61 protein-coding genes (1 of these 61 cut by a window edge) are annotated in these 55,720 nt (G+C 46.4%); 35 read left to right on the top strand and 26 right to left on the bottom strand.

What is annotated here, in order from left to right:
• Both ACQ4M5_RS24625 and ACQ4M5_RS24620 read right to left on the bottom strand, forming a co-directional pair.
• Nucleotides 1–396, bottom strand: the start of a protein-coding gene (locus ACQ4M5_RS24625) for a Tab2/Atab2 family RNA-binding protein (protein ID WP_430678345.1). Its footprint begins 462 nt before the window's first position; the window shows 396 of its 858 coding nt (coding positions 1–396); it begins with the start codon at nt 394–396; its stop codon lies beyond the left edge, outside the window.
• 26 nt (nt 397–422) lie between these two features.
• The gene (locus ACQ4M5_RS24620; protein WP_430678344.1) at nt 423–803 is read right to left on the bottom strand and encodes a histidine kinase; all 381 of its coding nucleotides are present in this window, start codon (nt 801–803) and stop codon (nt 423–425) included.
• A gap of 142 nt (nt 804–945) precedes the next feature.
• On the opposite strand from ACQ4M5_RS24620, the gene ACQ4M5_RS24615 reads away from it, so the two are divergent.
• The 6 genes from ACQ4M5_RS24615 (at nt 946) to ACQ4M5_RS24590 (ending at nt 6,376) form a co-directional block, all read left to right on the top strand.
• Nucleotides 946–1,545 carry a hypothetical protein gene (locus ACQ4M5_RS24615; RefSeq protein WP_430678343.1) on the top strand — a complete coding sequence of 200 codons (600 nt, stop codon included), beginning with the start codon at nt 946–948 and terminating at the stop codon, nt 1,543–1,545.
• 65 nt (nt 1,546–1,610) lie between these two features.
• Nucleotides 1,611–1,838, top strand: a complete 228-nt coding sequence (locus ACQ4M5_RS24610) for an indolepyruvate ferredoxin oxidoreductase subunit alpha (RefSeq protein ID WP_430678443.1) — start codon at nt 1,611–1,613, stop codon at nt 1,836–1,838.
• A 99-nt stretch (nt 1,839–1,937) separates the two neighbouring features.
• On the top strand, nt 1,938–3,011 hold the full coding sequence (locus tag ACQ4M5_RS24605) for a Rieske 2Fe-2S domain-containing protein (protein WP_430678442.1): 1,074 nt from the start codon (nt 1,938–1,940) through the stop codon (nt 3,009–3,011).
• A gap of 160 nt (nt 3,012–3,171) precedes the next feature.
• Nucleotides 3,172–3,696 (top strand): hypothetical protein, encoded by a 525-nt coding sequence (locus ACQ4M5_RS24600; protein ID WP_430678342.1) that lies wholly within the window; start codon nt 3,172–3,174, stop codon nt 3,694–3,696.
• Between the two features lie 292 nt (nt 3,697–3,988).
• A complete protein-coding gene (locus ACQ4M5_RS24595; protein WP_430678341.1) occupies nt 3,989–4,876 on the top strand; it encodes a hypothetical protein in 888 nt (295 codons plus the stop codon).
• Between the two features lie 213 nt (nt 4,877–5,089).
• Nucleotides 5,090–6,376, top strand: a complete 1,287-nt coding sequence (locus ACQ4M5_RS24590; protein ID WP_430678340.1) for an aminotransferase class I/II-fold pyridoxal phosphate-dependent enzyme — start codon at nt 5,090–5,092, stop codon at nt 6,374–6,376.
• A 331-nt stretch (nt 6,377–6,707) separates the two neighbouring features.
• On the opposite strand, the gene ACQ4M5_RS24585 is transcribed toward ACQ4M5_RS24590, so the two are convergent.
• Nucleotides 6,708–7,550 (bottom strand): HEAT repeat domain-containing protein, encoded by an 843-nt coding sequence (locus ACQ4M5_RS24585; protein WP_430678339.1) that lies wholly within the window; start codon nt 7,548–7,550, stop codon nt 6,708–6,710.
• Between the two features lie 70 nt (nt 7,551–7,620).
• Between ACQ4M5_RS24585 and ACQ4M5_RS24580 the strand changes: the two genes are divergently transcribed.
• Nucleotides 7,621–8,070: an SRPBCC family protein gene (locus ACQ4M5_RS24580; protein ID WP_430678338.1), complete on the top strand. Its 450-nt coding sequence runs from the start codon at nt 7,621–7,623 to the stop codon at nt 8,068–8,070.
• A 28-nt stretch (nt 8,071–8,098) separates the two neighbouring features.
• Nucleotides 8,099–9,040, top strand: a complete 942-nt coding sequence (locus ACQ4M5_RS24575; protein WP_430678337.1) for a DUF4351 domain-containing protein — start codon at nt 8,099–8,101, stop codon at nt 9,038–9,040.
• 41 nt (nt 9,041–9,081) lie between these two features.
• Here the strand turns inward: ACQ4M5_RS24575 and ACQ4M5_RS24570 are convergent, their stop codons facing one another.
• Nucleotides 9,082–10,053 (bottom strand): TIR domain-containing protein, encoded by a 972-nt coding sequence (locus tag ACQ4M5_RS24570; protein WP_430678336.1) that lies wholly within the window; start codon nt 10,051–10,053, stop codon nt 9,082–9,084.
• A 186-nt stretch (nt 10,054–10,239) separates the two neighbouring features.
• On the opposite strand from ACQ4M5_RS24570, the gene ACQ4M5_RS24565 reads away from it, so the two are divergent.
• Both ACQ4M5_RS24565 and ACQ4M5_RS24560 read left to right on the top strand, forming a co-directional pair.
• Nucleotides 10,240–11,637, top strand: a complete 1,398-nt coding sequence (locus tag ACQ4M5_RS24565) for a Rieske 2Fe-2S domain-containing protein (RefSeq protein WP_430678335.1) — start codon at nt 10,240–10,242, stop codon at nt 11,635–11,637.
• Between the two features lie 70 nt (nt 11,638–11,707).
• Nucleotides 11,708–13,024 carry a hypothetical protein gene (locus ACQ4M5_RS24560; protein ID WP_430678334.1) on the top strand — a complete coding sequence of 439 codons (1,317 nt, stop codon included), beginning with the start codon at nt 11,708–11,710 and terminating at the stop codon, nt 13,022–13,024.
• A gap of 216 nt (nt 13,025–13,240) precedes the next feature.
• Here the strand turns inward: ACQ4M5_RS24560 and ACQ4M5_RS24555 are convergent, their stop codons facing one another.
• The 10 genes from ACQ4M5_RS24555 to ACQ4M5_RS24510 form a co-directional block, all read right to left on the bottom strand.
• Nucleotides 13,241–14,497 (bottom strand): methylglyoxal synthase, encoded by a 1,257-nt coding sequence (locus ACQ4M5_RS24555; protein WP_430678333.1) that lies wholly within the window; start codon nt 14,495–14,497, stop codon nt 13,241–13,243.
• Between the two features lie 41 nt (nt 14,498–14,538).
• Entirely contained in the window at nt 14,539–16,218 is a 1,680-nt protein-coding gene (locus tag ACQ4M5_RS24550) for a WD40 repeat domain-containing protein (RefSeq protein ID WP_430678332.1), read from the bottom strand.
• Nucleotides 16,218–17,150 (bottom strand): hypothetical protein, encoded by a 933-nt coding sequence (locus tag ACQ4M5_RS24545; protein ID WP_430678331.1) that lies wholly within the window; start codon nt 17,148–17,150, stop codon nt 16,218–16,220. Before ACQ4M5_RS24545 ends, ACQ4M5_RS24550 begins: the two co-directional genes overlap by 1 nt.
• A 5-nt stretch (nt 17,151–17,155) precedes the next feature.
• The gene (locus ACQ4M5_RS24540; protein WP_430678330.1) at nt 17,156–17,434 is read right to left on the bottom strand and encodes a hypothetical protein; all 279 of its coding nucleotides are present in this window, start codon (nt 17,432–17,434) and stop codon (nt 17,156–17,158) included.
• An 11-nt stretch (nt 17,435–17,445) separates the two neighbouring features.
• Nucleotides 17,446–19,605 carry a peptidase domain-containing ABC transporter gene (locus ACQ4M5_RS24535; protein ID WP_430678329.1) on the bottom strand — a complete coding sequence of 720 codons (2,160 nt, stop codon included), beginning with the start codon at nt 19,603–19,605 and terminating at the stop codon, nt 17,446–17,448.
• Nucleotides 19,606–19,610: 5 nt separating this feature from the next.
• Entirely contained in the window at nt 19,611–20,897 is a 1,287-nt protein-coding gene (locus ACQ4M5_RS24530) for an HlyD family efflux transporter periplasmic adaptor subunit (RefSeq protein ID WP_430678328.1), read from the bottom strand.
• 80 nt (nt 20,898–20,977) lie between these two features.
• Nucleotides 20,978–21,247 carry a CTB family bacteriocin gene (locus ACQ4M5_RS24525; RefSeq protein ID WP_430678327.1) on the bottom strand — a complete coding sequence of 90 codons (270 nt, stop codon included), beginning with the start codon at nt 21,245–21,247 and terminating at the stop codon, nt 20,978–20,980.
• Between the two features lie 55 nt (nt 21,248–21,302).
• A complete protein-coding gene (locus tag ACQ4M5_RS24520) occupies nt 21,303–21,572 on the bottom strand; it encodes a CTB family bacteriocin (protein ID WP_430678325.1) in 270 nt (89 codons plus the stop codon).
• Nucleotides 21,573–21,940: 368 nt separating this feature from the next.
• Complete coding sequence (locus tag ACQ4M5_RS24515; protein ID WP_430678324.1) at nt 21,941–22,339, bottom strand: RidA family protein; 399 nt, start codon at nt 22,337–22,339, stop codon at nt 21,941–21,943.
• Nucleotides 22,336–22,767: an NUDIX domain-containing protein gene (locus ACQ4M5_RS24510; protein ID WP_430678323.1), complete on the bottom strand. Its 432-nt coding sequence runs from the start codon at nt 22,765–22,767 to the stop codon at nt 22,336–22,338. The genes ACQ4M5_RS24515 and ACQ4M5_RS24510 overlap by 4 nt, the downstream gene beginning before the upstream one ends.
• Nucleotides 22,768–22,871: 104 nt before the next feature.
• Between ACQ4M5_RS24510 and malQ the strand changes: the two genes are divergently transcribed.
• On the top strand, nt 22,872–24,383 hold the full coding sequence (gene malQ, locus ACQ4M5_RS24505; protein ID WP_430678322.1) for a 4-alpha-glucanotransferase: 1,512 nt from the start codon (nt 22,872–22,874) through the stop codon (nt 24,381–24,383).
• Here the strand turns inward: malQ and ACQ4M5_RS24500 are convergent.
• A complete protein-coding gene (locus ACQ4M5_RS24500; RefSeq protein ID WP_430678321.1) occupies nt 24,371–25,018 on the bottom strand; it encodes a Uma2 family endonuclease in 648 nt (215 codons plus the stop codon). The two genes, malQ and ACQ4M5_RS24500, sit on opposite strands and share 13 nt — an antisense overlap.
• Before the next feature lie 96 nt (nt 25,019–25,114).
• Between ACQ4M5_RS24500 and ACQ4M5_RS24495 the strand changes: the two genes are divergently transcribed.
• The 9 genes from ACQ4M5_RS24495 to ACQ4M5_RS24455 all read left to right on the top strand — a co-directional run bounded on the left by ACQ4M5_RS24495 (nt 25,115) and on the right by ACQ4M5_RS24455 (nt 30,571).
• Nucleotides 25,115–27,958, top strand: coding sequence for a pentapeptide repeat-containing protein (locus tag ACQ4M5_RS24495; protein ID WP_430678320.1), 2,844 nt, complete (start codon nt 25,115–25,117; stop codon nt 27,956–27,958).
• 39 nt (nt 27,959–27,997) lie between these two features.
• Nucleotides 27,998–28,222 carry a type II toxin-antitoxin system HicB family antitoxin gene (locus ACQ4M5_RS24490; RefSeq protein ID WP_430678319.1) on the top strand — a complete coding sequence of 75 codons (225 nt, stop codon included), beginning with the start codon at nt 27,998–28,000 and terminating at the stop codon, nt 28,220–28,222.
• Nucleotides 28,215–28,439 carry a type II toxin-antitoxin system HicA family toxin gene (locus tag ACQ4M5_RS24485; RefSeq protein WP_430678318.1) on the top strand — a complete coding sequence of 75 codons (225 nt, stop codon included), beginning with the start codon at nt 28,215–28,217 and terminating at the stop codon, nt 28,437–28,439. The genes ACQ4M5_RS24490 and ACQ4M5_RS24485 overlap by 8 nt, the downstream gene beginning before the upstream one ends.
• Nucleotides 28,440–28,548: 109 nt before the next feature.
• Nucleotides 28,549–28,767, top strand: a complete 219-nt coding sequence (locus ACQ4M5_RS24480; RefSeq protein ID WP_430678317.1) for a hypothetical protein — start codon at nt 28,549–28,551, stop codon at nt 28,765–28,767.
• 168 nt (nt 28,768–28,935) lie between these two features.
• On the top strand, nt 28,936–29,163 hold the full coding sequence (locus ACQ4M5_RS24475; RefSeq protein WP_430678316.1) for a DUF433 domain-containing protein: 228 nt from the start codon (nt 28,936–28,938) through the stop codon (nt 29,161–29,163).
• A 3-nt stretch (nt 29,164–29,166) separates the two neighbouring features.
• Nucleotides 29,167–29,541: a DUF5615 family PIN-like protein gene (locus ACQ4M5_RS24470; RefSeq protein WP_430678314.1), complete on the top strand. Its 375-nt coding sequence runs from the start codon at nt 29,167–29,169 to the stop codon at nt 29,539–29,541.
• 254 nt (nt 29,542–29,795) lie between these two features.
• Entirely contained in the window at nt 29,796–30,020 is a 225-nt protein-coding gene (locus ACQ4M5_RS24465) for a DUF4926 domain-containing protein (RefSeq protein WP_430678312.1), read from the top strand.
• A gap of 74 nt (nt 30,021–30,094) precedes the next feature.
• A complete protein-coding gene (locus ACQ4M5_RS24460) occupies nt 30,095–30,316 on the top strand; it encodes a DUF433 domain-containing protein (RefSeq protein WP_430678310.1) in 222 nt (73 codons plus the stop codon).
• A 30-nt stretch (nt 30,317–30,346) separates the two neighbouring features.
• Nucleotides 30,347–30,571, top strand: a complete 225-nt coding sequence (locus ACQ4M5_RS24455) for a hypothetical protein (protein ID WP_430678309.1) — start codon at nt 30,347–30,349, stop codon at nt 30,569–30,571.
• Nucleotides 30,572–30,620: 49 nt separating this feature from the next.
• Here ACQ4M5_RS24455 and ACQ4M5_RS24450 read toward each other — a convergent pair whose 3' ends face one another.
• Genes ACQ4M5_RS24450 through ACQ4M5_RS24440 form a run of 3 tightly spaced genes read right to left on the bottom strand, consistent with a single transcriptional unit; the run spans nt 30,621 to nt 34,250 of the window.
• Nucleotides 30,621–31,274, bottom strand: coding sequence for a pentapeptide repeat-containing protein (locus ACQ4M5_RS24450; protein ID WP_430678307.1), 654 nt, complete (start codon nt 31,272–31,274; stop codon nt 30,621–30,623).
• Entirely contained in the window at nt 31,275–32,666 is a 1,392-nt protein-coding gene (locus ACQ4M5_RS24445) for a DICT sensory domain-containing protein (RefSeq protein ID WP_430678306.1), read from the bottom strand.
• Nucleotides 32,667–32,678: 12 nt separating this feature from the next.
• Nucleotides 32,679–34,250, bottom strand: coding sequence for a photosystem II high light acclimation radical SAM protein (locus ACQ4M5_RS24440; protein ID WP_430678305.1), 1,572 nt, complete (start codon nt 34,248–34,250; stop codon nt 32,679–32,681).
• Nucleotides 34,251–34,572: 322 nt separating this feature from the next.
• Between ACQ4M5_RS24440 and ACQ4M5_RS24435 the strand changes: the two genes are divergently transcribed.
• Nucleotides 34,573–34,896, top strand: a complete 324-nt coding sequence (locus ACQ4M5_RS24435) for a DUF1830 domain-containing protein (protein ID WP_430678304.1) — start codon at nt 34,573–34,575, stop codon at nt 34,894–34,896.
• Between the two features lie 111 nt (nt 34,897–35,007).
• Nucleotides 35,008–35,427, top strand: coding sequence for a DUF4079 domain-containing protein (locus tag ACQ4M5_RS24430; RefSeq protein ID WP_430678303.1), 420 nt, complete (start codon nt 35,008–35,010; stop codon nt 35,425–35,427).
• Here ACQ4M5_RS24430 and nadB read toward each other — a convergent pair.
• The 4 genes from nadB to ACQ4M5_RS24410 form a co-directional block, all read right to left on the bottom strand.
• The gene (gene nadB, locus ACQ4M5_RS24425) at nt 35,393–37,042 is read right to left on the bottom strand and encodes an L-aspartate oxidase (RefSeq protein WP_430678302.1); all 1,650 of its coding nucleotides are present in this window, start codon (nt 37,040–37,042) and stop codon (nt 35,393–35,395) included. The two genes, ACQ4M5_RS24430 and nadB, sit on opposite strands and share 35 nt — an antisense overlap.
• A gap of 296 nt (nt 37,043–37,338) precedes the next feature.
• Nucleotides 37,339–37,746, bottom strand: a complete 408-nt coding sequence (gene psbU / locus ACQ4M5_RS24420; protein WP_430678300.1) for a photosystem II complex extrinsic protein PsbU — start codon at nt 37,744–37,746, stop codon at nt 37,339–37,341.
• 76 nt (nt 37,747–37,822) lie between these two features.
• On the bottom strand, nt 37,823–38,818 hold the full coding sequence (locus ACQ4M5_RS24415; RefSeq protein ID WP_430678299.1) for an FHA domain-containing protein: 996 nt from the start codon (nt 38,816–38,818) through the stop codon (nt 37,823–37,825).
• A gap of 166 nt (nt 38,819–38,984) precedes the next feature.
• Nucleotides 38,985–39,713 (bottom strand): DUF3120 domain-containing protein, encoded by a 729-nt coding sequence (locus tag ACQ4M5_RS24410; RefSeq protein ID WP_430678298.1) that lies wholly within the window; start codon nt 39,711–39,713, stop codon nt 38,985–38,987.
• Nucleotides 39,714–39,955: 242 nt separating this feature from the next.
• Between ACQ4M5_RS24410 and ACQ4M5_RS24405 the strand changes: the two genes are divergently transcribed.
• From ACQ4M5_RS24405 to ACQ4M5_RS24380, 6 genes are all read left to right on the top strand, one after another.
• The gene (locus ACQ4M5_RS24405) at nt 39,956–40,804 is read left to right on the top strand and encodes an undecaprenyl-diphosphate phosphatase (protein ID WP_430678297.1); all 849 of its coding nucleotides are present in this window, start codon (nt 39,956–39,958) and stop codon (nt 40,802–40,804) included.
• A gap of 22 nt (nt 40,805–40,826) precedes the next feature.
• On the top strand, nt 40,827–42,155 hold the full coding sequence (locus tag ACQ4M5_RS24400) for a TIGR03279 family radical SAM protein (RefSeq protein ID WP_430678296.1): 1,329 nt from the start codon (nt 40,827–40,829) through the stop codon (nt 42,153–42,155).
• Nucleotides 42,156–42,218: 63 nt separating this feature from the next.
• Entirely contained in the window at nt 42,219–42,491 is a 273-nt protein-coding gene (locus ACQ4M5_RS24395) for a hypothetical protein (RefSeq protein ID WP_430678295.1), read from the top strand.
• A 338-nt stretch (nt 42,492–42,829) separates the two neighbouring features.
• The gene (locus ACQ4M5_RS24390; RefSeq protein WP_430678294.1) at nt 42,830–43,660 is read left to right on the top strand and encodes a CheR family methyltransferase; all 831 of its coding nucleotides are present in this window, start codon (nt 42,830–42,832) and stop codon (nt 43,658–43,660) included.
• Nucleotides 43,660–44,226: a chemotaxis protein CheB gene (locus tag ACQ4M5_RS24385; RefSeq protein ID WP_430678293.1), complete on the top strand. Its 567-nt coding sequence runs from the start codon at nt 43,660–43,662 to the stop codon at nt 44,224–44,226. The genes ACQ4M5_RS24390 and ACQ4M5_RS24385 overlap by 1 nt, the downstream gene beginning before the upstream one ends.
• A 33-nt stretch (nt 44,227–44,259) precedes the next feature.
• The gene (locus tag ACQ4M5_RS24380; RefSeq protein WP_430678292.1) at nt 44,260–45,900 is read left to right on the top strand and encodes a hybrid sensor histidine kinase/response regulator; all 1,641 of its coding nucleotides are present in this window, start codon (nt 44,260–44,262) and stop codon (nt 45,898–45,900) included.
• A gap of 288 nt (nt 45,901–46,188) precedes the next feature.
• Here ACQ4M5_RS24380 and ACQ4M5_RS24375 read toward each other — a convergent pair whose 3' ends face one another.
• Both ACQ4M5_RS24375 and ACQ4M5_RS24370 read right to left on the bottom strand, forming a co-directional pair.
• Entirely contained in the window at nt 46,189–46,944 is a 756-nt protein-coding gene (locus ACQ4M5_RS24375; protein WP_430678441.1) for a pentapeptide repeat-containing protein, read from the bottom strand.
• A 15-nt stretch (nt 46,945–46,959) separates the two neighbouring features.
• Nucleotides 46,960–47,670, bottom strand: coding sequence for a hypothetical protein (locus ACQ4M5_RS24370; RefSeq protein ID WP_430678291.1), 711 nt, complete (start codon nt 47,668–47,670; stop codon nt 46,960–46,962).
• Between the two features lie 98 nt (nt 47,671–47,768).
• On the opposite strand from ACQ4M5_RS24370, the gene ACQ4M5_RS24365 reads away from it, so the two are divergent.
• From ACQ4M5_RS24365 to ACQ4M5_RS24340, 6 genes are all read left to right on the top strand, one after another.
• Nucleotides 47,769–48,698, top strand: coding sequence for a glycosyltransferase family 2 protein (locus tag ACQ4M5_RS24365; protein ID WP_430678290.1), 930 nt, complete (start codon nt 47,769–47,771; stop codon nt 48,696–48,698).
• Between the two features lie 21 nt (nt 48,699–48,719).
• The gene (locus ACQ4M5_RS24360; protein WP_430678289.1) at nt 48,720–49,901 is read left to right on the top strand and encodes a glycosyltransferase; all 1,182 of its coding nucleotides are present in this window, start codon (nt 48,720–48,722) and stop codon (nt 49,899–49,901) included.
• Nucleotides 49,902–49,912: 11 nt separating this feature from the next.
• Complete coding sequence (recJ, locus tag ACQ4M5_RS24355; protein ID WP_430678288.1) at nt 49,913–51,865, top strand: single-stranded-DNA-specific exonuclease RecJ; 1,953 nt, start codon at nt 49,913–49,915, stop codon at nt 51,863–51,865.
• A gap of 471 nt (nt 51,866–52,336) precedes the next feature.
• Nucleotides 52,337–52,783 (top strand): hypothetical protein, encoded by a 447-nt coding sequence (locus ACQ4M5_RS24350; RefSeq protein ID WP_430678287.1) that lies wholly within the window; start codon nt 52,337–52,339, stop codon nt 52,781–52,783.
• Between the two features lie 72 nt (nt 52,784–52,855).
• A complete protein-coding gene (locus ACQ4M5_RS24345; protein ID WP_430678286.1) occupies nt 52,856–53,740 on the top strand; it encodes an ABC transporter permease in 885 nt (294 codons plus the stop codon).
• A complete protein-coding gene (locus ACQ4M5_RS24340; RefSeq protein WP_430678285.1) occupies nt 53,724–54,518 on the top strand; it encodes an ABC transporter permease in 795 nt (264 codons plus the stop codon). Before ACQ4M5_RS24345 ends, ACQ4M5_RS24340 begins: the two co-directional genes overlap by 17 nt.
• 3 nt (nt 54,519–54,521) lie before the next feature.
• Here the strand turns inward: ACQ4M5_RS24340 and ACQ4M5_RS24335 are convergent, their stop codons facing one another.
• On the bottom strand, nt 54,522–54,932 hold the full coding sequence (locus ACQ4M5_RS24335; protein WP_430678284.1) for a DUF3110 domain-containing protein: 411 nt from the start codon (nt 54,930–54,932) through the stop codon (nt 54,522–54,524).
• Nucleotides 54,933–55,003: 71 nt separating this feature from the next.
• Nucleotides 55,004–55,468, bottom strand: coding sequence for a hypothetical protein (locus tag ACQ4M5_RS24330; protein ID WP_430678283.1), 465 nt, complete (start codon nt 55,466–55,468; stop codon nt 55,004–55,006).
• Between ACQ4M5_RS24330 and ACQ4M5_RS24325 the strand changes: the two genes are divergently transcribed.
• Nucleotides 55,467–55,616, top strand: coding sequence for a hypothetical protein (locus tag ACQ4M5_RS24325; RefSeq protein WP_430678282.1), 150 nt, complete (start codon nt 55,467–55,469; stop codon nt 55,614–55,616). The two genes, ACQ4M5_RS24330 and ACQ4M5_RS24325, sit on opposite strands and share 2 nt — an antisense overlap.
• Nucleotides 55,617–55,720: the final 104 nt, after the last annotated feature.

Raw genomic sequence — 55,720 nt, 5'->3', positions numbered from 1 at the left:
CGAAGGATTTAGAGAAGGCTGATATCCAGATTCTTTTGGGTAAACGTTTTGAGAGCGATCTTGCATCCAAGCGCTTAAAGCAAGAGTCCGACGACTCAGAACAGCAGGCAGATCTAACCCTTTGCAAGCGGTAGTGATCATATTGTTCATGGCTTGGCGGAAGAAGCGGACTTTATCTGGAGGATTCGGAGCCTCGGAGATCGCGGACTCGATCGCATCTTTTAACCAGCCCGAATTCACTTCTGTACTCGGACAATATTTGGAAAACCGAAATAGTTTCTCTGGCTGAGTCTCGATCGCGGTTGGACTTTCGCAAATCAGCACTTCCCAAATCTTTTTATTTTGCTCATCCAAAATTGGACGTGAATAATAATCAAGTTCCCAAATCGTTGGCATAATTTAGCGCGGTTGCATCTCTTCAATTATCCGATCGAAACGGTTTGCAATTGTTGGCAGGCTTTCAATCCTAAAGAGGGATTCGATCGATACTCGTCGGTCGAACTCCAAACGCTCAATTGCCGCTCCGCTGAAATGAAATAAAGATAAGCAGCAGTTGGATCGTATTTCAGCCCGACTTTCAAATTCGAGAAATCATCCTCACAACTCTCAAACCCGAATCGGACAACAACTTGAGCGACCAAACATTCTGGCGTATCTTGCGTTTCACCCAGGGCATCCCGTTCCTGCCAAAACGTATCAAGAAACGATTCTAGAATTGGCAACATTTTTTCCGGTGCGCCGTTACGACTGGCATACACGATCGCGGGATTTCCTTCGACGACGATGTGACAGGGAGTAGGCATAAGAATTTTCGCTCTCAAGACCACCCTTAGCATAAGCTGTCGCTCGTCCGGTTTGCGTGTCGATCGAGATTTTCGGGAAATATACGGTTCTAAGCCGATCTTAAACTTTGCAGAATATTTATATCGAAATCGTCACAATCCTATGCCCTTCCCTTCTGGTGCTCCATCTGCTGATTTGTCTCGCTGCAAGATTCTAGAGTCCCGCGATCAATATCGATCGTGTCATATTCGCGTTCCCGATTCCGAAGAGCGGATGGCAGCGATCGTATTGGGCGATCGCTATTACAGTTTTTTCCGACTGGTAAAAGATTCGCAAAAAGCCCTGCAAATTGCCGCCAAATTAGTCTATCGAGGCGATGAAGTGGCAATGACTCGCACCATCAAAGGCGACGTGATTTGGATTTATGAATCAGAAGCCGAAGAAGACAAACCGAAAGCGATTGCGAAATCTCGATCGACTGCCGCTCAAATGCCTCTGATGAGTTCAGGGCTGTGGAAATTTCTCGCTTCGGATCACGAGTATCGTCCCTGTCAAATTCGCGTTCCCGACGTGGCAAAACCAATGACCGCGATTTACAACGATGGACAATATTACAGTCATCTCAGAACCGTTCGAGAGCAACAACAAGCGATCGAGCTTGTAGAACGATTATCGAGCAAAGGACACGCGGCTCGAATTACGAAACACGAACAAGCTTGGGCGATTTGGGTACTCGAATCAGAAGCCTCAATTCAGACGTAATCCATTCAGAAATGTACGAGAATAGATCTGTCCGACCTGTCGAGTTGCTCAGAGAGAAGAACGCTGTGTCTCATACGATCGTTACAAATACTTGTGAAGGAGTCGCGGATTGCGTTGATGCGTGTCCGGTCGCCTGCATTCACGAAGGTCCTGGAAAAAATACGAAAGGAACGGATTGGTACTGGATTGATTTTTCGACCTGTATTGATTGCGGCATTTGTCTGCAAGTCTGTCCGGTGGAAGGTGCGATCGTGCCTGAAGAGCGTCCCGATTTGCAAAGTACACCGAAGTGAATGGTTTTGAAATCTAATAGTTTCTGAAAGGGTTGCTTTGCGCCCTTTTTTTTGTTGCTAGTATGAGTCACACGTATTCCAAAAAAGGAACAAGCAGTGATGCTCGAATTGGCGACTACTCTACAAGGTCAAACGATTCAAAATCGAGTGCGCGAAGTAGGAATTAATCCTAATCACTGGTATGCAGTCGCATGGGCGCACGACCTGAAACCGGGAAAAATTCTCCCCATTCGGATCTGGAGTCAGCAAATTGCACTCTACCGCGATTCCCAAAATCAAGTTCAAGCGGTTGAAAACGTCTGCCCGCATAAAGGGGTCGCGATGGATAAAGGCAAAGTTCAAGGCGATGCGATCGTGTGTGGCTATCACGGTTGGGAATTCAACGGACAAGGCGAATGTGTTGGAATTCCCTACTGGAATGAAGGGCAGAAATTACCCTGTGCAAAGATTCAGAGCTATCCGGTTCAAGAGAAATATGGCTTGATCTGGCTATTTCCAGGCGATCGAGATTTTGCAGAATTAGCTTCAGTGCCCGACATTCCTGAATATGATGATCCGACGTGTTTTATGGTTCCGATCGCAGCTAAATTCAAAGCTCATTTCTCGATTTGCAACGAAAACACGATGGATGTGTTTCACGGATATTTGCACCAGAATCTACAAGGCTGGTTTGATCCGGTTTTGACGAAACTGCGGGAAACGGAAGACTCGGTAAAAGCAGAATATCAAGTGTCGTATAAGGGCGTTTTAACGAAGTTTATCGGACTCAGTGAATCGGGCGGGATCACGACCAAAACGATCTCTGTAGACTATCAATATCCGAATTACATTAATAAGCTGGAAGGCATATCTGCCTTATATTTGATGCGATTACCGATTTCTGAAACGGAAAGTCGATCGTTTGCGATGTTATTTTTACGGCTTCCGATTCCAGTTTGGTTAATCAATCTAGTGCGCCGACCGTTGCAGCCTGTGATCTTGCATTTGTTATTCTTACCGTTCCTGCATCAAGACATTGAAATGATCGAGAGCGAACAAGAGAACTATTTGAAAAACCCATCGCGGCGATATGTTGAAGTCAATCCAGCGATTATTGCAGTGCAGCGATTGATTGTGAAACAGTTCGATCGATATCAGCAATCCCTTCAACGGTCTGAAATGATCCGTCAGTAACGAATTTTCTTTTTTCATTGCAAACCGGAGCGATCCGAGAAAAATCGAATTACAGTGACAAACGGGACATCTGAATTTCGCAATTTCTAACTTAAGTCAGTTGTTGCCGATCAGATGTCATCGTACATCTCGATCGAGAAGATTTATTTTCAGTACACCTATGAGACACCAAGCATTGACCTTACCAAGTTGGCGGCGAGCGGTGGTTGCCGTCATGTTAGCGATCGCGCTCTTTATCTCTGGCTGTCAGCAGCAAGAACCCTCTCGTTTCGCAGAAGCTCAGAAGGAAAGTAACAAACCTGGAGTCGTTGCAGTTGCGAAAGATGCAACTCAGGGCAGCCAGTTTAACAAGTACTTCCCGAAAGCTGGAACCGGATATGAGCGCGTTTTCACTCAAGAGAAAAAAGGGTTTGCCGAAGCGAAATTAAAGCAGAACGGCAAAGATCTCGCGATGTTGTCGATTTCGGATACGTCGAGTTTGCCAGCCGCAGCAGCGAAATATCAGAACACGACTGAGAAGATCAACGGGTTTCCAGCCATGACAATGGGCAATACACAGACCGGAGTTTTGGTTGGGAAGTATCAGGTGAAAGTGCTGTCGCGAGATCCGTCTTTTACCAAGGAAGACCGGGAGCAGTGGCTTTCTAGGTTTGATCTCAAGGGATTGTCACAGCTTAAAGGGTAGATCGGTGACGGTTGGGCATGAGGGATTCGCGCTTCGTTTGGGGCGGATCGTGCCCCCTAAATCCCCCAAAATTGGGGGACTTTGAGTAGAAAGAGATTCTCTTGCCTCCAGGTGATTTTCCAAATTTCAAAGTCCCCCAGAATGGGGGATTTAGGGGGCGACCCCCAAGCCATCCGAACTCAAAACCATTTGTGTACATCGAGCAGTTTTGGTGAGAGAACGCTGAATCTACGATCGACAATTTCTCTCAGTCCTAACTGCCGAATTTGAACGCTTCATAAGAGGATTTTTCATGAGTAAACCCATTTTTGAACTGGTAGACGAACTTCCTACGGGTGGTACTACAGTTAAAGCCCTGAACACGCTTGATTTTCTCGTTCCTGGACAGTGGCAAAATCTCACCGGATTTACCAACACGATTCGTACTGTGACTGGTGAAACCGATGAAAGTTTGATTCAAGCGATCGGAGAACGCGCCGTTTTTCTCTACAACGACGAATCTCAAGGCTATCAACGCGCTATGTGGCTTTATCAAACCGTGGATAATGCTGCGAGTGCCCTTGGAACTGCCGCTCTCGCCAACAAAGTCGGACAAGACATCTCATTTCTCGGATTCTTGAGCAATCTGACTCCAAAACCGGAAAAACTGCAAAGTTTAGATCTCTGTGTCAAGCTCGTTGTGGAACTTGTCGCCTTTTGTCAAATTAACGGCATTCCTGGAGACAGTATCGGAGACTTTCTTGGGGCTTTGGGCGACTACGGCGGCGAATCTTTAATGCGGATGGCAGCTTTAGTTAGCTTCGACGGTTTAATCCCGCTTGGTGGCGATTTCATTCAGAAAGGCTTGTCCACGATTAGCCAAACGACTCCGCAGGAATTGGAGAAAAACCAATCGTTTAAGAGCGTCAAACCGTTAATTCCGGGAGGCGATTCGGCTGGACAGTTGAACTTTATCGGACAGAGCTTTGATTCGGTCAAAGGCTGGATGGGAGATTTCGTCTCTTCGCGGAATTTGACTCAGCAAACGTTACTCGATCGAGTTCGCGGAGTCGTCGATGTTTCCGCTGACAAGCTCGATTACGTGGGCGCATTCCTGGATGTCGCAGTCAAGTACTACACTCACACGGGAACGCAAACCCTGGCTCGTCGTCTTGTAGAGCGGGCAGTCGCAGAAATCTAAGAGGGTTAAACTCTCAGAAAAAGGCGATCGTGCTTCAGGGTGCGATCGCTCTTTTTTTTCGATTTGAAAGAGTCCTGATAAGCTGTTATCACGTCTTTTTTCGAGACTTGTCGATCGGAAATTGCGCTCTGTTGCGCGAAATTCATCATCGGCAAATATACTGTTGAGTCAGAAGCAAAATCGCGAACGTCAAGCAGGTGAGAGGAGTAAACTGTGCAAGTTGTTAAGGAATACGTGCGGCGTTGGTATGAAAGTGAACTCGACCCGGATGAGTATCTCTGCCATCAACGCCAGGGGAACATGGTGGAAATTGAGGAGGCAGAAACGGGACATCGGCGCACTGTTCTTACTTTTTGTACAAATGATGTGCTGGGCTTGACCCAAAACGAATCGGTGAAACAAGCCGCGATCGATGCCATTTTCCAGTACGGAACCTCGAATAGTTCGACCTCGGTTTTGAGTGGTCGGATTGACCTGCATCGCCAGCTTGAGGACGAAGTATCGAATTTTAAGCATTTACCCCATACCCAACTGTTTCTCAATGCTTGGATGGGCATGCAGGCGTTGATGGATGCGTTTTGCCATTTGGCGATTCCGGTTCCAGGATTTGACCATACCCGCGAAACGTTGATTATGACCGATGTGCTAAATCACGGTTGTATTGTGTCGGCACTGGCTCATGCAGGAACTCGATCGGGAAAACTTTTCGGCTATAGTCCCAGAGTTCGCGTGAAGGCGTATCGTCACTGCAATACGGAAGATTTGGCGCGGAAGCTGAAGCGCTATGTGCGACCGGGCGATCGTGTCATGGTTGTTTCTGATGCGGTGTTCTCAATGGATGGCGATATTGCACCGCTGCCTGAGATGATCGAGATTTTGTCGAACTATCCGGATAGCACGTTGGTCATGGATGAAGCCCATGCGACAGGTGCGTTGGGTGCGACGGGACGAGGCATTTACGAGCATTTCGGATTGAAGCCGCAAGATGCCATCGATCGAGGAATTAATCCTTTGATTCTTTCAACGTTTGCAAAATTTGGTGCATCGGTAGGAGCGGCAATTAGTACTCATGTGGCGGAATTGAAGCCGTTACTGAACTGTTCGCCAACCTCGATCGGAACTTGTTCACTCGCTCCCCCTCTAACGGCTGCGGCGTTACAGAGTTTTCGTACTGTGCAAGAGCATCCAGAATTGGTGTCACGGTTGCAGGAAAGTACACGATATCTGCGATCGCGGTTAGCCGCTCAGGGATTTGAAGCGATCGGGGAAACGAATGTCGTTCCAGTCTTGCTTCCAACTGATATGAATCCCAAGGTGTTTGCACGTGAGCTAATGGAATTGGGGATTTGGGTGTCTCCGATTTGGTTTATTGCCAAGCCTCGGATTCGGATCACGGTGAACGCATTGCATACTCGTGAAGAGATGGATTGTCTTGTGGCGGGAATGGTGAAGGTGCGTGAACTGATGTACAAAGAGGAAGCAGCAACGATTAGCGCTTAATTTTGTATGGATAAAACAAAGCCCACCGGAGGTTCTATTTTCCGATGGGCTTTTTGCTAAGAGGGTGTTTGAGCAGTAATCGTTGATCGCATTCACCCGCCCGGAAATGAATCTCCGGGCTGATCGGGGGAAGCCCACTAAACTGGGCTAAGAACTCCGAATTACGCTCCCAGCCCGCTTCAGCGGGGTTTCCTCCATTAGCCCGGAGATTCATTTCCGGGCGGACTGGCAACGCAGCAAAGCCGCTTTTTATGCTTTTCAAACACCCTCTAAGAGTAACTTTGAGATTAAAGCGGTTTCGGCAATGAACGCCAACTTTCAAAGCATTTTTTTATACAGAGGTTTTCTCAGCCTTTTTCAACATTTGCTGTGCAATTTGCATTGCTGGCGTTTTTCCATATTGCAATTTCAAATTCTGAATTGCTCCATTTGCCGCTTTCATCACACTACCCGATGGACTCTGCAATGCCTTTTGCAAATACGGTAAAACTTTCTCCGATCGAATCTCTCCTAATGCTTGAACCGCATACTGTCGAACCTTGAGATCCGAATCCTGCGTTAACTTTCCGAGGACTGGAATCGATCGCTCAACTTCACTGCGTCCTGAATTTTGCCGAGCGATTTGACCGAGTGCGATCGCAACATTTCCCCGCACCATTGGATCAGCATGAGTCGTGTACTGCATCAATTTCGAGACGTGCTTCAAATCTTTTGATTGTCCCCAAACGAGAATATCCTGGGTTAAATCTTCGATCGCGCCATCGTTGGGACGCTTCGGATCTTGAATCGTGGGCGGAATTGTAAACGCGATCGTTTGCGCTCTCGGTTCTTCTTCTGTGACTTGCTTTGGATCTTGAATCGCGGGTGGCAGAATCACTTCTGCGGGTTCTTCTCTGGGTTCTGGCGTTTCGTCGATCGCTTCTGACTCTTCAGCCTGCGGATTTAGAATCGCCTCGATTTTCTTTGTTAATTCAGGTTCTGTGATTGAAATCTCTGAGGTTTCATCAATTGCTGCTACAGGTATTTCTGCGATCGCAGGTTCTTGGGGTGGTGTTGGGATCAGGCGTTCGATCGAATCTTCCTTGGTGTTGGATTTTTCATACCGCGACACTCCGAAAATAATTCCACCAACCACTGCTACAAATGCAGCGATCGCCATCAAACTTTGAACCATAACCCTAACTTCCATGCAATTCAGCTTTATCATTTTGTCTTAAGTAGGCAAAGTTGCTGGATTTGTTTAAATGTCTCAATGGTTAGAACATACGGCGCAAGTTGAAGTCGAAGCCTCGATCGAGAAAGTCTGGGGGTTTTGGTCGGATCTTGAACAAATGCCGAATTGGATGAACTGGATTTCTTCGGTGAAAGTATCTGAAGAACAGCCAGAACTCTCGCGCTGGACACTGAACGCGGTTGGATTGCAATTTAGTTGGCAATCGCGTTTGACTAAAATCGTTCCAAATCAGATCATTCAATGGGAATCGATTAGTGGATTACCCAATCGGGGAGCCATTCGATTTTACGATCGCGGATCTGAAGGCAGCATTGTCAAAATGACGATCGCATACTCGGTTCCTGAACTGTTGGCGCAGATGATGAATAACGGAATGGTCGATCGATTTGTGCAATCGAATATTCGGGCAGACCTCGATCGATTTCGAGAATATGCAGTGAAGTCTGACCAAGCCGTATAATTCACGCTTGACTTCTGCAAATATTTTCATGGCGCAAAATCCATTTGATCAATTGTCCAAGCAGTATTTAGAAGAGTTTCTAGCTCCCATCGGCACTGTTCAGCGACAATACGAAATCCCAGGCGAGGCTAAATTTGTCGATGTTTGGTTTGTTCCAAATCCTGATGCAGTTCAAGCGACTGATTTAGGTCTTTTGGGGCGGATGGTGCAGCAACCTTGTCTGCTCGAACCTTATCGAAATGTCCCGACTCGAACTGAGGTAAGGGTTTCAGTGATGAAACTGGTTTGGGTACAGGAAGACGAACGCCGCAAAGCACAGTGTGAAGAATTACCAGACAACGAAATTCCTCAACTTTGGATTCTCGCAGCGACTACTTCTAGACCTTTGCTGGAAGAGGCAGAAGGCAAAATTAAAGCGGATTGGATGCCTGGGGTTTATTTCATGTCTGGGATTTTGAAAACTGCGATCGTTGCGATCGATCAACTTCCTGAGACTGAAGAAACTTTGTGGCTAAGAATTTTAGGACGCGATCGAACACAGGAGCGGGCAATTCGGGAAGTTCTCGCTTTACCTGTAGACCATCCGAGACGCAGCAATATTTTACGATTGCTGGTTAGTTGGAAGGTTAGAATTGATTTAGGTGAAATCATTGATAGCACTGAGCAGGAGACAATAATGGCACTGTCTGAAGCATTTTTACTTTGGGAGCAAGAAGCTGAAGCCCGACTCCAGCGCAAGGCTGAACAGGAAGTGCGACAGAGAGTTGAACAGGAAGTGCGACAGGAAGTACAAAACGCAGAGCGTCGATCGCTGATTTTTCTCCTGCTTGAACAGAAGATTGGAACTTTGCCAAACGAAGTCGTCGATCGAATTTCTACGCTCACACTCGATCAAATGGGAAGATTAGCGATCGCACTTCTAAACTTCACGTCGATCGACGACCTCACCGATTGGCTGAACGAGCAGTAGGGCTAACAGGAAATGCTTTCAAGATAACGATCTCATGTTATCTACCGCAGCCCTTTAAGCAGTTCCGTAACATCTTGATAGCCCTGATAATTACCCTGCTTCATGTATAGCTCTGCGGCTTTCTGAAAATTGTCGATCGCGCCTTGATTATTGCCTAGATGTCTAAGTAGTTCGCCTCGGAAATAGTAAGCTTTTGCAAACTCAGGGTTGAGTTTGATCGCTTGGTCATAATCTGCGATCGCGCCAGTAGTATCTCCTTGTTCCTGCTTCTTCACAGCTTCGTTGAAGAATGTTTTAGATTGTAGTTCTGTTTGAGGGTCTATTCTTGGACTTGAAGCCGACGGTTCAGATGGCGTGGAAGACCTAACATCAGGGGTGTTTCGCCAACTCTGACTCAAAGAAAGCGTAAGACCAATCGAGAGTATTATGCCCAGAATCACTTTTATCGCGAGTGCGACCTTAAATGAGCGCTCTTTTTTCAAACTTGCATTCTCAAACTGCGCTTCGTTGAGATGATTGTTAGCTGTATGTATTTGTGATTTTTGCGGTTCTCTCTGTCGTTCTCGGATAATGCTTACTGCCATTCGTATTCCTTTAGCTACATCTTTGAAGGCTTCATCCTGATCCGACCAACTTTTAATTGGCTTTGCGTTCTTTGGTAAGGCTTGTAGTTTTGCAAATGGCGCATTCTCCCAGTCCACCTGTCGCAACAGAATTGGAATGACGCAAGCCTCTCCTTCCTCGTGCCGCTTTAACGCTTTCTGCATTTCCACATCCCAGCAATAGTCCGATGCGAGGAAATCAGAACTCACCATCAACAAAACGATATCCGCTTTTTTCAATTGCTCATCAATCTCTCGATTCCATTCATATCCCGGCGCGAGCATCCGATCGTGCCAGCCCGATATGACACCTTGGCGCTGCAAAATACTCAAATGTTTTACCAGTTCGTCTTTGAACTCTTCATCCTGATGTGAGTAGGAAAAGAAGACCCTGATCGCCGCTTCAGTCATATCCCTCTGCGCCAAAATTTATACTTTAGTTTAATAAAGAAAAACCTGTTACGGAAGCGTTACGTAATCAAAACCTAATTTCACCTTGCACTAACGCTCGCTCGCAATCTAAACGACAGCGTGAATCGATTGAAACTTGCCAATCTATAATGAAGAAATGTAAAGAGACTCTTCAAGGGCTATCTCATGCTGATCGATCAACGTCCTGTATTGACTGAAACGATTGAACTTCCCGCAGGTGGAACCGATCCGACTCGATTTGATTGGAAAGAAGCTTGGTATCCCGTTCACTATGTTCAGGATTTAGACAAAACCAAGCCCACGAAGTTCACACTATTAGGGCAAGATTTGGTCATTTGGTGGGATGGGAAGGCTCAGAGTTGGAGAGCCTTTGAAGATCAGTGCCCGCATCGGTTAGCGCCGCTCTCAGAAGGCAGAATCGCAGAAGATGGACTGCTTGAATGTCCGTATCATGGGTGGGCATTTGAAGGAGATGGGAAATGCGATCGTATTCCACAACAACCCGAAGGATTGAGCGCAAATGAATCGAAACGCGCTTGTGTAAGCTCTTACGCTACCGCAGAACGGCAAGGATTACTCTTTGTCTATCCAGGAAAGCAAAATCCTGAGCAGGTGAAGATTCCAATTATTGAACCGATGGAAGAATCGCCCGATGAATGGGTTTGTTTGAATACGTTTCGCGATTTGCCTTATGATGCGTTGACTCTGTTAGAAAATGTTTTGGATGCGAGTCATGTCCCGTTTACACATCATAAATCGGTGGGAAATCGATCGAATGCTTCTCCGGTTGAGTTAGAAGTTCTGGAATCTGGAAAACAAGGCTTTACAGGATTTTGGCAAGAAGGTCCGCGCAAAGGGACATTAGGATCACAACACAGTCGCTTTATTGCTCCCGGATTGATGTGGCATGATCTGACCTCAAAGCAGTTTGGAAGAACGATGACGGTCGTCTATGCGACACCGATTAGAAAAGGTGAATGTCGCGTATTTGCTCGATTCCCGTTCAAGTTTGCATCGAAGCTACCAAGCTTTTTTATTAAACTTACACCTCGTTGGTACTCGCATTTAAGTAACAATACAGTTCTAGAAGATGATCAGATCTTTCTGCACTATCAAGAACGTTACTTAGATCAAAAGGGCGGTAGTCCGAATTTTGCCAAAGCGTTCTACTTGCCAACTCGTGCAGATTCGTTTGTTTCGGGCTTGCGGAAATGGGTGAATGAGTTTGACGCTGAACCTTTTCCGGGGGAAGCATTGCCGCCCCTACGATCGATCGATGAATTGCTTGATCGATATTCTTCCCACACGATTCATTGTTCGAGTTGTCGAACCGCGTTAGCTCGAATTCAGAAGCTTAAATTTGCGATCGCAATTCTCGGAATTCTGACTTGGGCAACTTTGCCATTGATCTCGATCGTCTTTCAACCGTCGTCTTTGAGCATTGCGATTCTGGCTGCGATTGTGCCTTTAATCTCAGGCTCCATGTGGCTTATCCTGCATCACTTTGAGCGTAAATTTCATACAGGAGATCGAACACCCGCAAGAAATTTACCAGAGAAGTGAATCCGATGCTTGCGGGGATTCGTAATCCAAACACGATGACGGATCGATTTAACCTGGAGGCGTAAAAAGTATGACCTTGCGTTTAGTCGAACGGCTCAATGCTGTCAGACACCAAAACTTTGTGGGGCGTGAATCCGAATGTGGATTGTTTCAAGCCGCGATCGCGTCCCGCACTCTGCCTTTTTCTGTGCTGCATCTCTCAGGAATGGGTGGTATTGGCAAAACCATGTTAGTTCGGCAATTTGCTCAAATCTGTCGAACTCTGAACATTCCGACAACCTATATCGATGGGAGAACGCTTGAACCTACACCCCAAGCTTTTCTGAGGGCTTATCACCCAATTGGTTCGGCTCGACAAGTTTTATTCATTGATAGTTACGAGCGATTGTTACCGATCGAAACTTGGCTACGAGAAGAATTTCTGCCTCAGTTACCAGAGCAGACATTGATTGTTCTATCCAGTCGAACGGCTCCGAATTCTGCTTGGCGAACTGATCCAGGATGGCAAGCTTTGTTTTATGCGATCGCGCTTCAAAATCTAAGTGTTGAAGATAGTCAGCTTTATCTTAAAAAACGATCAATTCCGCCTCTACCAGAAATTCTTAACTTTACATCCGGGCATCCATTAGCTTTATCACTGATGGCAGATCTCTATATTCAGGATGCAGGTCTGATCTCAAATGCAACTTTTAGTGTGACTCAAATTTTGCTAGAAACATTTTTAGAAGAGGTTCCGAGTTCTACACATCGAATTGCTTTGGGAGCTTGTGCGATCGCAGATTCAACCACGGAAACATTGTTATCTGAACTATTACAGCAAGATGATGTTCATGAACTATTTGAATGGTTACGGGGACTTTCGTTTGTGCAATCAGAACGCTTTGGATTAGTTCTCAATCCCGTTGCACGAGAAGCGATTGTTTCCGATTTACGTTGGCGAAACTATGATTTGTGGAGTCGGTTTCATCAACGAGTTCAGAACTATCGCACTCCTTCAGAACCGGATCAGGAAGCTTCAATTGCTTTGAGCCAAACCGAATTTAATCAAGCGGTTTGGGATGCGTTTCGTCACTTTGTTCGCCCGGATGTATTGCATCAGAATCCATTATTGCGATCGCGCTTAGTGATTGAACAATCGACAACTCCTGATACTCGAATTGAAGTTTTGCGATCGCGTTTACAAGAAGCGGCTGAACTTTTACAAATGTCTCCTCGTGATGAGAAGCTTTATCGAACCTTACATCGAACTTATTTGAATCCAGCACCAACGCAGGAACAAGCAGCGGAATGTTTAGATTTACCATTTAGTACCTATCGACGTTACTTAAAAACAGGAATTTCGCGAGTTGCAGAGATTCTTTGGCAACGAGAAAGGTTAGCGAGTTGAGAGGATGTTTGAAGCGTGTCGTTCATTGCATCCACCCGCCCCGGAATGAATTCGGGGCTAATTGAACGAAGTCCACTGAAGGGACTACCAGCCGACAAAACTCACGTCTTCAGTCCTTTTCAAAGGACTTTCGCCTGATAGCCCCGAATTCATTCCGGGGCGAAATCGAACGCAGCGAGAAGCCTCTGTATGCGTTTCAAACTTCCTACAAAATGCTTAAGGCACAAACACTGTTAAACCATCTGGAATACATTCGACCTCGATCGGGGTTGTGCCCACAACTTCACCATCTACCACGACTTTTTGAGCCGGATTCGTACTCACTTTCAGCCGTCGAGTGCGACCATGAATCACATTTTCTTGATTCAGTTCAGTTCGTGTAATCGCCGCTCCCAACAGTCTTAGCATTGTTGTTACGGCTTGAACTTTGTTTTCTGCGGTCGCGATCGTCACATCTAACAATCCATCATCGACCAAAACTTCTCCTGCACCCTGAGCCAAAATTGAAGTCGGTGGAGCCGCATTCGCGATCGTCATTGCTCGCGCTTCAAATTCATAAGTCTTCCCTTCTGCTTCGATCTCAATTTGAAACGGCTGTTGTTGATCCATCACGCGCCAACCTGCCATCAAATAAGCCAATGTTCCCCATTGTTTTTTTAAGGCTCGATCGGCAGTTTCAACCACATTCGCTTCGTAACCAATTCCTGTTAATAGAATCATCGGAATGCCATCACAGTAAGCCGCATCAATCTTTCGAGTTTGTTCAGCTAAAATCACTTGACACGCATTCCGAACAGGTAACAATCCTGGAATGCCGAGTGCCATTGCAAACGCATTCGCAGTTCCTCTAGGAATAATACCAAGTGGAATTCCTGTTCCAATCAATGCCCCTGCGACCGCAGAAACAGTTCCATCTCCGCCAGAAGCAATCACGAGATCAGCATTATTCGAGAGAGCAGCTTTAACGAGTTCTTCGGGTTGTATGTCTGGTGTCGTGTGATGAATGTGTAAGCTTAAATGCGGATCTAAGAGTTCTTGAATCAGAGCTAGGTCTTGATTCGCATCTCTTTGTCCAGCAACGGGATTGAAAATTAAGTGAGCAACGCGAGTTTTTGCGAGTCGAGTGACGATCGCTTCTGCGGTGGATAGATTCGTCGCGATCGCAACATTGTACAAGTTACAGAGCCGAAAGAGTGCGAGAAAATTCGGCTCAGTTTCGGCATCTGGATCAAGTAAAACAATCACGGCGAGAATGTTACCGCTTGCAACCTCACCTGCAATCTGAACGGTTCCGCCGAGGGAATGGGCAAGTCGTTGCTCGATCGATAATCCGGTTGCGGTTTGAATTTGTTCTGCGGTTCTGGCTGTGCCGATGAGATGATAGCGTGCGAATGTAGGCTGATGGGCTGAAACAAACCGCACCATTTCATCTTTACGAGTGTTGTGAGCAATAAACGCGATCGTATTCGGCATCAGAGCAGTCCTTAGAATCCACACTCTGAATTATAGGAAACTTAGTTCTTCCAAATCCGAACGGTTTGATCTTTACTACCACTCACAATACGATCGCCATCAGTTGCAACTGCTAACACCCAGTCTTTGTGACTGCTTAAGGTTTGAAGCTCTTTTCGATCTTGAAGCGACCAGAGCTTGACCGTGTTATCAACACTGCCACTGATTAATCTCTGACCATCTGGAGTAAATGCGATCGCAACGACTCGCGAAGTATGTCCTTCAAGCGTCTGAATCAGTTCACCTGTTTGCCAGTTCCATTGCTTGATCGTTTTATCCCAACTTCCACTCACCAATGTTTGCCCATCGGGACTGAATGCTAGAGCGCGAATCGCATCTTTGTGTCCGGTAATGGTTCTGATCAAGTCCCCAGTTTGAGCATTCCAGAGTTTGATGGTGCGATCGAGTCCTCCCGTTGCGATCGTTTTCCCATCAGGACTAACGACAACCGAGAAGATTCGACCGTCATGAGCAGGAATCGCCTTGAACAAGGTTCGCTTTGACAGTGACCAAAGTTTTAGATTGCCATCTTCGCCAACACTAAAGAGTGTATCTTTGTTGGTTGCGACAGACCAAACTGGACTACCGTGATCGAGGGTTTGAATTGGTTGATTGTTTTGCAGATTCCAAAGCTTGATTGATCGATCGGCACTTCCACTCACTAGAATCCGATCAGGCGTTATTGTCAGCGATCGAATTGTATCGTAGTGGGCATACGATATCGTATTCGTAACGGTTCCAGTATCTGCATTCCAAAATTTAATCGAACAATCCTCAGTAGTACTAATGATAGTTTGTCCATCTAGAAGCACCGACCAAGCAGCGGAAGAATTCAGCGTTTTGGATACGTTGAAAGGATTCGATCGAGCAACAGGCTGCTCGGTTGCAACAGGCTGAGTGACTGTAGGTTGTTGCTCTGTCTGTTTCGGAACATTTCGAGAGATAAAAGCTCCGCCAGCCGCCGCACTTAACAGCAAAAACAAACTCAGTGCCAGTCCTAACTTAATCGGAGCAGCTTGTTTCGGAGGTGCAAGTAGTTTTGCTTTAGATAGCAAAATCTGTTCGTAAGTTGCTGGCTCTAATACGCTGACTTGAGTTCCCCGACCACCGGAAGTATTTGCTATCACTTTGAGCGAAAGTTCTTCGAGGTAAGAATCGATCGAGGTTGCAAACGTACCTGAGACAAATAGTTTAAATAGCTTGTTTTGATTGAGCGATCGACGGGTTTGATCTCGTAGTTCTTGGGGAATCGAAACCCCCATTTGGGCAGACTCGTAGGTTTCGTAATTGGCAATCACTACGCTTTCGATTTGCTCTGGAAGGACTTGTCGATCGACATAAGTTGCTGCTCCTCTGGCTAAACAGGTGAAAATGACATCCAAATGCTCTGGCTGTAGTTCTCCTGCGTAGTAGTAGCAGACAAAATACGGAATGTGATTTCGTCCTAAATCATCGGCTCCATCGTTGTAGAGCCAACCGAACAGCGTTTGATTTTCAGAAATTCGATACAAGTAAACAGCCCGATAGCTCGATTCAGGCGGGTTATAGGCATCCCAATGTTGATGAACAATCTGATCAATGAATGCCTGCTGAATCTCAGGCGAAATCGCAGCACTGCTGAGTGCTCTAAATCCAACTTTCGCAAAGCTGGTATAGACCAGTTGACCTAAAAGAAGAGACATTAGAAATGTATTTTTTGTTCATTAACGGGCACTTGATCTGGAGTTATCGTAAACAATCCCAGCGAAAATAACAACGCGATCGCAATTCCCAAAATGCTAATACTTGCGATCGCAAGTAAAGCGACTGACTTACGGAGATTCGATGGGAACATCTGTTGTGTCAGTGCGGTTTGAGCTAAACCTGTTGCTAGATTGTGGTTGGGTTGAAAATGATGGTGTTTGTTTAACTGTGCAAGTAACCAAAGTAACGGGTCTGCGGCTCCTCGTGCATTTAAAGTCGAAGTGCCTTGCATTGAGACGACTGGAATCGCGGAATAGAATCTTTGGTAGCTGGCTTTAAGTGCATCGAGTCGAGTGATTAGTGGCTGTAGATTCTGCTCGATTTGAAGCTGTGTAACTGTTCCAGATTCGAGCAAATCGCACTTTGTGAGAACTAGCGCGAAGGAATAGTTTAATCGTTGTTGTTGAACGAGAGATGCGATCGCTACAACTTGATCAAATAAGTCTGCTAGAGTTTGGGCGTAGTCTGGATCGTGAAGTAATCCAGGAGCGCTAATAAACACACAGCAACCCTGTGATTTCAGCACAAGCTCTTGAAAATCAGGGTTACGAATGTGACATGATTCGCCCGGAATGTCCCACCAGCGGAACTTACAGCGGGTTTTTACTCCCCACCAGCCTTGATACTTCAAATCAAAGTTAAAGTTCGTAATTTTGATCGTTGCAGGTGGATACAGCCCTGTGTTTTGAACATGGAACAGAATTTTTTCAATGTTCGATCGAACTTCTTGATCTTGACATTCAAACCAAGCCGCTTTCGGATGTTCAGAAGAATACTCTCCCTGCAATTCCGTATAACTTCCAGCCAAGAAGACTGTTTTACCAACCCCACGTTCACCGATGCTGAGCAGATTGAAAGTTTTAGCAACCATAATGATTAGAAAAAGCGACGAAAGAAACTGAACAATTGAGACAAGTCACTAAAATCACCAAAGAATGCAAACGTTGTTTGTCGAAGTCGATATCCGGTTCGCGAGAAGGAGTTAAGTTTCCCTGCTCCAGTGTCAAGGCTTGTTTGACCTTCACCGAATGTATCGATCGCGGTGTCCTGAAAGAAGAATCCAGGTTGTTGAGAAAAGCCTCCTGGCTGTCTTCTAAATCCACCTGTAACCGTTTCTTCTTGTTCTGCTGAGAGTTCGTGAATGGGTTCAGACATTGTTTTGATTCCTAGTACGATAAAAACTTCAAATGTTCACCAGACTGCGCTTTTAACTCGTTCGGAGATCCCTGAATTATCACTTGACCTCGATCGAGCAATACCACCCAATCCGATCGCTCAATCACACTTGGACGGTGCGTAATCATGATGGTCGTTTTGCCTCGTCTCGATTTGAGTAAGCGATCGAGGACTTGAGCTTCACTCACCGGATCAAGCCCTGCTGTCGATTCGTCCAGGATTAATACAGGCGGATCAGTCACAATTCCGCGAGCGATCGCGAGTCGTTGCCGTTGTCCTCCAGAAAGATTCGCACCAAACTCACCCAGTACGGTTTGATATTGGTTTGGTAGCTGGCTAATAAAGTCATCGGCTCCAGCAATTTGACAAGCTTTAACAATCTGTTCAAATGAAATGTAAGGCGTTCCTAAACGGAAGTTTTCAACGATCGTTCGACTCCAGAAATGAGCATCTTGGGGGACATAAACCACTTGTTGGCGTAAACAATCGAGTGAGAGATCTTGTAAGTTGTAGTACCCAACTCGAATGTTGCCAGAATTGGGTTCGTACAATCCTGCGATTAATTTAGCTAGAGTGCTTTTTCCGCAGCCGGAAGTACCGATTAATGCGATCGCATTTCCACCTGGCAAGCTCAGAGAGAAGTCTTCCATCAAATCGACTCGTCCTGCATGATGGAAATTCAATCGATGACAGATAACATCCGCCTCACTAGAAAGATGAGCAAACGGTTTCTGTGTCTGGTTGTGAACTTCTGGAGTCGCATCAATTACCTCAGAGACGCGACTAACTGCGGTTTGCGATCGATAGTATTCATCCACCAATCCCAGAATCGCACTCATAAATGCAAGAACATTGCCTTGCAGTCCATTAAACGCTAACAATTGACCAATACTCAGTTCTTTATTAATGACTAGATAGCTCCCCAATCCCAACAGTAAAACACTTCCAATTTTGCTGACTTGCTGAGTAAAGGTGCTGGTTAGAATTCCAATCTGAGTCGTACTAAAGCTGAGATTAGCTAATCGTCCGAATCGACTTTGCAACTCTTCCCAAAACTGAGGAGCAGCATTCGTCGATTTCATCACCAAAGCGCCCTTAAAGGTTTCAACTAGCACGCCTTGATTCTCAGAAGACAGGACTAAGAGATTGCGAGTTGCTTTCTGCAAAGTGGGAAGAAATGGAACTACAGAAACCGTCATCAGAAGTCCAATCACAATCACTGCGCTCGTTAGCTTCCAGCTATAAAACAACATAAAAGCGAGTGAAATCAGCGCGATAAAAAACTGACTAGGTAAAGCCACGACGACTTGAGACAGCAATTGATTAATCTCATTGATATCGCGTAATCGACTGATAATCTCCCCACTTCGACGAGTTTCGTAGTAGCTCAACGGCAACCGAAGAATCTTATACCCGAATTCTAGTACGAATCCTAGCTGCAATCGTTGACTAAAGTGAGCAATTAAAGTCGATTGTAATAGCTGTAAACTTCCACTAAATAAACTTAGAACAATCACACTCACAACAACGACCGTTAGCAGTTGAGCATCTTGTCTAACTAAAACATCGTCTGTAAGAATTTGAATCAAGAACGGACTTGCTAACGAAAGTACTCCCAACACGACGTTGATGAGCAATGCACTGAGTATCAGCGATCGATAAGGCAGAATCCGCGCAAAAAATCGCCCAAACCCGCTCTTTTCATCCGGTTTCGTCTGCGAAAAAGTCTCTGTGTCAAGCTCTAACAGCAACATAATGCCATTCCAAGCCGACATCAGTTCTTGTCGATCGACATAGCGCAATCCCAAAGCCGGATCAGCAATCACGAACTTTCGTCCCCGTTTGCCGTAGAACACCACCCAGTGATAACCCTGCCAATGAATCACACCAGGCAAGGGTAGTTCATTTAATCGATCGAGAACTTGTTCTGAAACTTTTACCGATCGCGTTTTGAATCCTAATGTTTCAAATCCGCGTCTCAGTCCTAACAGCGTAGTTCCGAGTTGTCCCGTTCCAACGGCTTCTCGACATCGTGCAATACTGATGACTCGTCCGTAATGTTTGCTAATTGAAGCGAGGCAAGCCGCTCCACAGTCTTCTTCACTCAGTTGAGCAACACAGACATATCCTTGTTTGATTGCAGCCACCATAGTGTTTAGAGATTTGAGATCAATCGCGTCTTTCTCAGCAAAAATTGCACTACTGTTTCTTGGCGTGAAATCACATCAACTGTTCCTTCCATGCCTGCTTGTAATGGACACTGCCGCCGTTCATCTCCGACAAACGATTGAGCAGGCTCCATTGTGATCTCATAGGTCGCGGGTGCATTCTCTGATGCAGGTCGAGCATCTGGAGCAACCGTTTTGATCACACCGTTCAAGGTTCCATAATCGGGAAACGGACAAGCTGAAACGCGCATTTGAATGGTTTGCCCCGGTTTCACTTTATCGATGTCCTGTGCCGCGATTTGACCTTTCAGAACGAACGGAGCATTTTGAGGTGCAATAAACGCGATCGCTTCTCCCGATCGCACCACTTGATCCGCATTTCGTAAGTTCAATTGCAGAACAGTTCCCGAAATCGGTGCGCGAACCACACTTTGATCAAAGCTGCGTTCAACCTGCTGCAATTCCTTTGAAGTACGATCGAGTTGTCGCTGAAGTTCAATCCGATTTTGCAATAGCTGCTCTCGCTGCTGTCTCAATGTTGCGAGTGTTGAAGCGCCTCGTGCTTGAGTTTGAGCAATTTCTTCCTGCGCTCTTGCAATCTCAGCATCGGTTGGATTCAAAGCGGTACTCGCTCGATCGACTTTCGCTTGTGCCACTTGAACCGCTGCTTCTTTTTCCTTCAAGGTCAGTGCTGGAACTGCCCCCTCTGCTGCTAACTGTCGAAATCGTCTCAGTTCATCCTGTGCCAAATTCAGTGCGGCTCTCGCTTCTTCTACATTCGATGTCGCAGTTGCTTGCTGATCCTGGAACACTCTTTGTTGGCTTCTCAATTGAGCTTCTGCCGCTTGAACACTGCGATCGACCACATTCGATTCGGCTGCAATCTGACTATCAAGTGCTTGAATCTGAGCGTTCACCTGATTCAATTGCAATCTTCCCTGTCGTAAATCGCCTTCAAGCTGGCTTTTCGTGGTCATCAAACGAGAATCATCCATCCGAGCAACAATGTCACCCGCTTTCACTTTCTGATTCTCCTTCACAGTGATCTCTTTCACCGTTCCCTCGATCGCAGATTGCACCAGTCGCAAATCTCCCGCAGGTCGCACCGTCCCAGGTGCTTTCACGGTCACGTTATACTTCAGCACTGTAGACAACAAAATTGCTGCTCCAAACACCGTCAGCATCACACCACCACCTACGATCGCCCAAGGACTAAGACGCGGTAGAAACTCGTTCTGGCTGAGGGTTGGAACTTGAATGGGGGTTTCTTCCATGTCAGGCTCCTGAGTGTATTAAGGAAAGATCTCCGATAGGCTGCGATCGGAGATCTTCACGATGCGTCGATCAAACCAACTTAAGAGACGATCAAGCCCTTCGGATCGAAGTTCAACTGAAAGTCTTTGAGAGCGCTGGTGTCGATCGCGTTTTTCTCGGCGGTCACGAGTTGGCTCACGGCGCTACCACCCGGACCCGATTGAGCATCCGCTTTGAATCCAAGCGATTCATTGTTGAAGTTAAAGCTCGTGCTGATCAAATCCTTCAGACTGATTCCACCAGAGACGACTTCTTGTTGTTCATCAGACAGTTCAACGAACAATTCAGACTGTACAGCTACACGGTTCATAATCATTTTCCTCATTTGTTTTGTGTGTTTGCGTTGTTTTTCCAACTGTGCCGATTTAGTAGACGATCAAGCCCTTCGGATCGAAGTTCAATTGAAAGTCTTTGAGAGCGCTGGTGTCGATCGCGCTTTTCTCAGCCGTGACGATTTGGCTGACGGTGCTGCCACCCGGACCCGATTGAGCATCCGCTTTGAATCCAAGCGATTCGTTCTTAAAGTTGAAGTCCGTGCTGATCAAATCTTTCAGGCTGATTCCACCAGAGACGATTTCTTGTTGTTCATCAGACAGTTCAACGAACAATTCGGATTGCACAGCTACACGGTTCATAATGATCTTCCTCATTGGTTTTGTGTGTTTGCGTTGGTTTGTTTTTCCAACTGTGCATAGTTTGTCCGATGGGATTGTTCACCTGCCAGTTCAATCAATGTTCAGTTTTTGTTCAATTTTTGAGCAGGAACTAAAGAAGAGAGGTACGAGAACGATTTCACTGGGATTGCGAATGATGGGGTGTTTGTTTACCCGCTGTCTCGCCCGGTGTTAAACCACCGGGCTAATCGAGGGAACCCCACTGAAGTGGGCTGAAACCTCAGTTTTAGGGGGCTTCAGCCTCCTTTCTCCCATTAGCCCGGTGGTTTAGCACCGGGCGGACTAAATCGCAGCGATAGACTATCATCGACCCAAAAATTTGCAGATACTCATTCCACCGTCGCAATACAATCAATCTCAACTAACAAATCCTTCGGCAATCGTGCCACCTCCACACAAATCCGAGCAGGCGCAGTCTCTTCCTCAAAGTACTTCGCATAAACCGCATTCATCGCCGCAAAATCATTGATATCTTTCAAAAACACAGTCGTCTTCACCACATTCGACATTGATGATCCAGCCGCTGCCAAAATCGCTTTCATGCTGGTCAATGCTCGTTCCGTTTGAGCCACAACATCGCCTGCCCCAACAATCTCACCTGTTGCCGGATCAAGCGAAATCTGTCCCGCAACAAAGACTAAACCTTGAGCCACGATCGCTTGATTGTAAGGTCCCACTGGAGCAGGAGCCGCATCAGTCCGAATCACTTGTTTCACTGGTTTGTTCATAGGGGCTTGGGTCGCATTCCATAATTTCTGTACTGTAAATAATCGTGCAAAACGCGATCGTGATCAAAACATAAATTCTCAGGAATCTCCCAAGTGTGGATCACGCGGACGTTTTTCGCATCGTCGCCCGCTTTTGGTTCCCCTTTTGCCGTGGCAACATAAACCACACTCATCGTGTGTTTGCGCTCGTCTCGATTGGGATCAGAATATACGCCGAGCAAATCTACCAGTTCGATTTCGAGTCCAGTTTCTTCCTGTGCTTCAAGGTGTGCGGTCTTTTCTGCTGAGTTGCCGTAATCGATGAAGCCGCCGGGAATTGCCCAACCGTGGGGCGGGTTCAAGCGTTCGATTAACACGATCGGGCGATTGGGTCGATCGATCAGTTCGATGATGATGTCAACGGTGGGAGCGGGATTGCGATAAGCCATAGAAAATTACGTTTTCAGAACTATTCTTGATTCTTCTTTCGACAGAGATTGGGCTTTGGGTCTTGTGTTACAGTTCAAAGTGCCTTTTCCTCGTGTTTAATTCTATGTCTTTGAAGCGATCGAGCGGCGTTTTGCTGCATCCTACCTCTTTTCCCGGTCAGTTTGGGATTGGTGAACTCGGAGCCGAGGCGCATCGGTTTATTGAGTTTTTGGTGCAAAGTGGTCAGCAGTATTGGCAAGTTTTACCTCTAGGTCCAACAGGCTACGGAAATTCCCCGTATGCGTCGTATTCTTCGATGGCAGGGAATCCATTGTTAATTAGCTTAGAAGAATTGCGCGATCGCGGTTTACTGGAAGACTCTGATTTCTACAATCTGCCCGATTTTTGGCTGAATGGTGTGGACTACGATCGCGTTTATGCCACGAAAGCTCCACTGTGGCGAAAAGCGTATGAAGCATTCAAACATCAAGCTTCTGAGCAGCGAAAGTTTGCTGAGTTTTGCACTGAGAAAGCATTCTGGCTCGAAGACTATGCGCTGTTCATGGCATTGAAAGACGAAAACGGTGGGAAAAGCTGGTACGAGTGGGAACCGGAATTGATGCAGTTCAAACCGAGTGCGATCGAGCAAGCCCATGTTCGCCTACAAGATAAGATTAACTATCAAAAATTCCTGCAATATCAGTTCTTTCGCCAATGGTTGAAGCTAAAACAACATGCAAACGACAATGGTGTTCAAATCATTGGGGACATTCCAATCTATGTCGCGCATGATAGTGCTGATGTGTGGGCGAACTCACAGAACTTTAAGCTTGATCCTGAAACCGGACATCCCGAACTAATGGCAGGAGTTCCACCGGATTACTTTAGTGCAACGGGTCAGCTTTGGGGCAATCCTATCTATGATTGGGACTATCTCCAAAAGACTGATTTCAAGTGGTGGATACAACGCTTTGAAGCAATGTTGGATTTGGTAGATTGGATTCGGATTGACCATTTCCGAGGCTTCCAAGCTTACTGGGCAGTACCACAAGGTGAAGAGACTGCGATCAATGGCAACTGGGTCGAAGCTCCGGGAGAATTGTTTTTTGAAATGCTCGATCGTAAGCTTGGTAAGCTTCCAATTCTGGCTGAAGACTTAGGTGTGATTACTCCCGAAGTCGAAGAACTCAGAGATAAATTTGAGTTTCCCGGAATGAAGATCATTCACTTTGCTTTTGGCTCTGATCCGGGCAATCCTTATCTCCCGTTTAACTATCCGCGCAACTGCCTGGTTTACACTGGAACTCACGATAACGATACAACGATCGGCTGGTACGAGTCGCTTTCAGACCATGAGCGCAACAATCTATTAAACTATCTGGGCTGTGTGAGTCGGCATGGTATCCATTGGGACTTGATTCGAGTTGCAATGAGTTCTGTTGCAGTGTTGTCGATCGTTCCGCTTCAAGACTTGATGGGATTAGGGACAGATGCACGAATGAACGCACCCGGAAAACCTGAAGGGAACTGGGGTTGGCGCTATCGCTCTGAGATGTTGAGTGATGAAATTCGCGATCGATTTGCAAGCTTCACGCATCTCTTCGGACGTGCTCCACAGAAAAATCAACGCGATTGAAACTGTTTGAGCAACCAAGTGCTAACTTTGCCGTGATTCATTTCACGACTCAATCGAAAGGCTTCTTCTAACACAGAGATTTCTAGACCTGCAAGGACTTGAGATTGAGTGATTTTGTAGGAGCCTTGATTCGCGATCGCAAATGCCAATACGCTCATCTTCTGCACATCCACAATCCAATACTCTCGCACTCCTAAAGTTTCATACAGCAACCGCTTATCCCCTTTATCATCTGACAGCGACGAATCCGCCACCTCAATCACCAGATCCGGTGCTGGATAGAGATCAAGATCAATAATCTTCGCTTCCCAAGGAATTGCATCCACATTTGCACCAATGTAAAGAGAGGTATCAGGCTGAACTTCCAGATAACCCGTTTTGCGATAGGTGCAATTGTCATGCCCATCAATGTCAATGTCTCGCAAGCTTGCATACAAGGAAACCGCGAAAATCAGAATAAAATGATCGCGTGAATGCGGGTTTCCCAGTGCTGCCATTGATTCAATCCTCATCTGTCCGTTGTGATAGTAAGCCTTGATCTGTCCAGAGTCAGGATCGTTGGAGGCTTGGACAAATTCATCCCAGGTAGCGGGAATCCAGGTATCAGTTTGTGCTGGTGTTTTTAACTGGCTCATACAAGGTTCGCGATCGCTTTACTCGTTATTGTAGTTCACGTCAATCTCGCTTCTTCTGCGTTAACTTTAATTTGTTGACGATCGAGCAAATTTCCAATGGCGACCAAGATTGGATCAGTTCTGGCAACTATCGCAAGTCAGCAAGCGGTTGATTTCACTCAGCAGGCAACTGCATCAGCACAAGCCGTTTTTGGATTGGCAAAAACAATCCAAGAGAAGCCACTGACAGGAGATTTGCTTAAAACGGTGCAGCCTTATGTGGGGCAGTTTTCTTCGTTGCTCGATGCGCTCAATTCGCCATTGGGATTGATGGCAAAAGAAGTGATTCCGTTTGCGTCGATCGCGGTTTCGTTGCTGAAATTGGTTTATGAGACCACGAAGAGAGATCCAACGCTTGAAGAGTGCATGGCATTGGTCGTTCAGGGAGCTTATTTAGAAAGCTTTAAGATGCAAATTGCAGCGGATGAGAAGCTTCTCTCAAGAATTGGAGAAAAGCAAGTTTCACAATCGGTTGCTCAACAAGTGCATAGACTGGCAGATTTGGAAATTAGCGATCGAGAAGCAAGACGGGCGATCGTCAGCTTTCAAGAATCGGAGTTAGCAATCGAGTTAAATCGGGCGTTGCAAGCGCGGTTAGAAGATGCGGGACTTGCAATCAACGAAGCGGCATTGTTGTGCGATCGCGTTTCTCGAACAGTTCCTCGGATTTTGAGCGAAGAACTTGCGAAGGCTGCCGATCAATTGAAACCTTTAGCAGAACTCTATCGATTAGGTGGACAAGCAGTTTTAGAACGGACTCAGAGCTTAGAAGATTATTTAGCCAAAGAGATCGCATCGAAGCCGCAAGAAAAGGTATTTGATGAAGAACATCTAACCTTTCAGGATCTCTATGTTCGATTGAAAGTGCAATTGCTCAATCAAGATGGGAAAGAGATCGACGAACAACCGATCGACTTAGAAACTTGGGTAGAGCAACAATTGTTAGATCCGCGAGAACAAAATCGGGTGTTGTTCATTCAAGGCGAAGCGGGACGGGGAAAAAGTGTGTTTTGTCGAATGTTTAGCGATCGAGTGCGGCGAAAACTGCATCCGAGTTTTATGCCGATCGTGATTCGGCTGCGACATTTGAGAAGATTGGCGAGCAATCTCACGCAGACGCTAGAGAACTCTTTGGAAACTTGGGATTTTGTCACGAGTGATTCGAGTTGGTTGACCGATCGCAATACTCGGTTTTTGTTTTTGCTCGATGGCTTTGATGAATTGTTGCTCGAAGGTCGCGCCAGTGGAGGACTGAAAGAGTTTTTGCAACAGATTGAAGACTTTCAGCGCAATTCGCATCATCGATTTGTGATTACCGGAAGACCGCTTTCTTTGCAGGGAATCGATCGCTTAATCACTCAGACGAAAAGTTTAGCGCGGGTGGCGATTCAGCCAATGAATGATGAGATTCGGCAGCGGTGGATCGCTCAGTGGGCGCAGCAGTTTGGCAGTGAGGAAACGCATCGATTTTCTCAGTTTCTCGACAACTGCCCAGAAGAAGTCAAGAATGATTTGGCGCGAGAACCTTTATTGCTGTATTTGCTGGCAAGGTTGCATCGGGAACAGCGATTGAATGCGGGAATGCTGCAAACCGAGAACAAGATCGATGCGAAGGTGCTGATTTATGATGAAGCGGTGAAATGGGTGCTGGATAAGCAGCGGGAAGATGAGAATTTTAGGCTGACTGGATTGGAGCCAGACGAGTTACGGCGGTTTTTGACTGAGGCGGCGTTGTGTGTGGTGCAGGCGGGGAATGAGTATGCACCGATTAGAATGCTGGAGATGCGGTGTGTGAAGGATGCGAATAACGCGATCGCGAAATTGATTCAGAAGGCAAGACAAAACACAGAAACCGATGAGGCAAAAGCACTGAATAGCCTGTTAACAGCGTTTTACATTAAGCCTGCATCGGGAGATAAGGGTGGCTCGGTTGAGTTTACACATAAGAGTTTTGGTGAGTTTTTGTGTGCGGAACGGTTGAGAGATGCGATTGTGCGTTGGACTGCTCCCGGTATGAAACCCGATCCGTTTTATGTTAAAAATGACCAACTTTACCGAGAGATTTACGATTTACTCGGTTCGCCTGTTCTGAGTGTGGAAATTGTAGAATTTTTGATGGCTTTGCTGATTAGAAGTGGCGATGAGTTTAAGCCCGTAGAACTATTTGAGCGGTTGAATACGTTCTATGAGCTTTGGCGTGAAGGATATTTTATTGATGCCCCACCAGAGAACTTGCCGCAGGAAAAAATGCGGATGTTGCGAGAACAGATACCAGATCAAGAAAAACTGCTTGGAATAAAACAAGTTGATGTTTATGCAGGAATAAATGTATTGATTCTTTTATTAGAGTTAAATCGCCACGCCCAGACTTTTGTAGGGACAGAATTTGCTTTTCATCCTGGCATATCACAAGAAGGCGACCTGGATGAAACTACTCTATTTGATCTCATCAACTACTGTGACTGCTCATTTCGCCGTCCTCTAGATTTTCAAAGCTTCTTTTCTTCAGTTGCAGGCAGATTTCTGAGGTGTTCCAACTTATCTGGCTTAGAGTTCTGTGGCTTAGGTTTTGAAGAAGTAGACTTCAGTAACGCTGATCTGAGGAATGCAAATTTCTTTCGTGCATTTTGTGGCTCTTGTGATTTTAGATTTGCGCTGTTAAATGATGCAAAGCTTGATCGGGGTAGTTTTTCCCACTCAGATTTTTCCAATGCCAGCTTAATCAATGCAAGTTTAATTGGTGCAGATCTCAGCAGCGTTAACTTAAGTAGTGCAGATCTAACAAATTCAATTCTTAGCAATATTGTTTGGAACAAATACACTAAGTGGGAAAATGTAAAAGGTTTAGAGACAGCGATCGATGTTCCGATCGCTCTAAAACAGCAGTTAGGTCTAGAGTGAATCGCGGATAATGGGAGAACTGCTATCAAAAGAGGAATTATGTCGTACAAAATTGATGTAGTAATTGAAAAAGATGCGGACGGCTATTACGCTTACTGTCCAGCACTGAAAGGCTGTCAAACTCAAGGCGACAATTTAGAGGAAGTGCAAGCCAACATCAAAGAAGCGATCGGGTTGTATCTTTCTACTCTTTCAGAAGAAGAGAAACAAGCGCTCCAGAAACAAGAAGTTTTAACAATGACGCTAGAGGTGCAAGTTGCCTAAAGCGCCGCGTTTAACTGCTCAAGAAGCAGAAAAACTACTTTCCAATGCTGGCTTTACACTCATTCGGACAAGCGGTAGTCATCGAATTTATTTCAAAGATGGTATTCGAGTCGTCGTGCCTTTTCATGGAAGCAAAATTCTGCATCCAAAGATTGTGAGGCAAGTTCTCGACGCAGTTAACCCTGAAGATGAAGATTTAGAGAATAGAGACGATTAAGGCTTAAACCAGGAAGCAAAATCCCGATCGCTCTAAAACAGCAGTTAGGTCTGGAGTAAAGCCACGCTCGATCGCCTTTGGATGAGAGAAAGTTTGCAGAGATTAAGCCATGTTCCTCGATCGATTCCTCTCAAAGCACGATCGTATGATCTTCTACTGGACTTGTTTAAGCCATGTTCCTCGATCGATTCCTCTCAAAGCACGATCGTATGATCTTCTACTGGACTTGTTTAAGCCTTCTCCCTCAATTGATTCCTCTCAAAGCACAAACGATCGTGCTTTGTTGCCCGACCACTTCCGCTTGAAGGTCAATCGATCGTGTTCTTAGCGCTCTTGTTTGAGCCTTGTTGCTCAATTGATTCATCTTCAAGATGAATGACTGGGCTTACTTGCTCAGGTTCTATCCGATGCCAACTGTGCGATCGCGGATAATGGGAGAACTGCGATCGCGCTTCATCCAGCTAGAATTAAAACACTTCTCACAAAGAACAAACTCATGGAAATTGCGCCTCACATCAATGTAGATCCTGCAATCTGTAGCAGCACACCCGTCATCACTGGAACCCGCATTCAAGTCTCGATCGTGGTCGGCTCTCTTGCTGGCGGCATGAGCAAAGAAGAAGTGATGGAAGCTTACGGACTGACCAAATCCCAAATCGAAGGCGCACTTGCTTATGCAACCGATCTCATCAAGCAAGCCGAAATCTTCCCGATCGGAGTCTAGTCTGTGAACTTCTTAGTTGATGAAAATATGCCTCGTAATCTTGCGGCTGAGATCGTTGAACTTGGTTTCTCTGCTCAGGACGTTCGCGATATTGGTTTATGCGGTCATCCTGATACCGAAGTCATGGAAGCTGCGATCGCGAATGATGCAATTATCATCACCCGCGATAGAGGACTCGCAGATCCGAGAGGCTGGTCTGAAGACTTCACAGCCGGGGCGATTTTCGTGAATTTACCCAGCGACACTCCAGCAAAAACTGTTAATGATAAAGTTCTCGACTTGATTGCGAATCGCCTACCCGAATCCCTTCTTGGGGCAATTACAAACCTAGAACCCCGTCGTGCTATCTCTCGCGCTATTCGCCGCAAATCTAAATAATCAGAGAAGTTCGATCGCTCTAAGACAGCAGCTACTAAAGTGGATCGCGGATAATGGGAGAACTGCGATCGCGCTCAGAGAATCTGGGATGATATGACAGATTCCGCGATCACATGATATGGACTTACTGAACCGAGAAAACGCATTCATTCAACCTCAAAAACTGCTCGGATATCTTGGATCATTGATCTAGGGCAAGAAAACCCGCGATTTGTCACTGCACATCCATTCTAAAGACACTCACGAGGTTGGCAATGATTCAAGAACTAGATACAGTCGTTCTCACGCATGATATTCAGAAGGAAGGTTTGAAAACGGGAGATCGAGGAGCGATCGTACATTGTTACAGTGATGGGCAAGCTTTTGAGGTTGAATTTGTGAATGCAGAAGGTCACACGATCGCGCTTCTGACATTGACCCATTCAGATATTCAACCAGAAACATCTCAACAGACAAACACAAACAAAGCTGTATTTTAAGAACGATCGCTCTAAAACAGCCGCTAGGTCTAGAATAAATCGCGAATAATGGGAGAACTGCGATCGCAAATCTTATGGAAACCAACTTACTCCAACGAATCACACACGATATCAACATCTGTCACGGTAAGCCCTGCATCCGAGGATTACGCTATCCGGTGGAATTCCTTTTGGAACTGTTGAGCGCGGGAATGACGATCGAAGAAATCTTGGCAGACTACGACGACTTAGAGCGCGAAGACATTCTAGCTGCGGTTTGCTTTGTCGATCGGCTTAATTCAAACATCAAGCTATGATCAACACTTATAATTTTTAACTTCTAGACTATGCCTACGCTTAACCAAGTTCTTGAAACAGCGATGCAGCTATCCTTAGAGCAGCAAGAAATGCTCATTGAGATTTTGCGGCATCGTCATACTGAGCAGCGTCGAGAAGAAATTGCGAGAGATGCGAAAGAATCACTTCAGCTATTTCGTGAAGGCAAAGTGAAACCCAAGCCTTTAGAAGAGATCATTACAGAATTGCGCCAGTCTCTCGATAACGACGAATGAAACTGTCTACAACACCGAAATTTACCAGAGCGTTCCGAAAGCTTGTAAATTATTGGAGAGTCACATTGGCAGACTGATCGAGAACTGTACCAATCGTGCAAGCCCCAACTAAGTTCGCACCTTCAAGATTTGCATCTTGTAGTTCAGCACAAAGCAGATTTGCACCTGCTAGGTTTGCACCTGCTAGGTTTGCACCTTGTAAATCGGCTTCCTCTAAATTTGCCTCGTTGAATTGTGCGCCTTGTAAGTCTGCTTGGCTAAGGTTTGCACCGTGGAGATTTACACCGTTTAGATTCGCTCCCCGAAGATCTGCTCCCCGAAGATCAACGCCCTGTAAGCTAACTCCCATCAGGTTTGTACCGCTGAGGAATGCACCGGATAGGTTAGCGCGAGTGAGGCGCGATCGCATCAGATTCGCTCCCCGCAAGTTACTTCCTCTCAGATCCGCCTCAGTCAAATCTGCCTGCATCAAGTTCGCACCTGTTAAAGATGCTCTGAGATCTGCACCAATTAACTGACAGCCGACTAAGTTCGCACCATCTAGAACTGCACCGGATAGCTTTGCATTGGTAAAATCTGCACCAGAGAGCTTTGCGCCTGCAAGATTCACCCCGCTAAGTTCTGATTTTGAGAAATCTTCGTCTTGTAGATCTGCACCTGCAAGCTGCTTCACTTTTCCCGATCGAATTGCCTGAATGTCCATTTATACTTGCTCCGTCACTTTGTCAGACAAATCTAGCAGAGCTTCATCCGAATGTGAATCAAGCAACCACATTCCAGCCGCAATCTTTGGCATTTGAATCGGTAAGCTGAGTCCTTGTTGCATTGCGTTGGCTAGAAGACTCAAGGCTTCGACGAGTTTACTATCCCAGCGATCGCCCGCTTCAGCCTGACATTCAGAAAGCGCGATCGAAAATGCCGTTTCAGGATTGCTCGATCGATGATGTACGACTCGTTGTTGAAACTCTGCTAACAGTCCAAGAATTCTAGACTCTAAAGGAATCTCATCGCCTGCGAGTCCAGCAGGTTGTCCTTGTCCATTCCATTGTTCGGATTGATGCGTGATGATCGTTGCGATCGCATTTAACCGTCCCATATTGCGGAGAATTTGCGATCCAGGAACGATCGGACAGCAAGGCGCTTCGGTTGGATAATCTGAAGTACGCCCGAAGCTTCCAGGACTGAGAACACTATCTGCTTGCTGCAAGAAAGCTAATCGATGCAGCAAGGCAGAGAGACGTAAGCGGTTTAGCTGCCAAGCTGGAAGATCGAGCAGTTGTGCCATTGCTTCCGAGAGTGATGCCACTTCAGCAGCGGCGTTTGGATTACTGATATCGGTTTGATCAATCAATTGAGCGAGACGGAGGAAAGCTTGAAGTTCGTTGGAGGTGAGATTGTTATCTAATGCTTCGTGTTTAGAGCGCGATCGTAATTCTTCCTGCTCGCTTTGCAGATAGTTCACAACCATCGAAACTGCTTGATAAATCTCGTCTTGATCGCTAGGTTGAGCTTTGATTTCAGCGACTTTAGCTCGAAGTTGATTTGCTAGGTCAGGATTGTATCGATCGATATGTCCGATCGCGAAGTGAATGGTCTCTTCAACTAATCCCGCCTCGAATGTCCAAAAACCGTAGAATTTCCGCTCAAGATCTTCAGTTGGAACGCCTTGAACACCATAGTCTTCCTCCGAAAGTTCTTGGCAGAGAACCATCGCCGTGTAAGACGGAGCCAAAATCATTAAGTGCCACTCTTGAGAAACTGGATCAGATTGATCCAATTCGACCAAGGCAACATTCGATCGCTGACTTGTTGGATGTTCTTGAAATCCCGTGTCAGATGAAGCCATGATCACGATTTGATTTGCATGATCGGCAATTTCAGCATAGCGATCGGCTTCTTGGAGATACCATTTTCCCCGTTGGAAGGCAGTCACCACCAGGGGCGCACTAGAACAGCTTAGAATACAGTCTTCGAGCGCATGACAGAGTGAAACCAAGGTGTTTTTGTAGTACACACCAAAATTGAGCGGACGTTTGCCGACGGCTCCGGGTTGGTGAGCCACTCTGAGATCGTTGAGAATCGAACCTTCCAACATAAGCGAGAGAAATTAGGGGGCGGTAACAAGTCGGGGATTGGGTTTGTCGATCGGGGCGGACAAAGCTTCTTCAAGTTCTGCTCGTCCCAACCGCTCTTCTAGAATATCCATCACTTCGCGCCCGAAATCATTGGGATTGCGTTTCCAGGCTTGTAAACAGACTTCACCGAAGAAAGATCCGAGGGGTTCTGGATTCCAAAGCAATTTCCGAACCGTCCACGGTTTGACATTCATGGGATCATATCCGGGTTTGAGAATGTCATTTTTGAAAGCGTAATCTTCTAAATGGGTGTGCGGTTGCAGACCAATGAAGAAGATTGCAGGCTCAACTTTGTCGGCTCCGAAAATCCGTTCGAGTTCGCGGTGATACGCGATCGTTTGTCGAATCGTTTCGGGGCGCTCATCAATTACATTAAACGAATAATTGACTGAAACTAAATCATTAAATCCTGCGGCTTTGAGATCGCGACAGTTTTCCAGAACCGTTCTGAGGTTGTAACCCATTCTCATTTTGCGAACGAGTTCCTGAGAACCGCTGGTGATGCCAATCTCGAAATAGTTCATTCCGGTCTTCACCATCAATTCAGCCAATTGCGGCGTGAGATTGTCAGCGCGAATGTATGCCGCCCAGTGAATATCGGTCATGCCTGCATCCAGGATCTTTTGCAGCAGTTCAACGGCATCATCAATAAACTTCCGGGCTGGAATGAATTGAGCATCGGTAAACCAGAAATTGCGAACTCCTTTTTTATAAAGTTGCTGCATTTCTTCGACGACTTCATCAGCGGGATTGATTCGGACTTGTTTGCCTTCAATCACCGTATAGACGCAGTAACAGCAGTTGTGAGGACAGCCGCGCTTGGTTTGAACCCCGATGTAGAAATCCTGAGATTGGAAATAGTACTCGAATTCTTTCCAGATTTGAGCAATGTAGTCGTAGTTGCAGGCAGTTTTCTCGATCGGGGTTGGAAATTCGTGGATCATGCGATCGCGGGCTTTCGTCTCCCCCACGATGTAACAGCGCTCATCTAGAAAATCTTGACCCCGCAGCAATTTTTCCAAGAGCGCTTCGCCTTCACCCACAGATACGATCGTGCCTTTGGGTAAATTTTTCGCGACTTGTTCATAGAACACGCTCACCGCGCCGCCACCAACAATGATTTTGGCATCAGGATTATATTTTCTAGCGCGTTTTACGCCTCGATGAATCAAATTCGAGTTGCGCCACAGTTCACCGTAATAGCCCGATGCAATTCTGAGCAATCCGAGTGCGCCACGTGTTTTGAGAAGGGGATTCTTCGCGTAGTAGTATTCAAACGTGTATTGCAGCGGGTTTCCGCCGCGTCCGCCGACAGGCGCATAAATTTGGATATCACGCCAAGAGTAAACCAGCAGGGTTGGCTTGAATTCATCAATGCAGGCATCCAGCGCAGAAGCGTAATCGAGAGGCGGAACTGTGCCCAGATCGAAGATTTTCTGGGTAATCTCTGGAAACTGCTTATGAACATGATCAGCGAGGTAGACCACGCCGATCGGGAAAATGGGATTACAAGGGAGCCGAACGTAGAGAATCCGAGTTTCCATAGCGTTCCTGAAATTGTTTCATATAACTTTACGATATCACTGACTTTCCGTTCTCTGCATGGATAACGGCAAATTTTAGATTGAAATCGATCGAGGTTGATCGCGAAAAGAGCGAGAGATTATTTTTTAGGTGCATTTTTGTTGCATCGAGTATCCATAGATTAAGTAGATTTAACTTTTTCTCGATCGTTTGACATCGCTTAATTTCATGCCATAAATTGTCGCAAAAAGAAATCGTTGGTAATCGCTTTTACAGTCGTCAGGGATCGCCCAGTGTTAGTGTTCAAATAGCCTATTTTTCTAGTGTAGGATCTTAACCGCCATGCCTCAAATTCTTGATCCTCTACCGTCATCAGGTGGATCTGATCCGATTGTGTGTTGCTACGTAAATGCGACTAGCCAAATTCAAGTTGCCCGGATTACAAATGTGCCAAATTGGTATTTTGAGCGCGTGGTTTTTCCGGGTCAGCGATTGTTATTTGAAGCCGTTTCGACTGCTCAACTTGAGATTCATACCGGGATGATGGCAAGCGCGATTTTGTCCGATACGATTCCTTGTTCGACTTTAATGGTGAGCGAGGAGGGCGGTGGTGAACCGTTTCCTCAGTCGCTAGAAGTGGCAATGACTTCTCATAAAGTCGTGTAAAGTCTTTACCTTTCTTAAAAAATGGTTTCGGATTGTTTGTTTAATAACTATTTCAATGCTTAGAGCCGCAACTGTGGCTCTTTTTTTGCACAATTGAGAAGACAGGTTTCGGTGAACGCTTTGGATTTACCTTCTTTTCTTTGGTTGTGGAAGATCGCGGCTTGGGCGATGGGCTTGACGATCGCGGCTTATCTAATCCAAGTAGTAACGGGTTCTGAGTTACTGTTTGGTGCGAAAAGAACGCGCTCGCTTCATATCGGAACGGGAATTGCGATCGCAATCTTCGTTCTGGTTTTACTCGGAATCGGGTTAGTCGGCACGATCGGACATTACGGCAGTCTCGGACACTCAAATCATTTGTGGTCAGGGCTTGCTGTGGTCGAACTCGTCTTTCTCTCGGCTTGGAGTGCGGTACAGATTCCGAGTCAGCCTTGGGCGCGATCGGTTCACATTGGCGTGAATTTCCTTCTCTGTTTGGGACTCGTTTGGGTGTCGATCACAGGTTGGGAAGTGGTACAGAAATATCTTTAACGGGTGCAGTTGACCATCGATCGCCTTGAACGATCGTATGAACGCGCCAAGCTTCAGACGTTTTAGGAAAGTCCGATCGATAATGTCCGCCTCGACTTTCCGTTCTAAAATGGGCACTTTTTAGAATTAACTCTGCAACCTCAAACAAGTTGTACAACTCTCCCCAATCGCGGATTTCTTCAGCAGCGAGATCAAGTTTGAACGATTGTTCAGGTTTGAGATTGCAGAGAAGTTGGCTCAAAGGCAGTTGGAGAAAGTCTTGCCGCCAGGATTGAATTTGAGCGATCGCACTTTCTAAACTTTTCTGCTCCCTTGAAATTCCCGCACCTTGCCAAACTAATCGAGGAAGTGCTGAACGAAAATGATCGATCGGTTCAAACGAAACAGAAACGGTCGCAACGGCTTTCAAAGAAGTTGCCGCGATCGATTCGATTTCTAACTCTCGAAACTGTGCGCCAAAAACTAAACATTCCAACAGTGAATTACTTGCGAGTCGATTCGCTCCGTGAACTCCGGTACTGGCAGTTTCACCGACCGCGTAAAGATGCTCGATCGACGTTTCATTCCCCAATCCCGCACCAATTCCACCCATCCAATAATGAGCAGCGGGAGCCACCGGAATCGGTTCTTTGAACACATCCACGCCCCACTTCTGGCAAACCTGAATAATATTCGGGAATCGATATTGAATTGTTTCTGCTGGAATCGGGCGCAAATCTAACCAAACGGTTGCGATCGCTGGATCAGATTCGGTTTTTTGAATGTGATTAAAAATAGCGCGGCTCACAACATCACGGGGAGCCAGTTCGCCTGACGGATGATAATCGAAGGCAAAACGGTGTCCTTGTCGATCGACTAAATGCGCTCCTTCTCCCCGAACTGCTTCGCTAATTAGGAACTTTGGCGCACCCGGTTTAGTTAAAGCAGTTGGGTGGAACTGTACGAATTCGAGATCTCGTAAAATTGCTCCGGCTCTGTGTGCGATCGCAACTCCGTCTCCCGTACTCACCGCCGGATTCGTCGTCTGAGCAAAAACCTGTCCCCCTCCCCCGGTTGCCAAAATCACCGCCTGAGCGCGAATCCAATGCACTTCAGATTGGTGAATCAGGCAAACGCCTTGACAGCGATTCTCAGAATCAAGCCACAAATCCAGCACAAAGGTTTGATCTAAAACCTGAATATTTTTGCGCTCTAACACTCTCTCAGCTAAAACACTGACAACCGCTCTTCCCGTTGTGTCCGCTGCATGAAGCACTCGACGACGAGAATGAGCCGCTTCTAGCGTCAAAGCAAGCTGATTTTGATGTCGATCGAATGCCACCCCCAAATCCACTAGGTGATGAATACACTCAGCCGCATTCTCCACCAAAAATTCAACCGCATCCCCATCACACAATCCCGCACCCGCTGAAAGTGTATCTGCGACATGAAGCGAAGTCGAATCCTGCGGATCGATCACGGCTGCAATTCCACCCTGCGCCCAATCACTCGCAGACCGAGCCACACTATCTTTCGTAATCAAACCCACTCGATATCGATCGGGCAATGAGAGCGCTGTATAGAGTCCCGCTGCTCCCGCCCCAACAACCAGCACATCATACGCAGATTGCAACATTGCTGTCCCTTGGATAAAAAAATCGCTCCGCGCAGACTGGATTAATCTGCGGAGAGCGCAACTCTACAAAGTGAGAACAATCTTAGAGCACGTTTGAAAAGTATAAAAAGCTTCCTCGCTTCGTTCTATCTCGCCCCGGACTGGAAGTCGGGGCTGACGGTGCGAAGTCCAGTAAACCGGACTGAAGACCTTACCTAATCTGGAGATTAGTCCCCTTCAGTGGACTTCGTTCGGTTAGCCCCGACTTCCAGTCCGGGGGCGGGTAATGCAATCAACGATACTTTTCAAACATCCTCTTAGCGGTAAATTCCGTTGTTATAGCGGTCTCCACCTTCGACCAGTTCCTTAGATACTTCCGTCGCAACGAAATTATCCATATTCGCTTGCAGAATTTCCTTTTGCTTGTCAGACAAGCCAGGAATGTTCAGCACATCTTCAATCGATTCGTAAGGCGCATTTTTTACAATTAGACCCGCCAAAGTCGGATACAATCCCGGCAATTGACGGAACGCACGAACGTTCGTGTTATTCAGATCGAGCTTTTTCCCGTACTCGGTCGCCATTTTATCTTCGACCACGTTGCGGTAGTCCGCTGCTAACACGGTGACACCATTGAAATTAGCTGCGATCGCTGCTTGGGGCAACCAGCCCAGACAGCCCACTACCAAACTCAAAGCCGCCAAAAAGCGAATCAAACGTTTCATTGTTAATCCCTCCCACTGGATCGAGCAAACGCAATACACAGCCTTTATTAGAGCCTATCATTTTGCGGGATCGAAATTAGTGCAGAGTGCCTAAAGTTGTTTTGAGAAAGCCATCAAGATCGGCAAATGAGCAAGCATGAGTCGGAGTCGGGCTGTCGTATCCCTTGAGTTCAACGACGTAGCGCTCTAGAAAGTTCGCGTTTCCAACCTGTTCTGCTAAATGCTGGTAGGTTCTTTCTCCTAAAGCAATATCGAGTCCAAGCTGCTTCGTCGCGGATTCTAAGCGAAAGGCTGCGTTCACGGTGTCCCCTAACGCGGTGTAATCCGGTCGATCGCCGCTTCCGGTATTTCCCACCATTGCAAATCCGGTATTCACCCCTGCTCCAATCCGAATCGGAAACGGTAGCGGGTATTGGTGATAAAGATTATTCGTCATCCGGTGTAAAGCATTAATCGCCTGACAGATTCGCAGCGCTTCATCTCGATCGACTCCATTCGCGCCATGCGTCCAAACTGCCATCACCGCATCGCCAATATATTTATCCACCCAGCTTCCATACTCACGAATAATGTCGCCTGCTTGTCGAAACCAGGTTCCAATCACTTCTGAGAGCAGCTTTTCATCGAGTTGGCGAGTCAGAATTGTGAAATCGCGAATATCGACCACCAGCACCGAAATTAAACGGCGAACGTGCAGCGTTGCAGTGGCAGTGAACTCTTTGGAATCCGGCTCTTCGGAATTGGAAACAGGGCGAATTAAGGGACAGAAGAAATCGACCTCGGTTTGCCCGAACGTTAAACGATCGCCATTTTGAAGTGTCACCGGAATGCTGACTCGTCGCCCATTCACGAAGGTTCCATTTCGGCTACCTAAATCGATTAGGTAAAATTCCCCGGTTTCCATCCATTGCAGCATGGCATGATTTCGCGAAATCCAGCGATCGCGAATCACAAACGTATTATCTTCACTTCGTCCGATCGTCCAGCAATTATTGCCCACCAGCGGGAGGCGACGGTTGCTGAAATCGCTGCTGTGCAGCACAAGATGGGGAGTAGGTTGGAGAGTAACCACAGGCTCAACAAGGAAAGGAACGCATTCTTTCTTATGATGCAACGCCTGAGTTCTAAATGTTTCAGTAGTAGCGCCCGGAATGTAAGACCGAAACGAATTACTTTTGACTGTAATCTCCGCAGTGTTTCAGAGGCAAAAATCCGAGATGCTCCTGCCGCCTCCGCAATTATGCTAACACTGCTGCGACCCAAAATAAGCTGTCAACCAAAATTGTACTCAGCACGGCACCACCGAACGCAACCCAGTAGGAGGTTTTCGCTCGTAGCGCGAATGTACCGACGCTTAGTAGAATAGCGGCTAGTGAAATTACCCAGAAGATTCCGTTTGGGGTGTACATTTGCATAAGCGCTTGTTGAAAAATCGGCGCGACCGCATCGGGTTCGACCTGCATTAACTTACGCCAGTGTGGAATTAAATCCGTCAAATAAAAGTAAAGATCTGTGACCGCAGTTCCAAAGAGCGATCCAAGATAGAAAAAGTTTCCCAGTTTGCACCAGTTTTTTCTTAAGCCCCAGAGCGCGATCGGTAATCCAATGGCTTCGATCGGTAAATGTAACGTCGGCTCCCAGCGGAACCAGCCCCAATACAGTGATCCCGCTAACCATGTCCAGGTAAAGCCTGTGAGCAATTCGCCCCAGTGTTTCGTTTGCGGTTTGGCGGAAAGCGCGATCGATGCCCAGACCCAGACTGAAGTGAGCAAGAGGCAGAGGAGCGGCATGGAGCGAACTAGCGGAGCCTCAAAGAAAACAGGCACTGACACTAGAAAGACCGATGCACCGAAAATGAGAAGAGCGCGAGGAGGAGCAGAGCGCTCTATATATGAAGATTCTGAAACCGCAATCACTTCAGCCTCTGGGGAGTAAGACGTATTGGAGCCGGACGGATAGGAAATCAAGGATTTTTCTTAAGCCTACTTATTTTATTAACTTAACTTAACATTACCATAGGAAACTTTCAGAGAAGCGATCGGGGATCTTGAATTGCTCCTTTTGATAAATACCCCCTGGGGGCATAGCTCTAATCGTACTGGAAATTTCCTGAAATCGCTGAAAAATTTTGGAATGGGAAACCAGAAACTCTCAGAAAGGCTGTACACTCACAGCGAGAGTTTTGCTCCATAGATTAAGGAAGCGCATAATGCCAGTTCTTCTCGTTGCAAATCAGGTTAATAGTCTTTTTGCTGTGTTCCAAGGCATTGTGCTCGGCTTGGTTCAAGGAATTACCGAATTTCTGCCGATTAGTAGTACTGCCCATTTGATCATTTTTACGGATATTTTTGGCTGGCAGACTCAATGGACGAAGGCTGCACTGGATGGGATTCAGTTCGGCAGTGTGATCGCGGTGGTGATGTACTTCTGGAAGGATATTCGATCGATTCTATCTGGAGCCTTAGCAGCATTCGTCCGAAAGGAATGGTATCGCGAGGAGTGGAAGATTTTAGTCGGAATTGTGATCGGAACAATTCCCGCGCTGGGAATGGGCTTTGTTCTAAAAGAATTGAACATGCTACCGGAGAGTGCGCTGATTATTGCCACGATGTCGATCGTGATGTCGCTTTTATTAGGACTGGCAGAACAGATCGGAACTCGCAAACGCGGATTCGATGAACTGGAGATTAAAGACGGAATTCTCGTAGGTTTGGGGCAAATGATCGCATTGTTGCCGGGAGCTTCGCGATCTGGTTCTACGTTGACCGCAGCATTGTTTCTAGGATTGCGTCGGGAAACCGCAGCACGATTTTCTTTTCTACTTGGAATTCCGACTTTGGCGATCGCGACTCTAGTTCAAACGGGCGATGTTCTGAAAGAGGCGGATATGGGATTGCCGCTCTTAGTCGGGATCGTGTCCGCATTTGTGTTTTCGTATTTATCGATCGCTTGGTTGCTGAAATTTTTACAGCGTCAAAGTACCTGGGTATTCGTCTGGTATCGATTGGCTTTGGGTGCAACCTTGTTTGCTGCGATCGCAATGGGGCGTTTAAGCTAGATAAGTTGTGTAGTTTCTGGTCATGAGCGAGCTTTCTATCCGTCCAGCATTAGTGACGAGTGTTTTATCAGGGTCGATCGCAGAAGAAATTGGCTTTGAAAAAGGCGATCGCGTTGTGTCGATCAACGGGGAAAAGCCTCGTGATTTGATCGATTACCAATTTTTGTGTGCGGATGAAGTTCTAGAACTCGAAGTGATTGACAAGAAAGGGAAGACGCATCACATCGAAATTGAAAAGGATTACGACGAGGATTTAGGTTTAGAGTTTGACAGCGCTTTGTTTGATGGATTGATTCAGTGTACAAATCGCTGTCCATTTTGCTTTATTGACCAACAGCCACCCGGAAAGCGCGATAGTCTTTACTTCAAGGATGATGACTATCGGTTGAGCTTTCTTTACGGAAGTTATCTCACGTTAACGAACCTGACAGCGCGGGAATGGAATCGGATCGAGCAAATGCGGCTCTCTCCGCTGTATGTTTCGGTTCATGCAACTGAAGCGGATGTGCGATCGCGATTGTTAAAAAATCCCCGCGCAGGGCAAATTCTCGATCAGATGCGCTGGTTCCAAGAGCGACAGCTACAGATTCACGCTCAGGTCGTTCTCTGTCCAGGAATTAATGACGGGGAGCATTTGACCCGAACGATCGAAGATCTCGCCCAGTTTCACACAGGAGATATTCCGACTGTTGCCTCGATCGCGGTTGTTCCAGTTGGATTAACAAGGTTTCGTCCAACTGAAGATGAATTAATTCCAGTTTCACCCGAAAAAGCGCGAGAAGTGATTACGCAAGTTCAAGCACTTCAAAACAAGTTTCGGAAAGAACGCGGATCAACGATCGTTTGGTTAGCTGATGAATGGTTCTTGATTGCGGGCGAAGATCTGCCACCTGAATCGCACTACGGAGACTATCCACAAATTGGTAATGGAGTCGGATCGATTCGATTGTTCTTAAAAGAATTTAGTAAAGCGGCAAAACGACTGCCGAAAGCAGTAACTCCGGATCGCAACTATGTTTGGATTTTGGGTAATGCGGTTGAAAAAGCCTTTACGCCATTGCTCGATCGATTTAATCAAGTCGAAGGTTTAACCGTTCGCATGGTCGCGCTCAACAGTGACTATTGGGGGCAAAGTATTACAGTGACCGGATTGCTGACTGGACAAGATATTTTGAATACGTTACAAGGACAAGATTTAGGTGATGGAGTTCTGTTGCCTTCGGTGATGCTGAAACAAGGTGAAGCAGTGTTTTTAGACGATATGCGAGTCGAAGATCTTGAGCAGAAATTAAACACTCAAATTTTCATTGTTGAAGGAGTAGAAGGTTTGATCAGGAAATTTAATGAATAACGTAAACAAGTTTAAAGAAGTGTGGCGCAAGGCATGAGTTTACTGGAATAATCAATCTGTCGGATGATTCGACAGCCACCCAAAGAAACTTGTCGATCGCAACTAGGAGAGAACATTTTGGATTCGCGCACTTCACAAACGATTCTACAATCCTCGCAAACTACTTCGGCTCCTCAAGAAGACTTCAGCGAGTACGTGGCTCACCTGCAATTGCACATGGCACTTCAGGCGCGTAATTTAGTTCCAAATCTAACGAATACGCCTGACAGTCGCGAACAATTGCTGCACCAAACGCAGGCGCAGTTTGAAAAGTTCGCTTCTCGGATGTTTTTATAAAGTTTCCGTTGATAAACGCTTCACGTTAGGTCAGGGTTTTATCGCCCTGATTTTTTTTGCGATCTTGACATTAGGAATGTGAATTTAATAACTCCGTTTGCTTGGCGAATCGAATTCGCAGCTACACAGACAAAACCCGCCGTTGCGGGTTAAGAAACTGGCTGTTAGTCCGCGTTCGGCGGACTTCGTTTGTCTAGCCGCGAATTCTATTCGCTAGGGCAAAAGTTCGGGTTTATTTAATCCGCGATCCTTAGTTCACCCCACTGAATGACGCGCAAGGGGGATTCCAGCACCAAGGAAATCATGCGATAACAAAATAGTCTATTGCGCTTCCCATCATGCTCGCTCTGGAACTCACACTCGAAACGATCGAAGCCCAACTGCTGTTTGAAGGAATTTATCGTTATTACGGATACGACTTTCGCAACTATGCACCCTCTTCGCGGGGTCGTCGGGTTCAAAATTTCATGCAGTCAGAAGGGATTCACACCATTTCCGAACTGCAAAATCGGGTATTGCACGATCGACAATGTTTAGATCGATTTCTCCTGAGCTTAACGGTCAACGTCACGACGATGTTTCGTGATCCTAGCTTCTATCTCACCTTCAGAAATCTTGTCGTTCCAATTCTGAAAACCTATCCGTTTATTCGGATTTGGCACGCTGGCTGTTCGACCGGAGAAGAAGTCTATTCAATGGCAATCTTACTGCAAGAAGAAGGAATCTATCACCGCTGCCGATTATACGCTACAGATACGAATGAAAAAGTTTTGCAATCGGCAAGAAAAGGAATTTTTCCACTTTCATCAATGCAGGAATACACGCATCAATATCTTAAAGCAGGCGGAAAAAAATCATTTTCAGAATACTATACTGCCGCTTATGAGAATGCAATTTTTCGATCGTCGTTACGCGAAAACATTGTTTTCTCACAGCATAATCTAGTCACAGATGGATCATTTAATGAATTCAATGTGATTATCTGTCGGAACGTTTTGATTTACTTCGATCGTACACTTCAAAATCGAGTCCATGACCTGTTCTATCAAAGCCTTTGTCCATTTGGAATCTTGGCACTGGGACGACAGGAAACACTACGATTTACAACAAAAAGCGATCGATACGAAGAACTCTCAAGATCCGAAAAACTCTATCGGAGGTTGAGTTAGTGGCGTTTGAGATCGTCGTTGTGGGTACATCTCTGGGGGGATTGTCCGCCTTACGAATTATGTTACAAGCATTACCAGGAGACTTCCGAGCCGGGATTGCAGTTGTGCAACATCGCGATCGCAACTCCGGAGAAGCCCTCAGTCGAATGCTACAACAGGAGAGCCGCTTGCCAATTCTGGATGTCGAAGATAAACAACCGATTCGCCCCGGATGCGTGTATCTAGCTCCCGCTGACTACCATCTTTTGGTAGAACGTGGACAGTTCTCGCTCTCGATTGATCCTCCAGTTTCCTTTGCCAAACCCTCGATCGATGTTCTCTTCGAGTCCGCCGCAGAGTCCTATCGAGCCAACACGATAGGAATTGTCCTGACCGGAGCAAACCACGATGGAGCAGCAGGATTGGCGAAAATTAAAGCAAGAGGAGGCTACACGATCGTGCAAGATCCACGAACGGCTGAATGTCCCTCAATGCCTGAAGCCGCGATCGCGAAAAGTGTTGTCGATCGCGTTTTACCTTTAGAACAAATTCCACCGCTACTCGTCAAGTTATGTTCCCTGTGTTAGCTCAGTCTTTTTAACGTTTTAGGATCGCGCCTCATGCCGTTGAACACTCCTGTTAACATTTTGCTCGTTGATGACCAACCCGAAAATCTGCTGGCATTAGAAGCGGTTTTGGGAAAGCTCGGCGAGAATCTAGTTCAGGCATCCTCTGGGGAAGAAGCATTACGCTGTCTGCTGAATCGAGACTTTGCGGTGATTCTGCTTGATGTTCAAATGCCGGGAATGGATGGATTTGAAACAGCAAGTCTGATTCGTAGCCGAGCGCGATCGCAACATACCCCGATTATTTTTCTCACTGCGTTCGATGCCAGCGATCAAGGAATTTTTCGAGGCTATTCACTCGGTGCAGTCGATTATTTAATCAAGCCGATTAATTCAGACATTCTCGTTTCTAAAGTTTCGGTGTTCGTGGATCTGTTCAAGAAAACCGCAGAAGTGAAACAACAGGCGGCACAGTTAACCGCGATTAACGCAGAACTACGGCAGAGCGAAGAACGATTTCGATCGCTCTCTGCCTCGTCCCCGTCTGGAATCTTTGTGATTGATCCCAGCGGACACTGCACCTATACCAATCCTAGATTTCAGTTGATTTGTGGCATTGTGCCTGATTTGATTTCCGATCGTAGTTGGCAACAATGTGTCCATCCTGACGATCGCGATCGTGCTCATTCTCAATGGAAAACGTATCTCGAACACGGCGGCGAATTTTCCGAAGAATTGCGATTTCTCACTAGAGACGACAGTACTCGCTGGGTGCATGTGCGATCGTGTCCGATGCTGGCACAAACCGGGGAACCGATGGGACATGTAGGTACGATCGAGGACATCACCGAGCGCAAAGAAGCCGAAGCCACTCGTGCCCAAGTGATGCGCGAACAGCTTGCCCGACAAGAAGCCGAAGCTGCGAATCGAATGAAAGATGAATTTCTGGCAGTTCTCTCGCACGAATTGAGAACGCCTTTGAATTCGATGTTGGGCTGGGTGCGACTGTTGCGAACCAAGCACTATGAGAAAAGCATGGTCGATCGAGCACTTGAAACGATCGAGCGAAATGCCGAAACTCAATCGCAATTAATCGAAGATATTCTTGATGTCTCGAAAATTATTCGGGGTAAGTTGCGCTTGAACTATCGATCGATCCAACCGATCGCCGTAATTCAAGCTGCGATCGATGCGGTTCGTCCCCAACTTGAAGCCAAATCGATTCGATTGATCACTTATTTTGATCCCGGTGTCAGTCACGTCTGGGGAGATTCAACGCGACTTCAGCAGATTGTCTGGAATTTGCTTACGAATGCAGTGAAGTTCACTCCGGAGTCTGGAGAGGTCAAGATTCAACTCCAAGCCGAAGATACGAAAACGGTAAAAATCTCAGTGAAAGATACGGGGATCGGGATCGAGCCAGAATTTTTGCCGCATGTGTTCGATCGATTCCGACAAGCGGATAGTACAACAACGCGATCGCACAATGGGTTAGGACTCGGTTTAGCGATCGTGCGGCATTTGGTTGAACTGCATGGGGGATCGATCGAGGCAACGAGTCCGGGGGTTGGGAAGGGTGCGACGTTTACGGTTCGTTTTCCTGTGTTGCAGGCGAATGAACTGCATGAGAAATTGCGTGGAACTGGAAAGCCAATTTCTGCGGATGTGGGACGGATGGAGCAAAAAATTTGGTAGGGATGCGAAGTGGAAGTTGCCAAAAATTTTGGGTAGATGAGGGTTTGTCGCTGCGATTCAGTCCGCCCGGCGCTAAACCGTCCGGGCTAATAGGAGAAAGGAGGCTGAAGCCCCCTAAGAACGCAGCTTCAGCCCTCTTCAGAGGGGTTCCCTCAATTAGCCCGGACGGTTTAGCGCCGGGCGGGATACCGGGTGAACGAACACACCAAAATTCACAACCCTGATTAAGCATTTTGCTCAACTTTCAAAGATGCCTGGATCTCAGTGATTTCCTAGTCCGATCGACAATTATCCACTAGGCAAAATTGCACCTGCCAAATTCGCCCCTCGCAAATTCGCACCCGACAAATTCGCTCCGCTAAGATTCGCTTTTCCCAAATTTGCCCAGGACAAATCGGCTCCTGCCAAATCCGCTCCAGTAAAATCAACCCCAAACAAATACGCCCCGCTGAAATGCGCGAACTTCAGATTGGCTTTATGGAAGCTCGATCGATAAAAATGCGTCTGGCTCAATTCCGCCTCAACTAGATTCGCATCGCTCAAATTCGCCTCGGCTAAATTCGCCTGAATCAAAATTGCATTGCTGAGATCCGATCGACGTAAATCCGCACGAGTCAGATCCGATCGCTTAAATTTCGCTCCCCGCAACTCTGTCCCAATCAAATTTGCGCCAATCAAATCAGCATCGCTGAAATTCGCCCCTTTCAGGTCTGCGCCGATGAAATTCGCATCGTTCAAATTCGATTTACGAAAATCTGCACCCACTAAATTCGCATCGATAAACTGTGCTCCTTGAAGTTGAGCGTGCATGAATTCCGTTCTGTGTAGCATCGCTTTATTGAACTTCGCCAAGCTTAAATCTGACTCGTTCAGAACCGCCCAACAAAGACTCGATCGACAAAAATTCGCTTTCTGTAAGTTAGCTCCCCGCAGTTCTAATTCATCCAAATCCGCATCGCTGAGATCCGGTTCGATCGTGGGATAGCGCGATCGCCAATTCGACCATACGATCGATCCCTGGTGCAGAGTCATCAAATGCGCCATCACAGCCACGATCGATCACTCCTTACGATCGCTATAGTGTTCGCGTCCCGGCAGATTTTCCATCGTCTCGATCACTGCCTTCGATGCGGCAATAATATCGCGCTCTTCTCCGCCCAGATACAACCGTCCAAAACTCCCGATCGCACTAATTTGCAGAATGTTAATTAATGCCGCTTTCTCGGCTTCATTGGCGGCTAAGGCTGCATACGCGGCGGGTTCCACTTCAAATACGTAGAGGGTTTGACCCGACAAAATCATATTTCCGCGCCGAGTTCGATTAATCAGTTGCGTGTGATGAGCATCGATATTCCGAATAATCTGGCTCGAAATCACACGCGGACGTAGACAATCCTGTTTTCGCACATCTAACGCGGCTAAAATTGCCCGTCCTGCGGCATTCACTTCTCCTTGATTGCTGGCGTGAATTTCCAGGACTCCGTACAATCGTTCGACCATTTGCACAGCCGGACGCACCACAGCCGCCTTTAGTGCGATATCCATGATGCGATTGATCTCAATGCCGGGGGTAATTTCAATCCATAGCGACGCATCTCCAGGAAGCGGCAGAAATCCAAGTGCCTCAGTTCCAAGATACGCAGCGTGTTGCGGCTGTAAGCGATCGATATAAACGTAACTGCGAAGATCGATGCCCAAGAGTAAACGATTGTAAATTGCTTCCCTAGTATACGGTTTGCCGAGTGCGATCGTATCGTTCAATTGACGCAATCGATTTTTGGTTTAATCAAAGGGAATCATCCTACCTTTCGGATGATGACAAATTAGACTCAGAACTTCAAATTTTAAGGAGTTAAAACCTTCGCCCGATGATGAATTCTACGTCTCCCATCCTTTCGGTTTGTGTTGCGACTCGAAATCGACCCGATGATCTCATTCGCTGTCTCAATTCGCTGACCTTGCTGGAGCAAATTGAGTTTGAGATTCTGGTGATTGATGATGCGTCAGAAGTGCCGATCGCGGATCGAGTGCTTCAGGAAGTCGATCGTTCACTCGTCGATCGCATTCAGGTCTTTCGGCATGAGAAAAATAAGGGCGTTCCTGCAACCCGAAATGAATTAGCTAAACTTGCGAAAGCTCCTTATATGCTGATTCTGGATGATGATGCTCAACTTCTAAGTGCGGACAGCGTTTACGCAGGTCTGGATGTGCTGAAAACTAGCTCTGATGTGGGAGCCGTGGCACTGTCTCAGAGCGACGAAACTGGAAAGTTGTTACCTGGGCAACCTACGCCAGCGGAATATCGGTGCTACACTGCAACTTTTATTGGATATGGGCATCTATTACGGCGCGAATTGTTTGTTGAACTGGGTGGTTATCGAGAGATGTTTGCGGCGTACTATGAAGAGCCAGAATTTTGCAAACGAATGCTCGATCGAGGATTTTATGTGGTCTATTTGCCAGATGCGCGAGTCATTCATTATCAATCTCCGATCGGTCGAAACAATCTAGTTGCTCTTAAAAATGGTTGCCGAAATAAATGTTTTGCTGCGATTTACAATGAGCCACTGCCAATGATGGTTTTGAGCATTCCAATGAGAGTTTTACTCTATACCTATAAACATTGGGCGTACTGTCGCAAACACAAGATCGAGAGTGAGTTTGGAGCGGATTGGATCATTCGAGAAATTCAGCAGAACTTTCCAACTTTGTGGCGCGATCGACGAGCCTTAAAGTGGAGTACTTATTACAAGTGGCATAAGATCAAACAAGCACCCGCTTACCAACTTGCAGAGTAGTTTCTTCACCTGGTGCAATTTATGAAGCTTTTAATCGTGAATCATTCTTGTACGGTTTCTGTTGCTCAACAGTTTTATGCAGAAATTGAGCGACAGACTGGATGGGAAATCACGATCGTGGTTCCTGAAAATTGGAAAGATGAGTATGGCATTCAGCGCGAAGTGAAACGCTGGAAAGATTTTCGTGGGCAACTCATTAGTATTCCAGTTTGGCAATCTGGAAGTATTCCACTGCATAGTTATCGATCGCTGTTTGTCAATCTCTTGCGCGAGTTCAATCCTGACTTTATCTATCTGCATCAAGAACCGTATGCGTTAGTCACTTTGCAAGTGTATCTCGCGAACTATTTCACAATTCGGAAACCAATTAGCTTTTTCACTTGGCAAAATATCTTTAAGCGTTATCCGATTCCTTTTCGACAGATGGAACGCTGGATTTTGGATCACACTGATGTGATGTTTCCAGGATCTTATAGTGCTGAAGCTGTGATGCGAGAAAAAGGTTACACCGGGCGCAGTGTGTTGATGCCGTCAGGAATTGATCCAACGATTTACTATCCCCGATCGAACAATTTAAAGCCCGAATTAGGCGCAAAAGATCACGAAGTTCTGATCGGATATGTCGGGCGTGTTGTTGAACAAAAAGGACTCAAAACCTTGCTCACTGCTTTGAATGAAATTCGCGAATTACCTTGGCGATTGGTAATGGTTGGAACTGGCGAATTTGATGCGGAATTTGACTTGATCGCGCGAGAGTTGAATTTAAGCGATCGGATTGAGAAGCTCGGTTTTGTTCCCTTCACAGACACTCCGAACTATCTTTCTGCGTTTGATGTTTTAGTGTTGCCGTCAGAAACTCGCGCCAATTGGAAAGAACAATTCGGACGAGTGATCATCGAAGCAATGGCGTGTGGAACTCCGGTGATTGGTTCAGATTCCGGTGAAATTCCGCATTTAATCAATGGCACAGAAGGCGGATTGGTTTTTCCTGAAGGAGACGCGATCGCGCTTTCTCAACGATTGAGCGAATTGATTCAAAATGCAGAACTGCGATCGAACTATGCCGAAACTGGAAAACAATCGGTTTTGAGCAATTACACAAATTCATTATTAGCTCAACGATTTGCCGAAACTGTTAAGAACACCGTAGAGTTTGATCCGCGATCGCAGCGTTCAGGAGTACAATCGTTTCCGACTTCTTAAAGAGATGCGCTATGTCTGTACGATCGAGCATTCCGGATCAACGGTGGTATATTCATCCTCAACAGCCCGATCGTGCGATTCAACTTGCCACAGACACTCATCGATCGCCGCTTCTAACACAGATTTTGATCAATCGCGGCTTTGACTCACTCGAATCGATCCAAGAATTTCTCGATCCCGATCGCCAAGAGCTTCCTTCACCACTCGAAGATTTCCCCGATCTCGCACTCAGTTTAGAACTCTTGATCAATGCGATCAATGATAAAACTCGAATCGCAATTTGTGGTGATTACGATGCGGATGGAATGACGAGTACTGCACTATTGCTCAGAGCCTTACGCTACTTGGGCGCAAGAGTAGATTATGCAATTCCCAGTCGAATGAGTGAAGGCTATGGAATCAATCGCCGCATCATCGAAGAGTTTCACGAGGAAGGCGTTGGGCTAATTCTCACCGTGGATAATGGCATCGCAGCCCATGATCCGATCGCACGAGCCAGAGAACTCGGTTTAACTGTGATCATCACGGATCACCATGATTTACCTCCCACGCTTCCAAATGCCAATGCGATTCTCAATCCGAAGTTAATCGCAGAATCCTCTCCTTATCGTGGAATGGCTGGAGTCGGTGTTGCGTATGTTCTAGCGGTCTATTTAGCTCAGAGTTTTGGACAAACGAGAGACTTACAAAAATCTTTGTTAGAGCTATTCACATTAGGCACGATCGCTGATTTAGCTCCCCTCACCGGAGTCAATCGCCGCTGGGTTAAACGCGGCTTACATCTCCTGCCAAAATCCAAAATGGCAGGCATTCAAGCTCTGATTCAAATTGCAGGTTTGAGCAATGAGAAAAATCTGAAACCAGAAGCGATCGGCTTTCGATTGGGTCCGAGAATTAATGCGATCGGGCGTTTGGGTGATCCTCAAGTTGTGATCGAACTACTCGTGACTGATGATGATGGAGTCGCATTAGAATGTGCGATGAAATGCGAACAGGTCAATAAACAACGCCAACAATTGTGTGAACAGATCGAGAAAGAAGCGATCGAAGCTTACGAAAACAGTCCGCTTGATGCAAAAGACGATCGTGTTTTATTGCTTGTCCAAAAAGGTTGGCATCATGGCGTAATCGGGATTGTTGCTTCTCGATTAGTTGAACGTTACGGAGTTCCAGTCTTTATCGGGACTTACGAAGATGAGAATCACATTCGCGGTTCTGCTCGGAGCATTCCAGAATTTAATGTGTTTGAAGCTTTAGAGTTTTGCAAAGATCTGATGCTGAAAGCTGGAGGACACAAAGCAGCAGGCGGATTTTCATTTGAAGCCGATCGATTAGATGAAATTCGATCGAGACTCAGAACCTTTGCACATAAATTACTAAAACCTGAACACTTGAAGCCTCTAGTGACGATCGATGCTCAAGCCGATCTTTCCCAACTCGATTTAGCGCTTCATGCTCAACTCGATGCCCTTCATCCTTGCGGCATGGACAACCCTGATCCAGTCTTTTGGACACCGAATGTTTGCATCGATGAGCAACGACGAATCGGCAAAGGGCACATCAAATTTGTATTGCGATCGGGAAATCAGAAAATTAATGCGATCGCGTGGCGCTGGGGCGAATATTTCCCGCTTCCCAGCAATTTAGATATTGCGTATCGGTTGAAATCGAATGAATGGAACAACGAAGTTTCTGTTCAGCTTGAAGTGATTGGGGTTCGGATGCCGCAAGCTCAGAAGACGGAATTTCTGTTTAGCGATCGACCCTATAGCTGTACATTGCTTGAACAACGTGGAATTCAAGAACTGAGAATCCAGAATACGAAAGGTGAAACTTTAGTGATTCAGAAAGGGCAGAGAATTGGAACGCTTGGAAAACTAAATCAAGCAATGCAAGAAATCGATGTTTCGCAAGCTCCGTATTATGACTTGGTAAAAGCTGCCGTGAATGCTTTACAAGTCTAAGAGGGTGTTTGAGAAGTATAGAAAGCGGCTGCGCTGCGAGTCCGCCCGGAAATAAATCTCCGGGCTAATGGAGGAAACCCCGCTGAAGCGGGCTAAGAGAGCAATACGGAGTTCTTAGCCCAGTTGAGTGGGCTTCCCCTGATTAGCCCGGAGATTCATTTCCGGGCGGGTGAATGCGATAAACGATTAGGAGATTTCTACGAAAGAGCTTACCGCTTGAAAGACTGCCCTTCGGCTTCGCTCAGGGCGCGATCTCTAGCTGACTGAGCGAAGCCGAAGACAGCGGGTAATTTGTTTTCGATAAATCTCCTTACTTCTCAAACACCCTCTAATCTGCGAAACTACAGATTTCGTTCACATTTGCCTAAAGAGGGACGCGCTACCCTAGAAATACGCCTCGTCTATTCCAGTTCCTATCGCGGGATTGAGGTATTCGCTTCGTGCCTTGTTTTAATTTTAAGGGACAAATTTGTGACCCAATTCGATCGCGAACTTCCTATGGCATCAGAACAGCAAGTTAGACAATATCTCGCCTACTGGTTTCAACTCGGTAAGCGGTTGATGACGCACAATGGCAGACAAGCGATCAAGCCAAGTTCGATCATCGCAGGCGATCGCTACAGTGACGAATTTGAAGCCTGCTGGAGTTTGGTGCGCTCTCCAGAATCCGGTGATTGCTATATCGAAGGTACAACCCAAACGATCCAAGAACTCCTGTCGCCCGAATGGGAAATTAGCCCTTGTGCGCGATGTGCGATGCCCGTTCCCACTCGATTGTTGGGAATGCCGCCGAATGAGTGCCCTTGTGCAGATCTGTCGTTTTGGCCCGATTCCGAAGCGCCACAACCCCGATCGCCCGTCAGCACTCCGAATTCGCTTCAGAAGATTCGCGATCGACTTTCTCGATCGAGCCAATAACTCAAAATTCGTGCCACGTTCAAAATTCGTGGGTATTCTTCATAGAAGAGTCATTCCCGTTTTGATTTCTTCATGAAAGCGCCCTCAATTTCAGAATCCGCCACTCCAAGTCCCCCGCGTTGGTTGCAGCCCATTTTGATGCTGGCTCCAGCGGGACTTTGGTTATTACTGCTGCTGATTGTCCCGACGCTGATCATTTTCCAACTCAGCCTCGTTCCAAACATCAGACCCGGCGATATCGTCAATCCATCCGGACTCGATAACTATTGGCGAATTTTTCAGCCTGAAAGTTTTCCGGTGATTCTACGATCGCTCTTTTTCGCAGGCGGATCGATGCTCTCATGCTTGCTTCTAGGATTTCCAGTTGCATATTGGATCGCATTATCTTCTCCAAAACGCTGGCGTAATTTATTGCTCATCGGATTCACGTTGCCGCTGTGGACTTCAACATTGTTACGATCGTATGCCTGGATTAGTATTTTACGCAGAACAGGCGTTCTCAATAGTATTCTTACCAGCGTTGGTTTACCTGCTCTCGATTTATTAAATCAACCGATTGCAGTATTAATCGGAATGACTTACAGCCTATTACCTTATATGGTCTTGATTCTGTATGCGTCCTTGGAAAAGCTCGATCGACAATTGCTAGAAGCCGCCTCAGATCTAGGAGCAACACCGACCCAAGCGTTTTGGAAAGTCACGGTTCCTCAATGCTTACCAGGAATTACCGCAGCTTGTTTGTTAGTCTTTATCACCGGATTAGGCGACTTTATTAATCCAGAATTGCTCGGTGGAACTTCGAGCCGAACCGCAGCACGATTAGTTTACGATCAGTTTCTCGGCGCAACACAGAATTGGGGATACGGCTCTGCGCTAAGTATGATCTTAATTTTGGTGGTCAGTATTGCGATCGCGCTTCTCATCAAATACGGAGATAAAAATGCAAAGTCAATCTAAACTGAACGCTTCAGCTTTTTTTACTGCGTTGATGTTTGGCTTTATGTATTTGCCGATCGCAGTTCTAACGTTCTACAGTTTCAACGAAGCTCCAAACAGCGCTCAATGGAAAGGCTTTACTTTCTCTTGGTACGTCAGATTTTTTCAAGACAGCCGAATTTTATCCGCGCTCTGGGATAGTTTACTCGTTGCCAGTTTAGCGACCGGAATTGCTGCGGTGATTGGAACGCTGATGGCGATCGGGCTTGCAAGATACCAATTCTTTGGTAGGAAACTCTTCCAAGGTGCAGCATATTTGCCTTTGATTATTCCAGATATTGCGATCGCGGTTGCAACTCTCGTGTTTCTCGCAGTGATCGCCGTTCCATTAAGTTTAGGAACCATTGTTGCGGCTCACGTTGTATTTTGTTTAGCGTATGTTGCTCTAGTCGTTTCTACGAGACTAACCAATCTTGATCCGCATTTAGAAGAAGCTGCTCTAGATTTAGGCGCAACACCGTTTCAATCATTAACGTTCGTATTGCTGCCACAGTTAGCACCTGCGATCGTTTCGGGATGTCTTTTAGCATTCATTCTTAGCATGGACGATTTCTTGATTTCCAGTTTCACAGCAGGCGGCGGAGTGACCACTTTACCTATGGAAATCTTTAGCCGCATTCGTACCAGCGTCAGACCGGATATGAATGCGCTGAGTGTTGTATTAATGATTGCATCTGCTGGAATTGCTCTGATTGCCGAAATGATTCGCTATCGTAGCGAGAAGCGGCGGTTTCAATAAACCTTAAAGCAATCCTTCTAACTGACGACGAATTCGATCGAGATCCCGATTCGACATTTCCGATTCTTCCTCCTCCGGCTTCTCTTCCAGTTTCTCCTCCGGATTCCAGTCAGTTTCTTCAATATTTTTGTCTGGTGGAGCCAGCAGCAATCGCTCAAATTCGTTCTGAGGCATAAAATTTTCTGGAATTAGATAAGCCTCGTAGCCAGCATCTCGGCAAAATTCTTCAATTTCTTCCTGCTCAATCTTTTCCACACTTGGAACCGCAAAATCCTGAGCTTCCAACATTAAAGCGTACCGAGTGGCATCGTCTTCTTGAGCAAACATCAACACGAGATTCTGATCGCCCACACTAATCGTATGGATACCTGGATTATCAGTGTCGGCGTTGAAAAGTAAGACGAATACTTGCATAGATCTAGAGAAATCGATGGGCTAGATCCCAGGGTACTTCAAATGGGTTCGATTGCTGCTTTTCTGTTAAGTTATTGTTTTCTTGGAAGCTGCTGATTCATTTGTTCGATCGCTTTATACAAGGGAGATTGATACGAGACAAAACTGCGATCGCGATCGATATTATTTAGCGCTCGTGTAAAGCTCGATCGTGCCGTTTCGTAGTCTTTTCTCTCTGCCGCTGCACATCCCGTTCTAATCTCGTTTCTAATCTTAAACTTGTCGTCGGATGAGCCTGAATCGATGCCAACGGTGAAACACATTCGTGGAACTACAGGTTGATTAATCCGATCAATGCCCGTCCAGATTAATGCAATTGAAATGGCGATCGCAATCACTCCAAGCCCCATTTGCGCCACTTCCCAAGCTAGGGTTCGCTCTGAAACTTGTCCCTGCATTTGATTGCCTAATTTCTGCACTTCCCACCAAGCGTCTCTCGCAAAGATGAGGGAGCAACCAAAAGCCAAGACTAATAAACCGATTAACAGAAGTACCATGAGTGAGAAATGGCGCGATGCTCTTATTTTGGCATTCGGTTTGGCGCTATTTGGAAACTTTCTGGTTCATCTGCTCGATCGCCTGAGACAGTTGCTCGGAATCCAAGCTGCGGTAAAAAGAATAGCTAGTGCAAGAAAGCGGAAATAATTCTTCAGTTCTGGGGGCAGGCTTTAACTTTCCAGTAGCGTGAGAAGGTTAATTCCAATTGATCCTGTCATGCCAACCCCAAAAGCCAGTGTGATTGTACTTAG

The organism is Leptolyngbya sp. AN10 (assembly GCF_050565645.1).
Taxonomy (GTDB): domain Bacteria; phylum Cyanobacteriota; class Cyanobacteriia; order Leptolyngbyales; family Leptolyngbyaceae; genus Leptolyngbya.
This window is presented reverse-complemented; position numbering and strand designations above follow the sequence as displayed.

Bases quoted from the DNA above. Each gene is read 5' to 3' on its own strand.
- psbU (WP_430678300.1), bottom strand. From the start codon at position 37,746: ATGAAACGTTTGATTCGCTTTTTGGCGGCTTTGAGTTTGGTAGTGGGC.
- ACQ4M5_RS24500 (WP_430678321.1), bottom strand. From the start codon at position 25,018: ATGAGCCAGTTAAAAACACCAGCACAAACTGATACCTGGATTCCCGCT.
- ACQ4M5_RS24595 (WP_430678341.1), top strand. From the start codon at position 3,989: ATGAGTAAACCCATTTTTGAACTGGTAGACGAACTTCCTACGGGTGGT.
- ACQ4M5_RS24620 (WP_430678344.1), bottom strand. From the start codon at position 803: ATGCCTACTCCCTGTCACATCGTCGTCGAAGGAAATCCCGCGATCGTG.
- ACQ4M5_RS24380 (WP_430678292.1), top strand. From the start codon at position 44,260: ATGCCGTTGAACACTCCTGTTAACATTTTGCTCGTTGATGACCAACCC.
- ACQ4M5_RS24515 (WP_430678324.1), bottom strand. From the start codon at position 22,339: ATGAACAAACCAGTGAAACAAGTGATTCGGACTGATGCGGCTCCTGCT.
- ACQ4M5_RS24445 (WP_430678306.1), bottom strand. From the start codon at position 32,666: ATGTTGGAAGGTTCGATTCTCAACGATCTCAGAGTGGCTCACCAACCC.
- ACQ4M5_RS24490 (WP_430678319.1), top strand. From the start codon at position 27,998: ATGTCGTACAAAATTGATGTAGTAATTGAAAAAGATGCGGACGGCTAT.
- ACQ4M5_RS24560 (WP_430678334.1), top strand. From the start codon at position 11,708: ATGACCTTGCGTTTAGTCGAACGGCTCAATGCTGTCAGACACCAAAAC.
- malQ (WP_430678322.1), top strand. From the start codon at position 22,872: ATGTCTTTGAAGCGATCGAGCGGCGTTTTGCTGCATCCTACCTCTTTT.
- ACQ4M5_RS24600 (WP_430678342.1), top strand. From the start codon at position 3,172: ATGAGACACCAAGCATTGACCTTACCAAGTTGGCGGCGAGCGGTGGTT.
- ACQ4M5_RS24525 (WP_430678327.1), bottom strand. From the start codon at position 21,247: ATGAACCGTGTAGCTGTACAGTCTGAATTGTTCGTTGAACTGTCTGAT.
- ACQ4M5_RS24570 (WP_430678336.1), bottom strand. From the start codon at position 10,053: ATGACTGAAGCGGCGATCAGGGTCTTCTTTTCCTACTCACATCAGGAT.
- ACQ4M5_RS24475 (WP_430678316.1), top strand. From the start codon at position 28,936: ATGGAAATTGCGCCTCACATCAATGTAGATCCTGCAATCTGTAGCAGC.
- nadB (WP_430678302.1), bottom strand. From the start codon at position 37,042: ATGTTGCAATCTGCGTATGATGTGCTGGTTGTTGGGGCGGGAGCAGCG.
- ACQ4M5_RS24460 (WP_430678310.1), top strand. From the start codon at position 30,095: ATGGAAACCAACTTACTCCAACGAATCACACACGATATCAACATCTGT.
- ACQ4M5_RS24585 (WP_430678339.1), bottom strand. From the start codon at position 7,550: ATGGTTCAAAGTTTGATGGCGATCGCTGCATTTGTAGCAGTGGTTGGT.
- ACQ4M5_RS24375 (WP_430678441.1), bottom strand. From the start codon at position 46,944: ATGGCGCATTTGATGACTCTGCACCAGGGATCGATCGTATGGTCGAAT.
- ACQ4M5_RS24335 (WP_430678284.1), bottom strand. From the start codon at position 54,932: ATGCAAGTATTCGTCTTACTTTTCAACGCCGACACTGATAATCCAGGT.
- ACQ4M5_RS24530 (WP_430678328.1), bottom strand. From the start codon at position 20,897: ATGGAAGAAACCCCCATTCAAGTTCCAACCCTCAGCCAGAACGAGTTT.
- ACQ4M5_RS24510 (WP_430678323.1), bottom strand. From the start codon at position 22,767: ATGGCTTATCGCAATCCCGCTCCCACCGTTGACATCATCATCGAACTG.
- ACQ4M5_RS24345 (WP_430678286.1), top strand. From the start codon at position 52,856: ATGAAAGCGCCCTCAATTTCAGAATCCGCCACTCCAAGTCCCCCGCGT.
- ACQ4M5_RS24605 (WP_430678442.1), top strand. From the start codon at position 1,938: ATGCTCGAATTGGCGACTACTCTACAAGGTCAAACGATTCAAAATCGA.
- ACQ4M5_RS24440 (WP_430678305.1), bottom strand. From the start codon at position 34,250: ATGGAAACTCGGATTCTCTACGTTCGGCTCCCTTGTAATCCCATTTTC.
- ACQ4M5_RS24535 (WP_430678329.1), bottom strand. From the start codon at position 19,605: ATGGTGGCTGCAATCAAACAAGGATATGTCTGTGTTGCTCAACTGAGT.
- recJ (WP_430678288.1), top strand. From the start codon at position 49,913: ATGTCTGTACGATCGAGCATTCCGGATCAACGGTGGTATATTCATCCT.
- ACQ4M5_RS24550 (WP_430678332.1), bottom strand. From the start codon at position 16,218: ATGTCTCTTCTTTTAGGTCAACTGGTCTATACCAGCTTTGCGAAAGTT.
- ACQ4M5_RS24465 (WP_430678312.1), top strand. From the start codon at position 29,796: ATGATTCAAGAACTAGATACAGTCGTTCTCACGCATGATATTCAGAAG.
- ACQ4M5_RS24495 (WP_430678320.1), top strand. From the start codon at position 25,115: ATGGCGACCAAGATTGGATCAGTTCTGGCAACTATCGCAAGTCAGCAA.
- ACQ4M5_RS24400 (WP_430678296.1), top strand. From the start codon at position 40,827: ATGAGCGAGCTTTCTATCCGTCCAGCATTAGTGACGAGTGTTTTATCA.
- ACQ4M5_RS24360 (WP_430678289.1), top strand. From the start codon at position 48,720: ATGAAGCTTTTAATCGTGAATCATTCTTGTACGGTTTCTGTTGCTCAA.
- ACQ4M5_RS24450 (WP_430678307.1), bottom strand. From the start codon at position 31,274: ATGGACATTCAGGCAATTCGATCGGGAAAAGTGAAGCAGCTTGCAGGT.
- ACQ4M5_RS24455 (WP_430678309.1), top strand. From the start codon at position 30,347: ATGCCTACGCTTAACCAAGTTCTTGAAACAGCGATGCAGCTATCCTTA.
- ACQ4M5_RS24555 (WP_430678333.1), bottom strand. From the start codon at position 14,497: ATGCCGAATACGATCGCGTTTATTGCTCACAACACTCGTAAAGATGAA.
- ACQ4M5_RS24575 (WP_430678337.1), top strand. From the start codon at position 8,099: ATGGCGCAAAATCCATTTGATCAATTGTCCAAGCAGTATTTAGAAGAG.
- ACQ4M5_RS24365 (WP_430678290.1), top strand. From the start codon at position 47,769: ATGATGAATTCTACGTCTCCCATCCTTTCGGTTTGTGTTGCGACTCGA.
- ACQ4M5_RS24545 (WP_430678331.1), bottom strand. From the start codon at position 17,150: ATGGTTGCTAAAACTTTCAATCTGCTCAGCATCGGTGAACGTGGGGTT.
- ACQ4M5_RS24480 (WP_430678317.1), top strand. From the start codon at position 28,549: ATGTTCCTCGATCGATTCCTCTCAAAGCACGATCGTATGATCTTCTAC.
- ACQ4M5_RS24340 (WP_430678285.1), top strand. From the start codon at position 53,724: ATGCAAAGTCAATCTAAACTGAACGCTTCAGCTTTTTTTACTGCGTTG.
- ACQ4M5_RS24435 (WP_430678304.1), top strand. From the start codon at position 34,573: ATGCCTCAAATTCTTGATCCTCTACCGTCATCAGGTGGATCTGATCCG.
- ACQ4M5_RS24390 (WP_430678294.1), top strand. From the start codon at position 42,830: ATGCTCGCTCTGGAACTCACACTCGAAACGATCGAAGCCCAACTGCTG.
- ACQ4M5_RS24520 (WP_430678325.1), bottom strand. From the start codon at position 21,572: ATGAACCGTGTAGCTGTGCAATCCGAATTGTTCGTTGAACTGTCTGAT.
- ACQ4M5_RS24405 (WP_430678297.1), top strand. From the start codon at position 39,956: ATGCCAGTTCTTCTCGTTGCAAATCAGGTTAATAGTCTTTTTGCTGTG.
- ACQ4M5_RS24330 (WP_430678283.1), bottom strand. From the start codon at position 55,468: ATGGTACTTCTGTTAATCGGTTTATTAGTCTTGGCTTTTGGTTGCTCC.
- ACQ4M5_RS24580 (WP_430678338.1), top strand. From the start codon at position 7,621: ATGTCTCAATGGTTAGAACATACGGCGCAAGTTGAAGTCGAAGCCTCG.
- ACQ4M5_RS24565 (WP_430678335.1), top strand. From the start codon at position 10,240: ATGCTGATCGATCAACGTCCTGTATTGACTGAAACGATTGAACTTCCC.
- ACQ4M5_RS24540 (WP_430678330.1), bottom strand. From the start codon at position 17,434: ATGTCTGAACCCATTCACGAACTCTCAGCAGAACAAGAAGAAACGGTT.
- ACQ4M5_RS24395 (WP_430678295.1), top strand. From the start codon at position 42,219: ATGATTCGACAGCCACCCAAAGAAACTTGTCGATCGCAACTAGGAGAG.
- ACQ4M5_RS24615 (WP_430678343.1), top strand. From the start codon at position 946: ATGCCCTTCCCTTCTGGTGCTCCATCTGCTGATTTGTCTCGCTGCAAG.
- ACQ4M5_RS24325 (WP_430678282.1), top strand. From the start codon at position 55,467: ATGAGTGAGAAATGGCGCGATGCTCTTATTTTGGCATTCGGTTTGGCG.